The sequence below is a fragment of the Clostridia bacterium genome, from assembly GCA_017405765.1.
In the GTDB taxonomy this organism is placed as follows: Bacteria; Bacillota; Clostridia; order Oscillospirales; family RGIG577; genus RGIG577.
The window spans coordinates 1-50553 of record JAFQZS010000040.1; the positions used below are offsets into that span (position 1 = coordinate 1).

The 50553-nt window shown below is 49.2% G+C and carries 43 protein-coding genes and 2 tRNA genes; 13 read left to right on the forward strand and 32 right to left on the reverse strand.

Going from position 1 to position 50553, the window contains the following annotated elements; translation table 11 throughout:
* Positions 1–175: 175 nt before the first annotated feature.
* The 4 genes from IJG50_06945 to IJG50_06960 form a co-directional block, all read right to left on the reverse strand.
* The gene (locus tag IJG50_06945; protein ID MBQ3379582.1) at positions 176–1327 is read right to left on the reverse strand and encodes an S-layer homology domain-containing protein; all 1152 of its coding nucleotides are present in this window, start codon (positions 1325–1327) and stop codon (positions 176–178) included.
* 29 nt (positions 1328–1356) lie between these two features.
* Positions 1357–2448: an alpha/beta fold hydrolase gene (locus IJG50_06950; protein MBQ3379583.1), complete on the reverse strand. Its 1092-nt coding sequence runs from the start codon at positions 2446–2448 to the stop codon at positions 1357–1359.
* 22 nt (positions 2449–2470) lie between these two features.
* Positions 2471–3358, reverse strand: a complete 888-nt coding sequence (locus tag IJG50_06955) for an aldo/keto reductase (GenBank protein MBQ3379584.1) — start codon at positions 3356–3358, stop codon at positions 2471–2473.
* 112 nt (positions 3359–3470) lie between these two features.
* Positions 3471–4358, reverse strand: coding sequence for a LysR family transcriptional regulator (locus tag IJG50_06960; GenBank protein MBQ3379585.1), 888 nt, complete (start codon positions 4356–4358; stop codon positions 3471–3473).
* A 389-nt stretch (positions 4359–4747) separates the two neighbouring features.
* Here IJG50_06960 and IJG50_06965 point away from each other — a divergent pair, with 389 nt between their 5' ends.
* The 4 genes from IJG50_06965 (at position 4748) to IJG50_06980 (ending at position 9180) form a co-directional block, all read left to right on the forward strand.
* Positions 4748–5575, forward strand: a complete 828-nt coding sequence (locus IJG50_06965) for a DNA-3-methyladenine glycosylase 2 family protein (protein ID MBQ3379586.1) — start codon at positions 4748–4750, stop codon at positions 5573–5575.
* A gap of 214 nt (positions 5576–5789) precedes the next feature.
* Positions 5790–7055: an ArsB/NhaD family transporter gene (locus tag IJG50_06970; protein MBQ3379587.1), complete on the forward strand. Its 1266-nt coding sequence runs from the start codon at positions 5790–5792 to the stop codon at positions 7053–7055.
* Between the two features lie 27 nt (positions 7056–7082).
* The gene (locus IJG50_06975; GenBank protein MBQ3379588.1) at positions 7083–7574 is read left to right on the forward strand and encodes a hypothetical protein; all 492 of its coding nucleotides are present in this window, start codon (positions 7083–7085) and stop codon (positions 7572–7574) included.
* A 538-nt stretch (positions 7575–8112) separates the two neighbouring features.
* Positions 8113–9180, forward strand: a complete 1068-nt coding sequence (locus IJG50_06980; GenBank protein ID MBQ3379589.1) for a leucine-rich repeat domain-containing protein — start codon at positions 8113–8115, stop codon at positions 9178–9180.
* 72 nt (positions 9181–9252) lie between these two features.
* Here the strand turns inward: IJG50_06980 and IJG50_06985 are convergent, their stop codons facing one another.
* On the reverse strand, positions 9253–9393 hold the full coding sequence (locus IJG50_06985; GenBank protein ID MBQ3379590.1) for a hypothetical protein: 141 nt from the start codon (positions 9391–9393) through the stop codon (positions 9253–9255).
* A gap of 192 nt (positions 9394–9585) precedes the next feature.
* Between IJG50_06985 and IJG50_06990 the strand changes: the two genes are divergently transcribed.
* Positions 9586–9828: a type II toxin-antitoxin system Phd/YefM family antitoxin gene (locus IJG50_06990; protein ID MBQ3379591.1), complete on the forward strand. Its 243-nt coding sequence runs from the start codon at positions 9586–9588 to the stop codon at positions 9826–9828.
* Entirely contained in the window at positions 9825–10202 is a 378-nt protein-coding gene (locus tag IJG50_06995) for a type II toxin-antitoxin system death-on-curing family toxin (protein ID MBQ3379592.1), read from the forward strand. Before IJG50_06990 ends, IJG50_06995 begins: the two co-directional genes overlap by 4 nt.
* A 150-nt stretch (positions 10203–10352) precedes the next feature.
* On the opposite strand, the gene IJG50_07000 is transcribed toward IJG50_06995, so the two are convergent.
* The 27 genes from IJG50_07000 to IJG50_07130 form a co-directional block, all read right to left on the reverse strand.
* Positions 10353–10643: a hypothetical protein gene (locus tag IJG50_07000; protein ID MBQ3379593.1), complete on the reverse strand. Its 291-nt coding sequence runs from the start codon at positions 10641–10643 to the stop codon at positions 10353–10355.
* A 31-nt stretch (positions 10644–10674) separates the two neighbouring features.
* Positions 10675–12618 carry a threonine--tRNA ligase gene (gene thrS, locus IJG50_07005; GenBank protein MBQ3379594.1) on the reverse strand — a complete coding sequence of 648 codons (1944 nt, stop codon included), beginning with the start codon at positions 12616–12618 and terminating at the stop codon, positions 10675–10677.
* A gap of 18 nt (positions 12619–12636) precedes the next feature.
* A complete protein-coding gene (aspS, locus tag IJG50_07010) occupies positions 12637–14418 on the reverse strand; it encodes an aspartate--tRNA ligase (GenBank protein ID MBQ3379595.1) in 1782 nt (593 codons plus the stop codon).
* A gap of 31 nt (positions 14419–14449) precedes the next feature.
* On the reverse strand, positions 14450–15712 hold the full coding sequence (locus tag IJG50_07015; protein ID MBQ3379596.1) for a histidine--tRNA ligase: 1263 nt from the start codon (positions 15710–15712) through the stop codon (positions 14450–14452).
* Positions 15713–15776: 64 nt separating this feature from the next.
* A complete protein-coding gene (gene mgsA / locus IJG50_07020; protein MBQ3379597.1) occupies positions 15777–16190 on the reverse strand; it encodes a methylglyoxal synthase in 414 nt (137 codons plus the stop codon).
* Between the two features lie 28 nt (positions 16191–16218).
* Positions 16219–16980 (reverse strand): septum site-determining protein MinD, encoded by a 762-nt coding sequence (minD, locus tag IJG50_07025; protein MBQ3379598.1) that lies wholly within the window; start codon positions 16978–16980, stop codon positions 16219–16221.
* Between the two features lie 198 nt (positions 16981–17178).
* Positions 17179–18567 carry an MATE family efflux transporter gene (locus IJG50_07030; GenBank protein ID MBQ3379599.1) on the reverse strand — a complete coding sequence of 463 codons (1389 nt, stop codon included), beginning with the start codon at positions 18565–18567 and terminating at the stop codon, positions 17179–17181.
* Positions 18568–18699: 132 nt separating this feature from the next.
* A complete protein-coding gene (locus tag IJG50_07035; protein ID MBQ3379600.1) occupies positions 18700–19407 on the reverse strand; it encodes an HAD-IA family hydrolase in 708 nt (235 codons plus the stop codon).
* A 111-nt stretch (positions 19408–19518) separates the two neighbouring features.
* Positions 19519–19842 (reverse strand): TfoX/Sxy family protein, encoded by a 324-nt coding sequence (locus IJG50_07040; GenBank protein MBQ3379601.1) that lies wholly within the window; start codon positions 19840–19842, stop codon positions 19519–19521.
* A gap of 12 nt (positions 19843–19854) precedes the next feature.
* Positions 19855–20763 (reverse strand): class I SAM-dependent methyltransferase, encoded by a 909-nt coding sequence (locus tag IJG50_07045; protein ID MBQ3379602.1) that lies wholly within the window; start codon positions 20761–20763, stop codon positions 19855–19857.
* Between the two features lie 107 nt (positions 20764–20870).
* Entirely contained in the window at positions 20871–21647 is a 777-nt protein-coding gene (locus IJG50_07050; protein ID MBQ3379603.1) for an SDR family NAD(P)-dependent oxidoreductase, read from the reverse strand.
* A gap of 7 nt (positions 21648–21654) precedes the next feature.
* Complete coding sequence (locus IJG50_07055) at positions 21655–23037, reverse strand: MATE family efflux transporter (GenBank protein ID MBQ3379604.1); 1383 nt, start codon at positions 23035–23037, stop codon at positions 21655–21657.
* 62 nt (positions 23038–23099) lie between these two features.
* Positions 23100–23945: a PHP domain-containing protein gene (locus IJG50_07060; protein MBQ3379605.1), complete on the reverse strand. Its 846-nt coding sequence runs from the start codon at positions 23943–23945 to the stop codon at positions 23100–23102.
* A 2-nt stretch (positions 23946–23947) separates the two neighbouring features.
* Complete coding sequence (locus IJG50_07065) at positions 23948–24385, reverse strand: hypothetical protein (GenBank protein MBQ3379606.1); 438 nt, start codon at positions 24383–24385, stop codon at positions 23948–23950.
* 188 nt (positions 24386–24573) lie between these two features.
* Positions 24574–26247, reverse strand: coding sequence for a PP2C family protein-serine/threonine phosphatase (locus IJG50_07070; GenBank protein ID MBQ3379607.1), 1674 nt, complete (start codon positions 26245–26247; stop codon positions 24574–24576).
* 258 nt (positions 26248–26505) lie between these two features.
* Complete coding sequence (locus tag IJG50_07075) at positions 26506–26922, reverse strand: YjdF family protein (GenBank protein MBQ3379608.1); 417 nt, start codon at positions 26920–26922, stop codon at positions 26506–26508.
* Between the two features lie 171 nt (positions 26923–27093).
* Positions 27094–27696 (reverse strand): alpha/beta hydrolase, encoded by a 603-nt coding sequence (locus IJG50_07080; GenBank protein ID MBQ3379609.1) that lies wholly within the window; start codon positions 27694–27696, stop codon positions 27094–27096.
* Positions 27697–27727: 31 nt separating this feature from the next.
* Complete coding sequence (locus IJG50_07085) at positions 27728–28603, reverse strand: hypothetical protein (protein MBQ3379610.1); 876 nt, start codon at positions 28601–28603, stop codon at positions 27728–27730.
* A gap of 88 nt (positions 28604–28691) precedes the next feature.
* Positions 28692–31013 (reverse strand): glycosyltransferase, encoded by a 2322-nt coding sequence (locus IJG50_07090; protein ID MBQ3379611.1) that lies wholly within the window; start codon positions 31011–31013, stop codon positions 28692–28694.
* Between the two features lie 197 nt (positions 31014–31210).
* Positions 31211–33067 (reverse strand): SpoIIE family protein phosphatase, encoded by a 1857-nt coding sequence (locus IJG50_07095; protein ID MBQ3379612.1) that lies wholly within the window; start codon positions 33065–33067, stop codon positions 31211–31213.
* A 251-nt stretch (positions 33068–33318) separates the two neighbouring features.
* Complete coding sequence (gene rlmD / locus IJG50_07100; GenBank protein ID MBQ3379613.1) at positions 33319–34710, reverse strand: 23S rRNA (uracil(1939)-C(5))-methyltransferase RlmD; 1392 nt, start codon at positions 34708–34710, stop codon at positions 33319–33321.
* Between the two features lie 43 nt (positions 34711–34753).
* Entirely contained in the window at positions 34754–35350 is a 597-nt protein-coding gene (locus IJG50_07105) for a hypothetical protein (protein MBQ3379614.1), read from the reverse strand.
* 32 nt (positions 35351–35382) lie between these two features.
* Positions 35383–37785 (reverse strand): homocysteine S-methyltransferase family protein, encoded by a 2403-nt coding sequence (locus IJG50_07110; protein ID MBQ3379615.1) that lies wholly within the window; start codon positions 37783–37785, stop codon positions 35383–35385.
* A 23-nt stretch (positions 37786–37808) separates the two neighbouring features.
* Positions 37809–38450 carry a Vitamin B12 dependent methionine synthase activation subunit gene (locus tag IJG50_07115; GenBank protein ID MBQ3379616.1) on the reverse strand — a complete coding sequence of 214 codons (642 nt, stop codon included), beginning with the start codon at positions 38448–38450 and terminating at the stop codon, positions 37809–37811.
* Positions 38451–38468: 18 nt separating this feature from the next.
* Positions 38469–39335, reverse strand: coding sequence for a methylenetetrahydrofolate reductase [NAD(P)H] (gene metF, locus IJG50_07120; protein MBQ3379617.1), 867 nt, complete (start codon positions 39333–39335; stop codon positions 38469–38471).
* Positions 39336–39488: 153 nt separating this feature from the next.
* The gene (locus IJG50_07125; GenBank protein MBQ3379618.1) at positions 39489–40535 is read right to left on the reverse strand and encodes a TdeIII family type II restriction endonuclease; all 1047 of its coding nucleotides are present in this window, start codon (positions 40533–40535) and stop codon (positions 39489–39491) included.
* Positions 40535–42109 (reverse strand): site-specific DNA-methyltransferase, encoded by a 1575-nt coding sequence (locus IJG50_07130; protein ID MBQ3379619.1) that lies wholly within the window; start codon positions 42107–42109, stop codon positions 40535–40537. The genes IJG50_07125 and IJG50_07130 overlap by 1 nt, the downstream gene beginning before the upstream one ends.
* Before the next feature lie 204 nt (positions 42110–42313).
* Between IJG50_07130 and IJG50_07135 the strand changes: the two genes are divergently transcribed.
* From IJG50_07135 to IJG50_07165, 7 genes are all read left to right on the forward strand, one after another.
* A tRNA-Thr gene (locus IJG50_07135) sits at positions 42314–42389 on the forward strand.
* A gap of 5 nt (positions 42390–42394) precedes the next feature.
* Positions 42395–42479: transfer RNA gene (locus tag IJG50_07140), tRNA-Tyr, on the forward strand.
* Between the two features lie 61 nt (positions 42480–42540).
* Positions 42541–43311: an acyl carrier protein gene (locus IJG50_07145; GenBank protein MBQ3379620.1), complete on the forward strand. Its 771-nt coding sequence runs from the start codon at positions 42541–42543 to the stop codon at positions 43309–43311.
* Between the two features lie 86 nt (positions 43312–43397).
* Positions 43398–44918, forward strand: coding sequence for an LCP family protein (locus tag IJG50_07150; protein ID MBQ3379621.1), 1521 nt, complete (start codon positions 43398–43400; stop codon positions 44916–44918).
* A gap of 347 nt (positions 44919–45265) precedes the next feature.
* On the forward strand, positions 45266–46906 hold the full coding sequence (locus IJG50_07155) for a CTP synthase (protein MBQ3379622.1): 1641 nt from the start codon (positions 45266–45268) through the stop codon (positions 46904–46906).
* Positions 46907–46931: 25 nt separating this feature from the next.
* Positions 46932–48203: an adenylosuccinate synthase gene (locus tag IJG50_07160; GenBank protein MBQ3379623.1), complete on the forward strand. Its 1272-nt coding sequence runs from the start codon at positions 46932–46934 to the stop codon at positions 48201–48203.
* A 924-nt stretch (positions 48204–49127) separates the two neighbouring features.
* On the forward strand, positions 49128–50396 hold the full coding sequence (locus IJG50_07165; protein MBQ3379624.1) for a hypothetical protein: 1269 nt from the start codon (positions 49128–49130) through the stop codon (positions 50394–50396).
* The last annotated feature ends 157 nt before the right edge of the window (positions 50397–50553 follow it).

Consider the following 50553-nt stretch of genomic DNA (forward strand, 5'->3'; position numbering starts at 1 on the left):
CCGCCGCCCTTGACATGCATTCCGTTCCCGCTTATACTGCAAGAAAGGGAGGCCGGAATAATCCGCCCTCCCGCAATATATTATTTTTGCTCTGTTTTACACCATGCTTCGGACTTTACACAAATTTTGGGACAGACCCCGCCCGTGCGTTATTTTGCCGTTATAGTGCAAATCATTACGAATGAACAGCCTCTATCCAATCGGTTACGGTTTTTTCTGCGCTGTCCGTTCCCGCGTTGTCGCCTCTTACGGCAAGCCCTTCAAGCACAGCGGCATTGGGCTCGCGCTGTTTTATCATGTCGTAGGTGCCGCCGTCGCGGCTTCCCTCATGCGTGTTAAACGGGATTATCGTAACACCCGAAAGGTCGTACGTATCAAAAAACGTCTCCATCACCTTTGGCATGGTATACCACCATATGGGATATCCTATATACACGGTCTTATACGATGCAGGATCTGTCTGTAACGGCTCGATCGCCGGTCTTGCATCATTGTCCGCTTCACTCTTTGCATGATCGGCAAGGTCATTATATGAAAGCGGATAATCCTCTGACGGAACTATCTTTACGATATCGCCTCCCGTGGCATCCGCGATGGTGTTCGCCATCCATTCTGTTGCCCCCTGCCCGTCAACGAGAGGCGTGGCCGCACTTACAGCGTCAGGATCTTTCGTATTTGCAGCGCTGAAATATATAATAAGCACGTCGTTTTTGTCGCCGTTCGTATCCTCAAGCGCCATATATCTTTGGCATATAACGGCCACCTGTGCGCGAACTGCCGTGCTTTTAGGCGAAAAACCAAGCTCCGCGCCGTCAGCCAATCCGTTCGTACGCACCCATTTTACTGCGTCTGCAGCCCACGACGAGGCATCGTCCGCCGTACCGGATGATGTGGGCTTGCCCTTCATACGCCAAAGCATCGCCACAAGCTGCTCCTGCGTTACGGGGTCGTTCGTGCCGAAGACTCCGCCTCCGTAACCGTTTACAACATTGTTTTGCGACGCCCAAAGCACCGCGTCGGAATACCATTCACCGCTTTTCGTATCCGTAAAGGCGTCCTCACCCGTGACTTGAGGCTCGCCCTCCATGCGGTAGAGCACCGTTGCAAGCTGTGCTCGCGTAAACATATCGCCGGGCGAAAACAGTCCCTCGCCCGTGCCGTTCATTATCCCGTTTTCACCAAGGGTTTTTACGGCTTCGGCATACCATGCGTCCGCCGCTACGTCTGAATAAATTCCCGCATCCGCTTCGCCCTCTCCGAGGGCTGTGCAGGCACAGGTCATTGCCATTACGGCGATCACCAAAATAATGCTTATGTATTTTTTCAATTTTCACGCCTCCAAACTCTATATGAACGTCAGTTCAGCCCGTGTTTGCCCAGCCAATTCTCTATATGCTGCGCCGTTTCTTCGTTGTTTAGCTCCTGGAAGAGAAAATGGCTGTTGCCGTATATTCCCTCGTCAGGCAGGTTTATTACAGCAGCGTCGCCGCCCGCAGTATTGTACGCCTCGGCAAAATCAATGCAGGACTGACGCGACCACTGCCAAAATTGGGTCGAGGCTATGTCTTCGGGGCCGTTATCTATATAGTCGCCGTAATAGAAGATTATCGGTATCTTGTCTTGCATATCCATAAACTTATTATAGCTTTCGGGCGTCATGGCTTCGCTCGGCGCAAATCCCGGCTCTATCGCTATTATCGCCGATACGTAATCGAGATCCACATCCCATCCTATAAGTCCGCCCTGAGAATGCGTCATCAGAATAACTTTATTGCCCGTCTTCTCATACGCTTTTTTTAAAACCTCGTTCATAGCCGCCGTTATAACTTCCTGATCGTATTCGCCCGTATTCGGCGTCATCTGGCGGAAAAACTGATCTTGAGCTTCCTCGCCCTCGGGAAACTGCGACCCCTCGTATCTGTCGGGAGCAATGCGTCCTATCCGAAAATGCGTGTACCACGCCTGATCTCCCGCAAGAGTATCCACCGGGCCTTCAGAAACGCTGCCCGCCTCGCCGCGTCTCGGCTGATCGACCAAAAAAGCGCTGTGTCCGTTCTTTAAGAAAATGTCTGACCAACCCTCGCGCCCGTCGGGCGTAGTCATCCAGCCCATGCGCGACTGACCGGCGCCGTGAAGATATACGATAGGATTACCGTTATCGTTAGCCGCTATCTGATAAAATACGTTGGCATGGTCAACGTGCATGGTATTACCCGCGCGCGAGGGATCCTGCCAGTTAACGGTTTCGTCGTAATCGCCGGCAACAGGCTCGGTCACCGTTCCGCCTGCCGAAAAATATCCTTGCTCGGCTATCATGAGCGCATCGGACGCAGCGGCGCCGGTATTTGCTTCGTTTTCGTTATTCTCATTTTCCGATACGCTGCTGCATCCCACCAATGCCGCCGCCAAAACTAGCGCGGCAATTATTATTGATACATACCTTTTCATTGTACCTCCCCCTTAAAATTATTTACCAATTCTTCTTTTCGTTTTGACTTAATTTGTTCTTCTTTCTCTCCTCGACCATTTTTACGAACCACTCGACCATATTGGGGTCGTAATGCGAAAAGAAAGACGACTGCTTCTTATCGAGCGCTGCTATCTTCGCCATATCCTCGCCCGTAAGTGAAAAATCGAACACATTAAGATTTTGCACCATGCGGTCATAATGCGTTGTCTTGGGGATAACTATTATGCCGCGCTGAATGTGCCATCGAAGAATCACCTGCGCCGTGGTCTTATTATATTTCGCCCCTATTTCCGAAAGGACCGGATCGTCAAAAAGCCCGTTTCTTCCCTCGCCGAAGGGCGCCCAAGCCTCGTGGCGAATATCATATTTATCCATCCAAATGTTCGCTTCCGTCTGCTGGTTGTGCGGATGCGTTTCAACCTGATTTACCATGGGACTTATGCGTGAAAAAGACGCTATATCAACAAGTCTGTCGGGATAAAAATTTGAGACTCCTATAGCGCGCAGAACGCCTTCTTCATACAGATCCTCAAGCGCCCTCCATGCGCCGTAATAATCGGAGAACGGCTGATGAAGCAGCATCAGATCTATATAATCCGTCTTTAGTTTTTTAAGCGACTCCGAAACGGATCTTTTGCAGGCGTCATACCCGTAATGCTCCAGCCATACCTTCGTAGTCAAAAAAATATCCTCTCTCTTTACGCCCGATTTTTCAATGGCAGAGCCGACTTCTTCTTCGTTGAAGTAGCTTTGCGCCGTATCAATGCTGCGATAACCGGCCCTTAATGCATCGAGAACACACCTCTCACATTCGTCTTTCGTCACTTGGTACACACCGTAACCCAAAATCGGCATTTTTATTCCGTTTGAAAGCGTTACATACTCCATTGTAAAAAGCCTCCTTGAAAATTATTTATTCTTTTGTCAATTTTGATTATAATAAAAAAAGACTCCTAAAGGAGTCTTTTTTCGGAACACAGCTTATACCTAAAGGTATAAACTACGTTATCTCTTTTATTGCGTTAAGGAACTGTGTTACCTTTCTGTCGGGCGATCTTGAATACAAAAGACCGTAAGACATATCATATTTCCACCCCATGCGTACCGTTTTTAACAGCGGATGCACCGTTTTCCATCGCTCTACGGTTATAAGCAGCCTGCCTTTGTTTTCGCATTCGTTGAAAACTCCTGTGTTATACAGCGGAAAGTCGATGATCTTTATCTGTGGATGCCTGCTTTTCAGGTATTCTCTCAGCTCATCCATGCATCCCATGCTTCCCGGGGCAAGCATCATGAGCTCTTCGCCGTACAGATCCTTTAAAGACAGACGTTTCTTTGCGGCAAGCGGATGATTTACGGAGAAAGCAACGCAAAGCTTTTCCCTTGAAAGCTCTATGCCGCTGCATTCTCTGTAGTCGAGCAGACGCTCGTCAAAAATGCCCGATACCACGTCGATATTCTCTCCTAAGTTTTTCAAAATCATCCTTGCATTCTGCGGCGTATTGTCAAACGGCACAAGCTGAAATTTCAGCTTAGGCAAAAGAACGGAAAGCTTGGGCCAAAGCTCAATAAGCACCCAGGCAGGCGTCATAGGCGACGTTCCTATTCGTATTATATCGGTTTCATGCTCCATGGCCAAAACTGCGTTGTGCGCAGCCTCCATGCTTTTCTTTATGATCTCTGGCGCGTCCGCCTTTAAGGATTCTCCCGCTTTTGTAAGCTTAAGCCCCCTGTGCGTCCGTTCAAACAGACGAACGCCGAGGTCGCTTTCAAGAAGGTTTATCTGCTTTATCACGGCGGACGGCGTAATAAAACCAGCGGCCGCCGCTTTTGAAAAACTGCCAAGCTCTGCCACGCGAAGAAATACGTCCAAATGCGGGTCGTACAGCATTTATCTTGCCCCCGTTTTGTTGTTAATGTAATTTATACTAAATTAAGTATATCAAAAAATGCGTCATTTTTCAAATACACGCCCCTGTTTCCGAAAGCTTATATTCTCCACGAAAACATAAAGCGGCATGGACCGTATGCTCATGCCGCTTACAAAACCGCGCGTCTTCAGTCGCAGTCGTTAAAAAAATAAGAGATTATCACGATTATTATAAATATCCACAGCACGTTGTTCTGGTCAAGCCAGTTGTTTTTGCAACTCATAAGTGTATATCCCTCCGGCAAATATAATTCTTTCGTCCGGATCTTCCGGCCTTCGCTATATAATACGGCGCAGCTCTTTATTTTGTGACCGATCCGGAGTATAATCGTATCGGGTGATGAATTATGAACGATGCAACGCTTATAAAAAACGCGCAAAATTTTGATATAAAGCAGATATTTGAATGCGGACAGGCGTTCCGCTTCGATCCGTCGCCAAACGGCGGATATGAGGGCGTGGCTTTCGGGCAATATCTTCATGTGACGCAGTCGGACGAAGGCGTTTTGATACATGCGCCGAAAAGCGAGTACGACGCGATATGGCGCGCATATTTCGATGTTGACCGAGATTATCAAAAGATCATAGACGCGCTGTCGCGCGACGACGACATAATGCGCGCCGCCTCGGCCTTCGGCAGCGGCATCCGCGTTTTAAATCAGGATACGTTCGAGTGCCTTATCTCGTTCATCATTTCGCAAAGCAATAATATCCCCCGCATAAAGGGCATAATCGAGCGGCTGTGCGAAAACTTCGGAGAGAAGATATTCGCCCCCGACGGGCGTGCGTTCTATACATTCCCCACTCTCGAACGCTTAAGCGAAGCGTCTACAGACGACTTAGGCGTCATACGTGCCGGCTTTCGGGCTAAATATATAAAGGACGCACTTGATAAAATAAACGCGGGCGACGTAGACCTTTCATCGCTTAAGACGAAGGACGCGCTCGAAGGACGCGAGGAGCTTAAAAAGATAAACGGCGTAGGCGACAAGGTGGCGAACTGCGTGCTTTTATTCGGCGCAGGCAAGGTAGACGCCTTCCCTGTCGATACGTGGATAAAAAAGGCCATATTGAAATTCTACGGCGGCCGCAATTTCGACCCCGCTATGTTCGCGCCTTACTGCGGCCTTGCCCAACAGTATCTTTTCTACTATGCGAGAGAGAACAAAATATAAGAAAAATTCTTTGGTTTTTCCTGATAAATTATTTAGAAAAAACATGAGCTTTTCGGGTGGTTTTCGATTAAAATCACGAAAAGCTCGTTTTTTCACTTTTATGGCCAAAAAAGTGTTGATTATCTTCTTTCATAACGATATATTATTTTTAATAAGTAAAAATCCATTTTATTTTTGCAAAATAAAAAAATATATATTTTTAAGGGGGATAAAAATGACAACACCACAAATCATTGCTCTCGTCGTGTTTATTCTCGTTATGGCCGCCATAGTATCGGAAAAGATACATCGTGCCGCAGCGGCTATCGCCGGCGCGATAATCCTTATCTTCTTCGGTATTATCGACTTTAATGAAAGTCTCGGCTTTATCGACTTTAACACGCTGGGCGTACTCATCGGCATGATGACCTTCGTCGGAGTAGTCAAGGAATCGGGACTGTTTGAATTCCTTGCTATAAAATCGGCAAAGATTGCAAAGGGCAAGCCATGGCGCATCATGGTAATATTCATTATCATTACTGCGGTGCTCTCGGCGCTTCTCGATAACGTAACGACCGTACTGCTCATCGGTCCCATGACGCTCACTATATGCGCTATGCTTGAGATAAACCCCGTGCCGTTCTTAATGACGCAGATACTCGCGTCTAACGTCGGCGGTACGGCGACGCTCATCGGCGACCCGCCGAATATCATGATAGGCAGCGCGGCAAACCTCTCGTTCGGCGACTTTATCGTAAACCTTACGCCCGCAGTAGTAGTTATACTCGTCGTGTTCATTCTCATCTTCAAGTTTATGTACGGACGCAAGATGAAGGTGACCGAAGAAGCTATGTCAAGCGTTATGCAGCTTGACGAGAAAAAAGCGATTAAGGATCGTCCTCTCTTTATCAAGAGCGTTGTTATGATCGTCATCGTAGTTGCGGGCTTCGTGCTCCACGGCTCTATCGGCGTAAGCTCGTCGGTAGTCGCTCTTACCGCAGCGGCAGTAATGCTCATTATCGGCAAGCAGGAAGTAGAGCACATCCTCTGCTCCATCGAATGGCCGACCATACTTTTCTTCGTAGGCCTCTTCGTAGTAGTAGGCGGCATGGAGAAGGTCGGCATTATCACCGCACTTGCAAACTTCCTTATGGATGCAACGCACGGCGAAATGGTAGTAGCTATGATACTCATCGTTATCGTTTCCGCGGTAGTTTCCGCGATACTCGACAATATTCCCTTCGTTGCGACTATGATACCTGTTATCATAACGATGGAGGCAAGCGGCATGGACGTTATGCCTCTTTGGTGGGCGCTCTCCCTGGGCGCATGCCTCGGCGGCAACGGTACGCTCATCGGCGCGTCGGCAAACGTCGTGCTCTCCGGTATTTCGAAGCGCGAGGGTTACCCGATAACGTTCATAAGCTTCTTAAAGATCGGCTTCCCCATGATGCTCGTTTCCGTAGCGATAGCTGCCGTTTACCTAGTGATCCGCTTCTGATAATACTGTAAAAGGAGATGCTTTTAAATGCCCAATAACGTAAGACTCGACAACGCCGCATTCGACGGCATGGCTACAGAAATGGCGCTTCGTCAATTAGGCGGCGCAGACATAAAAAAAATGATAGGCCAGCAGTTTCAGATAGACTTTCCGCTTGAGGACGGCTACAAATTAAGATACGTATATACGATAAACACGAATAACGCGCTCTTTTTGCAGCGCCTTCTGCCCTATGCGATGCGTCCCGAAAAGTTTGCAACGCAGAAGGAGCTCATAAAGTATATAAAGGACGACGTAAATCAGTTCAAAAACGCGCAGAAGAGCAAGAACTTCGCCTCTTTCGTTACCGCTTTAAACAAGCTTCACGAGCTTGCATACAGCGCTGAGGACACGTTCTTAAACTTCAACGTGGACGCGGCAAAGGTACAGTACCTCACCTCCACGATTGAAACGCTGCTCTCCGACATGGAAGCAACGCAGAGTGCATCCGACAAAATCGTACTCGACGAAAAGGAATAAGATAATACGAAAGCCCCCGCGGAACGTCCGCGGGGGCTTATTTTGTTTGGGATAACTTTTGTTGGGGAAAAAAGTATACTTTTTTCCCCACCTTTTTATGGTAAAACAATAGGAAAACGAGGGAAAAACGGGCTTTTTCCTGTCGAAGAACAGTAAAGAGAATTAAAAAACGGGGGCCGAAAACACTGCTTTTTTGCGGATCTGCGTTATAACAGCCCTTTTGGAGACACGGTAAGGTAAAAGCTGTCGTCTTGCGTATAAGAGAAACGGCGCGGCAATTCGCACCCACTCTCCGGCCGCCCCAAGACGCGGCGATCCGTATTCCCCAGCGCCATCCCGTGCGCCTCCGTCCTTTGTCATCCTGGGCTTCTTTTCAGTGTCATCCTGAGCGAAGCGAAGGATCTTTCGGCATTAAGACTCTTCGGCGCTTTGCGCCTCGACAGTGACATAGGGAGCAGGCTGATCTAAAAAAACGGAAAACAACGGCGAAGTATTCGCGTTAATATAGATAAATAAAGCAAGAAAGGAATGAGCAATTTTGAAAAAGAAAGCATTGAGCCTTATCGTGGCGATAGTCATGGTCATAACCATGCTGCCCGTGATGGGCTTGGCGGCAGACACGCCGCCGGCAGTGAACATCACGTCTATAAGCTATGCAGACGGCGCGGTCAGCCTCGCTTGGCAGCCGCAGGACGGCGTGGACGGATACCGCGTATACCGTAAGACAGGCAGCAGCAAATGGACCGTTATACTTTCGGCGACAACCGCTACATCGTATACCGATACAACGGCAGAAGGCGGCACGACGTACAGCTACACGATTCGTTCCTATGTTGGCAGCACGTACAGCACCGGCTACAACGCTACGGCGAAGACGATAACTGTTCTGGAGCCTCCTCCGACAGAGGGACTGATATTTGATGCGTCCACCGGCACGGTAACGGGTGTAGAGGACAAAAGCATAACTACACTTGTTATTCCCAAAATGATAGACGGCGCAGCCGTGACGAGAATTGGCGACTATGCGTTCTCCGACTGCACCGGCCTTATGTCCGTGACGATACCGTCGACCGTTGCGAGCATCGGCGAGTTTGCGTTCGCGTGGTGCGAAAGTCTTACGTCTGTGACTATACCCGAAGGCGTGACGAGCATTGGCAATAATGCGTTCTCCGACTGCACCGCCCTTACGTCGGTGACTATACCGTCAAGCGTGACGAGTATTGGCAGCAGCGCGTTCTACGGCTGCAGCGGTCTTACGTCTATAAGTGTTGCATCGGGGAATACTGCGTATACTTCCGTAAACGGTGTCTTATTCACAAAAGATAAAAAAACGATTGTGACATATCCGGCAGGCAAAAGCGGAGCGTATACTATACCGTCCGGCGTGACGAGCATAGGCAACGGTGCATTTAACGGCTGCAACGATCTCGCTTCGGTGACGATACCGTCGAGCGTGACGAAAATAGGCGACTATGCGTTCTATACCTGCGACGGTCTTAAAGACGTATACTACACAGGCACTCAATCTGAGTGGCAGAGCATAAGCATAGATTCATATAACGACCCCCTCACCAAAGCCACCATCCACTACAACAGCGCAAACTAACCCCGCCCCAACGCAAAAAAGCCCCCGCGGAATACCCGCGGGGGCTTTAACTTTCACATGATCCAAACAGAGCTACGCATCGCGGGACACTTCCTTTAGCATCCCTTCTCTTTTCTCCATCTCCACTATATTTATGATCCAGCCGGCGTATTTAAGCGCATTTTCCTCGTCGTCGCTGCCGCGCGCATCCGAAAACTTGTTATAGATGCTCACGACCTCGTTTACCAAAAAATGATATTCATATACGAACTTGCGCGCCTGCTTTTTTATTATCCGTGTTCTCTTTTGCCGATCAGAGCAGCGAAAACGAATCCTTTACGGCTTGCTTACATCGAAGAATTTTTAGTTATATTATAGGTTGATTTTTGCCTAACTTGTGGTATGCTATATGTGGAGGCGATATTTATGACGATCGATACCGGTGCCATCGTGACGGCGACCGAGGCAAATCAGAACTTTTCCCGCGTTGCAAAACTGGCAGAGAAGAAAGGCCGCGTCGTGGTCTTTAAGAACAATCGGCCGAAGCTGCTCGTGATCGATCTTGACACGGAGCCGCAGATCGATATGACGGAAGACGAGAAGATCGATTTCGTTGCAGCGCGGATCCTGCGCGAACACAAAGCTGCGTTTGAGGAGTTGGCAAAATGATCAAATTCTCAAAAGAAAAGGTCCTGCTCCTTCATAAACTGCTGGCAGAAGCAACCGGCGGAAGCGTCGGTGTGCGTGATGAGGGTTTGCTGGATTCTGCGTTGGAAAGCGCATTCTCCGGCTTCGGAGGTCAAGAATTCTATCCCAGCAAAGAGGAAAAAGGGGCAAGGCTCGGCTATACACTGATCTCTAACCATGCTTTTGTGGACGGCAACAAACGGATCGGCATCTATGTGATGCTCTCTTTTCTTGAAATGAACGGCATCAGAATTCGCTGCACAGACGAGGAATTGATCCATGTCGGGCTTTCTGTTGCAGACGGAAGCATGGGATATGAGGATCTGCTCAAATGGGTCAAAAATCACGAGGAATGATCCGAAAAAACCTTGACTTTTCGCCGCAAACGAAAGTCCGGGGCGGCTGTTTCCATCCGCCCCGGCTTCTTGTTGCCACGGGGGCTGCCCGCACAGGGCAGCCCCCTTCTTTCTTATATTCACTTACATTTCTTATATTCACTTACAGCATCACGGACCGGTCTGTGCCTCTTTCGCGCCGTCCTTTGAACGGCTTGAGAGCATACCTTCCCTTTTTTCCATTTCGACGATGTTTACTATCCATCTTGCGTATTTGAGCGCGTTGTCCTCATCGTCGCTGCCGCGCGCATCCGAAAACTTGTTGTAGATGCTCACGACCTCGTTTACCAAAAAAAGATATTCATATACGAACTCGGGCGCGACCGACGCCGCCGCAAGATCTTTGAGCGCCGCGTCAACTCGCTTTTGAGCCGCAAGTATGCTGTTGTCTCGGTCTATCATGATGTGTCTTCCTTCTTAAAATATGCTCGTTTTATTCTTTGGGGCTTATCGCGCGCGTTTTGTCCTCGTCAAGCGCTCTGTCTAAAAATGCCGAAAGCTCCATGGATCCAAGGTCGCCTAAATTGCGCGAGCGAACGGCCACCTTGCCCTCGGCTCTCTCTTTCTCGCCCACAATGACCATATACGGTATCCTCTCCATCTGGGCCTCGCGTATCTTATAGCCTATCTTTTCGTTGCGCTCGTCGAGCGTTACTCTCAGTCCCGCCGCTTCTATGGCCTTTTTCACCTCTGCCGCATAATCCGCAAAATGCTGCGATATGGGCATTACCCTTATCTGCTCCGGCGAAAGCCACAGCGGAAGCGAGCCCATGTATTTTTCTAAAAGCAGCGCTATCGTGCGCTCGTAGCAGCCTATCGAGGTGCGGTGTATGATGTAGGGGCGCTTCTTTTGACCGTCGCGGTCAACGTAGAACATATCGAACTGCTCCGCAAGCATCGGGTCTATCTGAATGGTTACTAGCGTGTCCTCCTTGCCGAAAGCGTTCTTTATCTGAATGTCGAGCTTCGGTCCGTAGAACGCCGCTTCGCCTATGCCCTCTTTATACTCGATGCCGAGATGATCGAGTATCTGCGCCATGAGCGCTTCGGCGTTGTCCCATATCTCGTCGGTGCCGATGTATTTTTCCTTGTCGGCGGGGTCGCGGCGCGAAAATCTGAACGAAAGGTCCTCATAAAGTCCCAGCGTCGTCATCATGTATTTTACAAGGTCAAGGCATCCCTTAAACTCCTGTTCGAGCTGCTCGGGCATGAGGATAAGATGTCCCTCGGATATCGTGAACTGGCGCACACGGATAAGGCCGTGCATCTCGCCGGAGGCCTCGTTTCTGAACAGCGTGGACGTCTCGCCGTAGCGTATCGGCAGATCGCGGTACGAGTGCAGGTCATTCTTATATACCATATACTGGAACGGGCACGTCATCGGACGAAGCGCGAACACCTCGTCGTCACTCGCGGGATCGCCCAATACGAACATACCGTCAAGATAGTGGTCCCAGTGGCCGGACAGCTTGTAAAGGTCGCTCTTCGCCATATACGGCGTGCGCGTTCTCACGTAGCCGCGGCGCGTCTCCTCGTCCTCAACGAAACGCGAGAGTATCTGGAAAAGCATTGCGCCCTTCGGCATAAGAAGCGGCAGTCCCTGGCCGATATAGTCGTTTGTCGTGAAATATTTAAGCTCGCGTCCTATCTTGTTGTGGTCGCGAAGCTTCGCCTCCTCAAGCTTCTTCAAATGCTCCTCAAGCTCGCTCGCCTTTAAGAACGATACGCCGTAGATGCGCCTGAGCATCTTGTTTTTCTCACTGCCGCGCCAATAGGCACCGGTAACGGAGAGAAGCTTTATCGCCTTTATCTTCGACACGTCCATAACGTGAGGGCCCGCGCAGAGATCAAGAAACTCGCCCTGGCGGTAGAACGATATCGTTTCATCCTCGGGCAGATCGTTTATAAGCTCCACCTTGTACGGCTCGTCCGCCATGAGCTTTAACGCCTCGTCGCGCGGCGCCTCGAAGCGCTCGAAAACGGGCTTTTCTTTTATTATCTTTTTCATCTCGGCTTCTATCTTCGTAAGCGAATCGGCGTCGAGCGCAACTTCGGTATCAAAATCGTAGTAAAAGCCCGAAGCCGTAGCGGGGCCTATGGCAAGCTTTACGTCGGGATAGAGGCGCTTTACGGCCTGCGCCATTATGTGCGAGGTCGAATGCCATACGGCGCGCTTTCCTTCCTCGCTGTCAAAGGTGCATACCTCAAAATCGCAGTCGCCGTCTATTATATGTCTGAGATCGACTACTTCGCCGTTTACCTTCGCGCAGAAAGCCGCGCGCGCAAGTCCCTGCGATATCTTCTGCGCCGCTTCGAACGCGCTTACGGGAGCCTCAAGCTCCATCGTGCTTCCGTCTTTAAGTTTAATATTTATCATATCATTCACCTTCTATGATTATTGCTCCGAGGAAGCATCGCTTTTTATAACAGCGATGCCAAGCTCGTCTAATTGCTTTTTATCTACGGTGTCGGGGGCTCCGCTCATAAGCTCGGAAGCGTTCTGCACCTTCGGAAACGCTATAACGTCGCGTATCGACTGCGAGCCCGTCATGAGCATAACGAGCCTGTCGAGGCCGTAAGCCATGCCGCCGTGCGGGGGCGCGCCGTATTTGAAGGCTTCGAGTAAAAATCCGAACCGCTCCGCTGCAGTCTCCTTTGAAAGGCCTATTACGGAGAACATCTTCTCCTGCATATCCTCACGGAATATTCTTATCGAGCCGCCGCCCAGCTCAACGCCGTTAAGTACTATATCGTAAGCCTTCGCGCGCACGCGGCCGGGGTCACGGTCAAGATACTCCACGTCCTCGTCCATCGGCGCGGTGAAGGGGTGGTGCATGGCGACAAAGCGTCCCTCTTCCTCGTCGTATTCAAGAAGCGGAAACTCGGTGACCCACAAAAAATTGTACGTGTTTGCATCCAATATGTCAAGGCGGCGCGCAACTTCGCATCTAAGTGCGCCGAGCGCGTCAAATACCACCTTATCCTTATCCGCAACGAATAAAAGAAGATCGTTTTCACCTGCGTCCATCGCGGAAAGTATCGCAGCGCGCTCGTCGTCCGATAAGAACTTAGCGATAGGCGAGGAAACGCCGTCCTTTGTTACCTTCATCCACGCAAGTCCCTTCGCGCGGTACGTCTTTACGAACTCGCCCAGCGAATCTATCTCTTTGCGCGATATCTTATCGGCGTATCCCTTTACGTTTATCGCGCGCACACTTCCACCCGCCTCGACGGCGTTTTTGAATACGCCGAAGCCGCAGCCTTTTACGATGTCGCTTATATTTTTAAGCTCAAATCCGAATCTCGTGTCGGGCTTGTCGCTTCCGAATCGCTCCATCGCCTCTTTGTACGGCATGCGAAGGAAAGGAGTCTCAAGCTCAACGTCCAATACTTCTTTGAACACGCGCTTTATAAAGCCCTCGTTAGCCGTCATAACGTCGTTTGCGTCAACGAACGACATCTCAACGTCTATCTGCGTAAATTCGGGCTGGCGGTCTGCGCGCAGGTCCTCGTCTCTAAAGCAGCGCGCGATCTGGAAGTATCTGTCGAAGCCCGATATCATAAGTATCTGCTTATAAAGCTGGGGCGACTGCGGCAGCGCGTAGAACGAGCCGTTCTTCACGCGGCTGGGCACGAGGTAGTCGCGCGCGCCCTCCGGCGTCGATTTCTGAAGCATCGGCGTCTCTATCTCAAGAAAACCGTTCTCGTCGTAATAGTCGCGGGCTATCTTCGATATGCGGTGGCGGAGCATGATCTTTCGCTGCATATCGGGGCGTCTTAAATCGAGATAACGGTATTGCAAACGCAAATTGTCATTAACGTCCGAATTTTCCACTATCTCAAACGGCGGCGTCTGCGCCTTCGATAAAAGCGTCACGCTCGAAGCCAAAAGCTCCACGTCGCCCGTAGGTATGTTGGGATTTTTATTTGAACGCTCGCGTATAGTTCCCGTCACGCATACGACATATTCCGAACGGAGCGTGAACGCAAGGTCGAAATATTCTTTTGCGGCAGTCTCCTCCTCAAAGACCACCTGGCATATGCCCGTGCGGTCGCGAAGGTCGATAAATATAAGACTGCCAATGTCGCGCTGCTTCTGTACCCATCCGTACAGCACGGCCTGTGTTCCCACGTCAGCCATACGAAAGCCGCCGCAGTAATGTGTTCGCTTTTGCATATTTGCACCTCTGTATTATATATGTTTTATGTTATAAGCTCTTTATAAGTCCGGCCGCCGCCGAAACGTCTGAAAGATCTATATCCGTCTTCTCTCCCGTAGCCATGTTCTTAAGCTGAGCCTTTCTCGTTTCCATCTCGCTTTCGCCTATGACGATGCAAAAGCGCGCGCCCAGGCGGTCGGAGTATTTCATCTGCGCTTTTAAGCTCTTTTTCATAAGATCCGTCTCAACCGAAACGCCCTTAGCTCGCATGGCCGCCGCAAGGCCCGAAGCGAACACGTTCGCCTCGTCTCCCATCGACGCTATATATAAGTCGCACGGCTTGTTCTCTCCCATGAAAAGCCCCTGCGCCTCCATGACTAAAAGAAGCCTCTCTATGCCCATCGCAAATCCGAGTCCCGCGCAGTCTATATCGCCAAGCTCCCGCGCAAGGTAGTCGTATCTGCCGCCGCCGCACACGGTGGACTGCGCGCCTATATCGCCCGAAACAAATTCAAATACCGTCTTTGAATAGTAATCAAGGCCGCGCACTATCGTGGGATCTACCGTATATTTTATGCCCGCCGCCGTAAGGTGGCGCTTCGTCTCTTCAAAATGCTTGGAGCAATCATCGCAGATATAATCGAGTATCGAGGGCGCGCCCTTTGCTATCTCCTTGCAGGAATCGTTCTTGCAGTCAATTATACGCATGGGGTTCTTTTGTAGCCTTTCGCGGCAGGTGTCGCATAAGCCGTCTACATGCGCCGTAAAATATTCTTTCAGAGCCTTTGAATGCTCCTTTCTGCAGGTGCGGCATCCGAGCGAATTTATGATAAGGCTGAGATCTTTCACGCCGAGCCGCTCGAATATGGCGTTCGCAAGGCTTATGACCTCCGCGTCCGCCGCGGGCGAGGGACTTCCCAAAAGCTCAACGCCGAACTGGTGAAACTCTCTTAGTCTTCCGGCCTGAGGCTTTTCATAACGGAAGCACGAAATGAGATAATAAAGCTTTAAGGGCAGCGCGCCGCCGTAAAGGCCGTGCTCCACGAACGAACGCATAACTCCTGCCGTACCTTCGGGACGAAGCGTAAGGCTTCTTTGATCCTTATCCGAGAAGGTATACATCTCTTTCTGCACTACGTCCGTCGTGTCGCCCACGCCGCGTTTAAAAAGCTCGGTGTGCTCGAAGGTGGGAAAACGTATCTCCTTAAAATTGAAGTCGCGGCATACGCCTTTTATCTTATCCTCAACGTATTGCCATTTAAAGCTCTCGTCGGGAAGTATATCCTTTGTGCCTCTCGGCATTTTTATCATAGTTTACCCTCCTGTAAAAGAAATAATGGATAAAACCGCGCATACTTACGCGGTTTTTTTGCGCTTACCTTATTGTTTTTTTGGGATTTACAATGTCGCGCCAGTCAAGGTCGCCGCGTCCGAGTCCCTGGACGAGCACCTCCGCCGTCGCTACGTTCGTAGCTATGGGTATGTTATGCACATCGCAGAGCCTGAGTATTGACGTCGCGTCGGGCTCATGAGGTCTGGGCGTAAGCGGGTCGCAGAAAAACAGAACAAGGTCGATCTCATTATATGCTATACGCGAGCTTATCTGCTGCGCGCCGCCCTGCGCGCCGCTTAAAAACTTCACTATTTCCAGCCCCGTAGCTTCGTGCACGAGCTTGCCCGTAGTGCCCGTTGCACAAAGCGAATGCTTTGCGAGTATCGGCTTATATGCGATACAGAAACGCACCATAAGCTCTTTTTTCTTATCATGTGACAACAGCGCAATATTCATGAGATCACCCTTTCTTTTTTTGTCGTGCTTATCTTAAACGTCTGTTTTTTATTTTCATTATCGGCACGCGCTCACCCATTATACGACGCGCTATATTGTAAAACGCCGTCGTTGATGAAAGGCGCTCATCATCCATAATATCCATGCGCCTGTTCTGGTATGCCGATATATTCTCATCATAGGGCACCACGCCCAAAAGCGGCAGTGCGACCATATCTATTATGTCGTCTATGTTTTTGCTGTATCCACGGCTTATATGGCGGGTACGCACCATATTAACGATAAGACGTGCGTTTTCTATCCCACGCCCTGTAACTACGTCGGCTATCTTTTGGGTATCTCTCAGCGCATACGACTGCGGTATTGTAACAAGAATGGCCTCGTTTGCCGCCGAAAGCGCGCATTCAAAGGCGTGTCCCAAGCTGGCCGGACAGTCGAGCAGTATAAAATCGTACTCCGGCTCAAGCTCGCGTACTAATGTTGCAAAGGCGGCCGGTGTAAAATCGGCCTTCTTCTCGTCCTGAGGCGCGCATATAAGGTGAAGCGACGGATATTTGTTATGTATTATAACGGCGTCGTTCGGCGTACATACGCCGTTTATCGCGTCTGCCGCATCGAACACTGCCGTTTCGCCAAGTCCCAGCGCCAGATCGAGATTTCTAAGCCCGAAATCGCAGTCTACCGAAAGCACACGCTTACCCGCGCGCGCAAGCGCAACACTGAGGCAGGCGCACGTTGTGGTCTTTCCCGTGCCCCCTTTTCCGGAAGCAATGGCTATAACGGCGCTCATATTTCCTCCTTAGCGTTGAAAAAAGCGTTACAAACTGACTTTTTATTTTAATATGATATCATATATTAAATAGTTATTCAATCCTTACGCTTAATTTTTACAAAGTATAAGTCTCAATAAACGGATTTATATCGACAAGGTCTTGATCTTAGCTCTTTTAAAAAGCGTCAGGCGCCTAAAGGCGGCGCCTGACACATTTTACACGCCCTCCTCCATCGGCGCTATCTTCTTTTTGTCTATGCGCCGCATAAGACAATACGTCACGGCGGCGGCAGCAGCCTCGGCTATCGGGAAGGCAAGCCATACGAGCCATGTAAGCGATGCGTTCGTCATTGCAATATGCGAAAACAGAAGCTCGAGCGGTATTATAAATATGATCTGCCTAAGCGTCGCGCTCGCGAGCGCAGAAACGCCGCTTCCCAAAGACTGGAACACACCTTGATAAGTTATGCTTATCCCCGCAAAGATAAAGCTTACGGAGACGATGCGCATCGCGTCGATACAGAGAGCCTCCGTCGCTGCAGTAAGAGCGAAGACTCCGGCAAACGGGCGCGCGAACGCCTCTATAGCCAAAAGAGCCGCCGCCATAAGCACGAGCGTATATATCATGCCGTATTTTATGCCGTCTTTTATTCGCGGCTTGCTTCTCATGCCGTAATTGAACGAGATAATAGGCGTTACGGCGTCGCGAAGGCCGAAGCAGATAAATAGCACGAACTGCTGTACCTTAAAGTAAAGGCCGAAGGCGGTAACTACCGCTTCGTCTATGCGAACGAAGATGAGGTTCAGCATATAGGTCATTACAGACAAAAGCGCCTGCGCTATTATGGCCGGAAGACCTATCGCATATATCTCTTTTATTATATCCGCCCTCGGTCTTAAATAGCGCGCTTTGTTTTCTATCTCTGCGTTTTTCAGAATATGAAATATTATTGCTGCGGCAGCCGAAGCGAACTGGCCTATGACGGTAGCCCATGCCGCGCCCGAAACTCCCATTTCGGGACATCCTAAAAGCCCGTATATAAGTATCGGGTCCAATACGATATTCGTTACTGCGCCTATCACCTGTGCCGCCGTCGAAAAAAGCGATCGTCCCGTTGCCTGAAGCGTTTTTTCAAATGTGCCGAAAAATACTATGCCCGCCGAGAAAACGCAGCATACGGAAAGGTATTTCGTGCCCATTTCGGTTATTAGCGCGGACGACGTCTGCGAGGCGATATATCCCCTTACGCCGAAAACGCCGAACAGCATAAATATACACGTCATAATAACGCTCAAAACGACGGCGTTTCCCACCGCCCCGTTGGCTTTTTCAAAATTTTTCTGCCCCAGACTCTTTGAAAGCAGTACGTTTACGCCTATCCCGGTGCCTATGGCGACCGAAGCCATAAGTATTTGAACGGGAAAGGCTAGCGTGAGCGCGTTTATCGCCTCCTCGCCGTATTCTCTCATGTTTGAAACGAACGCGCTGTCCACGATATTGTAAAAGCCCTGCAATACCATGGAAAGTATCATCGGCACTCCCGTTACGACAATCAGGCGGCTGACTTTTTCTGTCGCCATTATGCTCTCTTTTTGCTCCTTCATAAGCTTTCGCCGTCCTTTTTAACAAAATAAAAAAGCGCACGTCCGACATAGGCCGGTCTTACGCTTTTGGCTGCTCACCTTGCTTAAAGAATAGCACGATAAATTTTCATTGTCAAGTTTTCCCGCCGCACTTTATAATATGGCGCGCACCTGCCGAAGATCATATATAACATGGTCCGGCGAAACGGCGTCGGTCACGGGCTTTCGCCCCGGATCGAAATAGCACGTTTTTAACCCGCATGATATGCCGCCGGCAATGTCGCTTGAAAGAGAGTCTCCTATTATCATTATCTCCTCCGGCCGCACGGACGGCGCTCCGGCTTCGCACACGCTTTCGTTTATACTTGCTATCGCCGTCTCGAAAAACACCTTTGACGGCTTTGAATGTCCCATGCCTCCCGAAATAAAGAAGAATTTAAAATATTTATCCATTCCCGCAAGCTTGAGCCTGTTCATCTGCTGAGCTTTCGGGCCGTTGCTTGCGGCGCAGAGTATGTACTTGGGCGCAAGATACGAAAGCATCTCAAGCGCGCCGCTTACGGGGACCGCGCTGTAAAAAAGGCGCTCGCGGAAGAAATCCTCGAAAACCGCCCCGTCAAAATCTATTCCAAGCGCCGAAAAAATAATGTTCCACCTGTTGCGCCTAAGCCCCTCCAGATCGAGCTCGCCGCGCTCTATCTTTTGCCAAAGGCCCTCGTTTATCTTTCGAAACACCGCGCCCATTTTATCCTCATACGGCGGAAGGCCGAATTTTTCAAAGCCCTCTTTCATGCTGTCCGTCACGTATGCGTTAAAATCGAGAAGCGTATTGTCTATATCAATAAAAACTGCTCTTATCATTTAAATACCCCGTTTTTTTCGATATCAGATAAATATGCGGCAATATCCGCGAATATCACATCATATTATCAAAAACTCCCGCAGGGCCGCGCCCTGCGGGGTCTTGTATCCTCACTGTGCCTTCTTTCGCTTTTTCGGTGCGGGAAGCTCGCGCCGTACGCTCTCAATAAGCTCCTTTAAAAATTCTCGGTCGTCCGTATTTTCGCACATGAGCATAGGACGCGCGCCCTCGTAAGGCAGCTCCTCGGGCGCGTCGGGCATAAGCGCGCGCGCCGACGGCGTGGGCTTTATTAAGAATCTGTCGTCATATATACCGCCTATCACCTTGCCTCCGGCGTATATTATATATTCGCCCATCATGGCGCGGTACGTTATATCCTCGCACGCACTGAGGCAGTCAAGTATATATTCAAGATAACTCTCGCTCGACGCCATATCGCTCACCCCTTATTTTCTGTATATCCATTCCATGTAATATCCCACGCCCTCAAGGCACATATCGTATCCGAGGTAACCCAGTATGATATTGTCGAAAAGCCGCTTCGGCATGAGCGGCGCGGCAAACTTTACGCGAAACGAATTCTCCAAAACCTGCGCCGCCCTGCCCGCAAGGCGCCTAAGGTCGGGCAGAGTATTTTTCGTAAGGTCGGTTATTGACTCCGCCTTAAAGCCTGCCGCCGCAAAACGCCCCTCCCAACAGGTCTCCGATTCTATAAGTACGGCCGCGCCGCCCTTTGATATGAGCTCGACGGCCTTCTTTTCCGTTTCGTCATATTCCTCAAATTCCCTTGGCAGCGAATAGTCGTAAACAATAAACACGCCGTCCGGCTTAAGTATCCTGTACACTTCCGAAAACACGCTCTCCTTGTCGGGACAGTGCACTATCGTTTCAACGGCGTAGACAGCGTCGACGGATGCGTCGTCTATCATCGACATATCGCTGTAATCGTGCTCTATTAGGCGTATATTGGACGGCGGTTCCTCTATGGGCTCGGGACAAAGATCGACGCCCGTAAACGTTACGTCGGGATGCTTTTTCGCAAGATAGAGAAGATTTGCGCCCATGCCGCTTCCGAGCTCCACCACGTTGTCGCCGCTTTTTATGCGCTTCGATACGGTCTCGGGCTGATAATATATATCGTTCGGCCCAAGCTTTCCGCCCTGCGATATCCTAAAATGCATGAACCCCTCCTCGGAGTGAAACTTTTTATAGGCGAAGCGGCTGTTTACATAGTAATGGCGCACGTCCTCGTCCGACACCGTGCCGCTCGATATTATGCGGTCAAGATTGCGGTTTACATTAGGGATGCTCTCAAGATATTTTATTTTTTCACGAAGTCTGCTCTCTTGGGCCATATGTTTCTTATATCCTTTCTCTCGTGGCTTTTTTATATTATATCGTGCGCGGGCGCGCATTGTAAAGCGTCAAAAAAACGCGCGCGGTTGTTCCCTCGTTTCTTACGCTAAGCTCTCCTCAAAAGCTCCCATATGCCCATCATAAGCTCCGACGGCACGAATTTTGCGACGATGCGGTGAACGAAGCATACCACGCCGGGCGCAGATACGGGAAGGCCGATGCGCGAATCGTTATACGACACGGCGGCGACGGAGCGAACGTGCGAGGCGAGCGGAAAATGCCTTACGGCGTGGCCTCCGCCGAAGGTATCCTTGGCCGTAGGTATGAATTCCGTGTCCTTTATCCAGTACGGGCATACGGCCGTCACCTTTATGCGGCGCGAAAACAGCTCTACCCTGAGCGCGCGCGTAAAGCGGTAGAGGAACGCCTTCGAGGCGGCGTAAACGCTGAGGTACTGAAACGGCTGAAAGCCCGCCGTCGAGCATATCTCCATTATGCGCGCGCCCGCCTTCATATACGGCAGACAGACGTACGTCATATCTACGGCGGCGCGGCAGTTTAATTCTATCATGCGGTCGCTCTCGCCCAGATCCATAGACGAAAAATCGCCTATCTTTCCGAAACCCGCCGCGTTTATTAAAATCGCCGCGTCGGGCCTTTCGCGTTCAAGCGCCGCCTTGAACTCTTCTATGCTCTCCTTTTTCGTAAGATCGAGCGGGAAGGCGCGCACAGGTATGCGGGAGCTTTCGCCGAGCGAAACAAGGCGCTCCCTCCTTCGTGCAACGGCCCATATTTCGTCGATATCCGTCTCAAGGCGGTTTATTTCTTTTATATATTCGCGTCCCAGGCCGCTCGACGCGCCCGTAACTACGGCTATCCTCACGGCGCATTCACTCCTTTTCGTTTTTCGGGATAAGGCTTTCGATTTTTTTATACACCGTCATTCTCATCGTGATATAGCAGGCAAGTCCGCCAGCTACGTTAGATATCGGCTCCGCCAAAAATACGCCCGTAACACCGAAACCTATCATCGGCAAAACAACAGTGAGCGGCACTACGATAACGGCTTTTCTCAGAAGCGAAAAGAATATCGCGTGGCGCGCGTCGCCCAGCGACTGAAACGCCGACTGCCCCGCGAACTGAAGCGCCATGAAAACAAAGCCGAAAAAGTATATACGAAGCATACCGACGCCCGCGTCCAATAGCGCGGCGTCGTCGGAGAAGACGCCGAACCATACGCGCGGCAGCGTCACTACCAAGAGCCAGGCCGCCATCGTATATACGGCGCCGACTATCGTATTGAAGCGTATGCCGTCCCTTACGCGCGCGTAATTTTTCGCGCCGTAGTTAAAGCCTATCACCGGCATCGCGCCGCCGACTATGCCGCTTATTGGCAGCATGAAAACGTCGCGTATCGAATTAGTCACCGTCATTATGCCGACGTAGATATCGCCGCCGTAACCCTGAAGCGTCGAGTTGCAGACTACCTGAACGAGAAAATTCGTGCCCTGCATTATGAAGTTCGCCGCGCCCAGCTTAGATATCGCGGCCACAGTCGCGCCGTCGATGCGTATACTTTTGGGCGAAAGAGGTATCTCGGCGCGCTTTCCCGTAAGAAATCTTAATACCCACGCCGCAGATACGGCCTGGCTTATCACGGAGGCGATCGCCGCGCCCGAAACGCCCATACGTAGCGCGAATATGAAAAGCGGGTCGAGCGCGATATTGACGCCCGCGCCTATTATTATCGAAAGCATGCCCGTGCGCGGGAAGCCCTGCGCGTTTATGTATCCGTTCATGCCCGTTGCGAGCATTGAAAAAAGCGTGCCCGCAAGATATATCCTCAAATATTCGTCGGCATATACGAACGAATCGCCGCTTGCGCCGAACGCGAAAAGCACGGGGCGGCGGAATATATACAAAAGCACCGTAAGCGCGGCTGCGGCGATCACTATAAGCGCGAAGGAATTGCCCATGATGCGCGCGGCCTTTTCTTTGTTTTCGGCGCCCCGCTCAATGGAAAAAAGCGGCACGCCGCCCATGCCGAACAGCGCCGCGAACGCCAAAATAACGGTGACTACGGGAAAAGTGAGCCCTACTCCCGTGAGCGCGAGCGTGCCCACGCCCTCCATGTGTCCTATGTACACCCTGTCCATCACGTTGTAAAGAAGATGCACGAACTGCGCTATCGTCAGCGGCAGCGCCTGACGTATTATGTTTTTCCATACGGGACCTTTTGAAAAGTCGTTCTGCCCTGTCGCGGTACGTGTCATTTTTATGCCTCCGGCGCGCGAAGGCGCGCGTAAGAATTATCAGTCTGCACGGCGCAAAAGCTCTACGGCTTAAGCGCCTCGTAAAACTCGAACGGTACGCATAAGTTCCCCCTGCCCGTGCCGAGCATTACGTCGGGCTTTGCCGCGCCGTGAAAATCGGAGCCGCCGCTTTCCTTTAAGCCGAAGCGGCGCGCAAGCTTTGACGCCTCCCTGCTCGTCTCTTCGTCAAAGCTTGAGTACCGCGTTTCCATCGCGTCAAGTCCCGCCGCCTTCGCCTGCGGCAGAAACTTTAAAAGGCGCTCACCGCTTAAATTAAGGAACGGATGCGCAAGCACCGCCACGGCGCGGCGCGAGCTTATAAATCTTATCGTTTCAAATACGTCAAGTCTTTTCGGCGGCACGTAATAGCCCTGTCCCTCGCCCAAAAGCGTATCGAACGCCTCTTTCGTTGAGTTTACGTAACCCTTGTTAAGAAGCAGCCGGGCGACGTGCGCGCGGTTGAACTCGTCCGCATCGGTGAGCGCGGCGGCCTCCTCGTAAGTCACGTCGTATCCGCTTCGGCGAAGCGCCTCTATAAGCAAGACGTTGCTGTTTTTCTTTGCGATAAGCAGGCGCTTTGTATATCGCTCAGCTTCGTCCCACGCGTCGGGCGGCAAAAACAGAGCCGCGATATGCACCTCCGTACCCTCGTATTCGGTTGAAAATTCGCAGCCCGCGACGGTCGTAACCCCGTTTTCTTCGCCCGCCTCCGTAAAGCGTAAAAGTCCCTTCGCCGTGTTGTGGTCGGTGAGCGCAACTGCCGAAAGGCCGCGCTCTTTTGAAAGTACTACGAGCTCTTCGGGAGTGAGCGAGCCGTCGGAAAATACCGAGTGCGTGTGAAGATCGCATGTTTTTATTTTTTCTGCCACAGTCATTTTTCTCCTTCGTCGGGCGTTTGCGCAGGGCTCCAATTCTTTTGAACCTCTTCTATGATAAGCCTTCCGGGCGTCTTTACGGCCACCTGATACTTGTCCTCGTATACTATTTCGCCCGGCGTATTCGTGTATACGAGATAGTACGGATGGTTGTATTTCTCCAAAAGCCAAAGCGCAGGCCGTATCATTTTCATCATTTCATCGGAGTTTTCGGTTTTGAAAAAGCACACGACTCTTTCCTGATTTCTGCATTGAGGCGGCCAGGGAAGGCACTGTGCAAACCAGTCGTCTATCTCGCGGTAGAGATCCGCGTCCTCCTCATCCATTTTGTCGTTCTGGATAAGCTGCCAGCACCTACTGAAAACGCCCTTCGCGTACATTGTGTTTCGGGCAAGCTCCTGCCCCTGTATTCTAAGGTATTTAAAATGCATCATCGTTTTTTCCTCCTAATGCCCGGCTTGCGCGCGTCCGCCGCTTTACGGCGTATCCGATGACTTCCTTTGCCGCATATCGGCCTCGTAATTTTATCGTGCTTTTATATCTTTAAAGCCTTTGGGCCAAGCAAAGCGTTTTTTCTTTTGCCGCGTTATAGGAATTTCATCCGTTCTTACGCCTTGCTTAATCAAGAGCGGTTTTCGGCGTTCTCCCCCGAACGCGTTTCGCCGCGTTCTTTTATCTCAAGACAAAGCATGGTAAGGTCGTCAAACTGAGGCGCGCCGCCCACGAACGCGTTCACGCTCTCGTGGATAGACGTAAGTATCTCTTCCGGTCGCTTGTCCTTGTTTTCGTTCAGCGCGGCGAGCATTCTGCCTATCGAATACATGGCGTAGTTTTCATCGGTCGCCTCGGGAACGCCGTCCGTATAGAGAAACAGCCTGTCGCCGGCTTCAAGAGTCAGCTCGAAATCGCGGTACTTTATATCGGGCATTGCTCCGACAACTAAAGAATGCTTCGTTTTGAAAAGCTCAAAGCTTCCGTCCTTGCGGCAGACGGCGGCGTCGTCGTGTCCCGCGTTAGCAAAGGTAAGTCTGCCCGTTGACAGCTCAAGTATCCCGAGCCACAATGTTACGAACATATCGGCTTTATTATGCTCGCATATATTGTTGTTTACGAATGAAAGTATCTCCGCCGGCGTACCGCCCATATACGTTCTGTCTGCGATGAGGATATTCGTGACCATCATAAACAGCGCTGCGGGCACGCCTTTGCCGGAAACGTCTCCGATGACAACGGCCAGATGATCGGCGTCCGTAAGGAAAAAATTATAAAGGTCTCCGCCCGTCTCCTTTGCGGGCGTCATTGAAGCGCAGATATCGAAATCGCTTCTGTCGGGGAATGCCGGAAAGTCGTTCGGCACGGAATTGCGCTGTATGGCCCCGGCAAGCGACAGCTCCGCTCCTATCCTCTCTTTCTCCGCAGTGACTGACGTGAGATTATCTATATATCTTACCATGTCCGATTCCATGGTATCTATGGAGTCGGCAAGGTCGTGTATGACTCTGTACTTGCTTATGTTGCTCAAAGGCTCTCCCTTCGTATTTTCCTTTGCAAAACGGGACGCCTCTTTCGCCACCTTTTTTACGGGGTCTACGAATTGATTTCTTATGTAAAACGCGGCGAATACCGAGGCGAACAGCGCCAAAAGAAGCGTTGAGACGGCAACGGTCACAAGATAGGGACGTCTTGCCAAAACGAGCTGGCGCATCGGGCGCTGCATACAGAGAATGGCCGCCACCTCACCCGAAGAGTTCTTTACTGGCACCATGGTCGTGATATGCGGGTGCTGACCGTCCGTCGGGCTTGTGCGATAGACCGTTTCAAACACAGCCTCGCCGTCGTATATCTCCTTATATTTTCGTCTGTATTCGTCGTTTGTAGTGTCGCGCCTGTGCCCCAGCTCCCACGGCGTATATTCCGAATCGTCAACGGTATTGTCAACGCTGTTAAAAACGGATACGAACCGTCCGTAATCGGAGGTATCGACCAAAATCACGTAGATGAGCGAGACGCCCATTTTTTTGCAGTATGCGTCAAGGCGTTCCCTTGTAAGAAGATATTCGTCCGTCTTTTCATCGGCAAGATAATCCTCAAGCGAGTCGCCGTTTACGAGCAGGGCGGCGGTATCGGCCATATGGTAGGTGGACTCGGCGTATTCTTTTTTAAAAGCGTCGGTAAAGCTTACGTAGCCCACCGTGCTGACTACGATCCCGAACACGAAGAGCACGGCGACGATCGCTCCTATGATGTTTACCGACATTGAAGAGCGCATTTTATTCGTTTTTTTCATATTATCCATATCGTGCTCCTTTTTAAGACGGCGACGCGGCAGGCTTTTTTTGTATATTATAATATTTTATCATTATTTTATCGTTCCCGCAATCCCCGCCGCGCGCCTTGATGCGGGAGCGTTTGCGATGTCAATGATTTGAATACTTCGTTTCTTTCGTTTTTTTGAAAAAATACCCCGTACCGTCTTTCGGTACGAGGTATCTTTCCCGTCATTTCGGCTCAAGCGACGCCGTAAGCTTGAAATTCTTCGGCCCCGCAAGCAGGACTAGCGGCCGCGGTGCTTCTCTTTTTTCTTCTGCTGCTTTTTAAAAAAACGGCGCTCCTTTTCGGCTTCCCGTTCGGCACGGCTTTTTTCCTTGCGTTCGGCCTTCATTTCCTCGTATTGCGCCTTCAGCGCCTGCTGGGATTTCGTGCCTACGCCGCGCGTCTTTATCTGTTTTTCTGCCTCGCGCCGTCTGCGCTTCGGATTGTCCGCGCCCTTATGCACGTCGGTTTTTACAGCGGCGCCAAACTTTAGCTTAAAGTAATGGTGCAGCACAAAGTCCCAGACCTCGCAGTCCTTCGGCTCCGCGCCGAACGTGACTCTGCACACGGACAGACGCCCGTTTGATACGAGCTCGAACACACCCACCCAGAACGGGTCCTCGAAATACACCGTAAGCTTACCGCTCGTTTTGTCCATAACGATCCCTCCGTAATTTTTTTGAACGAAGAACGGACGACCCCGGAGGGGGAGGGTTACTTACCCCGCTTTCGCGGGACGGCCGGGCTACCTACCGGCTCTGGCGCGTCATTTCGGCGCGCGTTGCGTTTTTATCTTCGTTTTTTATTATGATAAAGCCAAAAGGCCCGATCATTCGATTTTTTCTTTCATCCAATCACGTAAAAAGCGCATCTGCTGCTTGGTATGGAACCAGTGCTCGCCGTTCTCCATTACGGTTAGGCTCGCGTTATGCGCTTTCGCAAAGGCCTCCGTCGTATCGACACAAACGAGCGCATCGCGTCCGCCGCATAGGATATCCGTCGGGACGCTCCATTTAATGGGGTTATCACGCACATAGCAAAGATAATCCCACGACAGGTCTTCATCGAAGGACGTTTTTATAACGTCCTTTTCGCGAAGCTCGGCCTCCGTGACGCCGGCATAACGCATCATATCCGTGATAAGCTTCTCCATGTTTATAACGGGCGAAATGAAATATGCATGGGCAATATCCTTTTCGACGCCGGCATTCATGACGAAATACGCGCCTATGCTGTTCGCGATAAGAAATACTTTGGTATATTTCGCTTTTAAGGCTTTTACCGCTTCGATCATTTCCTCTTTTGTATCCCACGGCGTACTGCCTTTATAGTCGAGGCCTACGACTTCGCATGCGGGAAAAAGCGGCGCATACCATGCGGCCTCGTCCGCGCTGCCGCCTCTGCCGTGGATATATAATACCGCGTTCAATATTTACCGCCGTCCTTTCAAACCCGACGTTTATTCACGCCGCTTGCCGATCCGTCTCTGGCAAAAGCTCATTCGTAAAGCCGAATATATATTCGGCCATGTCATCCGGCAGGATGTGTCCCTCTGAGCGGCCGCCGCCACAGATGTGTGCCAATACAGGCCCTTTATCGGTAACTTCTACAGTTCCCCACAGACCGAACAGCCCATCAGACGTTTCTCCCGTTATGTAAAAGGTTTGCTTCACATCGTCCGTTCTGTATTCCACTACACTGGACATACCAAAATCATAAAGCGCGTTTAAGCGCTCAAGCATGCTTCTGTCGAAATCGACTTTGTATTCGCGGTATTCGTCATACTCGTCGTAAAACGATATGGTAACATAAAGAGGCGCTTCGCGCGTATAATAATCGCGTATTTCGTCTGCCTGCTCCTTCGGCACGAAAACTTTGCTGTAAAGACGAACCATATCGTAATTTTTTTCGTTTTCGACGGTATAGATATAATCGGCGTCGCCGTCGGGATATATAAGTGCCGCCTTCTTTTCGCCGCCGTCTTTCCCCGTAAGATAATCAGCAGGCACGTAATCGACGCCGCCCATCGTTATGCCGGCGTCTCTGTCCCAGTCGTATTCCACGTTTATTTTTTCATCCGCCTCTGCGATCTTGGCGGCACGCGATGCGTCTTCATAAATGTTATATCCCGCAAAAAGCAAAACCGGCACGCCTAACTGCACGGCTCCCCAAACGGTAAATACCACGGCCAGAGTTTTATGCGATTTCTTTACGGGCCGCCCTCTGCGTTTTTTCACCTTCCATACTATGATAAGTATGATCCCCGCGATCAAAATTAAAAGCCCTATTAAAGTCACGGCTAAAACCGCTCCCGCGATCATGAGAGACATAAAAGCCAAATAAATACGCCTCCTTCAAATCTCAGATACATGGGGACATATAGCTTTCATTGACCCCCGTGATGTAAACGTATCCGCTTAAGCTGCGTTACTTCAATAAATTCTGTGCCATGCGAAACCAAATCGCCTCGACAGGCGTAAGATAATGCTCGGTAAATTCCGTCTGTTCGCTTTCGCTGAGAGCTTTATACCTCCTATTCATAGTATCGGCGACCCACTTGAGTACGCGGAAAAACAGTTTTTCCTGTTCTCGGCTCAAAAATGTCCTCCGCATTTCCGACATCATTTCCGCCGCTATGATACAGTAGCTTCTTATATGAGGATAATGTTCTTTACCCGTTATTTCTTCCGTTATTATTGACCCTTCACGGTATCTGCGCTTATAGTACGGATGACTGAGCCTTGCACACGACTCCGATTTTAAAAGGCTTACGAACGTGAACAGAACGTCTTCATATATGATACCGGGATACAGCCTTATGTTGCGTCTGTCAAGATGCTCGCGCTTCAAAAGCTGCAGGCACATATTGGCTCTGTAAGATTCGTTTTTAAGTATATCCGCAAGCATCTGCTTCCCCGTTCTCGGAAGGCTCAGATCAACTGTTGAAGTATATGCTTTTGGTGCAGAGGTGTACCGCTTTTCCAGTTCTTCGTTTTCATAAAACGGTATGGCGTCGAAAAAGAGCATATCGAGATCGTACTTTTTTGCATACTCATACGTTTTTTCAAGATGATCGGGCATGATAAGATCGTCGCTGTCAACACAGCAGATATATTCGCCTCTCGCATGGTCGAACGCGACGTTTCTGGTAATGGAAAGACCGTGATTTTTCGGCGCGTCGAAAACGACGATTCGGCTGTCTCTTTTTTGGTATTCTTTCATTATGGAAAGACTTCGGTCCGTCGAGCCGTCGTTTAAGCATATTACCTCAAATTCTTGCATAGTTGACGCCAGTATGCTGTCTAAACATTCGGCAAGGTATTTTTCCGTGTTATAAACGGGCACTACTACCGTGACTTTCGGAAGGGTTTTATTCTCGCGCATAAATGCAGGCGGAAGTATAAGGCGGTGCGAGATAAGTCTATCTAAGCCGAAAGTCTCTATGTATCCGTATTCGGAATATTTAAGTATGGCCTCCGCTTTACCATAATACTTGCGGCTTCCTTCGGGATAATAGTCCGCAGGCTTCAAAAGCAGACCCAATTCTTTTATGCCGAACTGCTTTAAAGCTTTGTATATCGTTTTAAATGCGTCAAAATCGCGCGCCGACTCCAATTCTCGAATAACATATGACAGCGCAAAGCTCAAAAAAGAAGCTTCGATCTCCTCGTAAACACCTTTATCCGTAAGAGTCTTTTTTAATTCAAACGGCAAAGAGAGGAAGGAAAGCGGATACAATGACCTATCGTTGCTCGTTTCATCTTCGCCGCCGCCCCGGCGTGTAAGCAGGACCTTATAAACAGGCGCTATCTTTTTGGCAAGCGCGAGCGCAGTATACGTAAAAACTTCATCTGCCATGCTTATATGGGGATCAAACAGCAAATCATGCGACGATAAAAATTCGCGTCTGAAAAGCTTGTTAAAAAGCACGGGTCCGGTGAAAGCAAATATATCTGTCAAGCCGCTTTTCCCAAAAAAGGCGCGTGTATCCGAAGGCGTTTTTGCAGGATCCAAAGCCTCGAAGACAGGCGCAGTTTCTTTGGAAGCGTCAAAGCGTTCGGTCGAAAAAACTACTATATCGGCGCAGGTCTCCTCGGCACAGGCAACCGTATCGCACAAAAGACACGGAGAAAACGTATCGCCCGCTTCAAGAAAGATAATGTAATCTCCCGAAGCTTTTTCCATGCCGGCATCCCAGGCATTGGAAGGAAACTTGCCTCTTTCTCTTAAAAGCATTGCGCGAGGTTCGCTTTTCATAAAATCCCGCAAAAGTTCAAGCGAACGATCCTTGGAGCCCATATCCACGAAAATAAACTCCGCGTTAAGATACTTCTGCTCGGAAACAGAACGAAATGTTTCCTCAAGATATTCTTCCGCATTGTGAACCGAAATGACGACTGAAACCTTCGGCCCTGTAGGAAGAGGATAATAAAACGACTCCGACTGAACGGAATGCATTATTGTCAGGTCTTTATCTCCCACAAAAACCCTTACGGCAATAAAAGCGGGGAGGTCGCTTTCCGAAAGAAGCGCTGACAAATCAAATTCACGTCTTTTATTCGGAGAATACCATTCCTTGTAAAATGCAGTTAGGTTTCCACCTTTTTGATACAAAAGATAACATGCGTACTTTTGGTCCTCTTTTGGCGATTCAATCGTACAGATAAGTTTGTCTCCCTCAAGCTCCGTTGTAAACGAAAAAGGAAGCTGTTCATTTTTAAACTCTGTTCGGATTTTTAAACCGCTCATGATATACACCTTCTTTGATATGACAGCACAAAGAATCTATTTTATAAAGCCGTATACTCTGCGTCTTTCAAAGTTTTCTATTTTACGAGAATGTGACCAGTGTTGAACATTGATACCGCGAACCGGCGAACGCGCGCCATATGACAGCCGCGCTCACCGAACGCCATATCGAAAATATGTTATCCGACGCCGTAGGATTATGTTTGTATACTGTCCCCCGCATAGTAAATACAAAGCTGCGTAATATCGTCAAACTGCGGTACATCCTTCGCAAATTCGTCTATCCTGCCTAGCACTGTATCGCAGACTTTTCTGCACGCCGCCTCGCCGGAACCGAAATCGTCCGACAGGATATTTAAAAGCCTGTCGTTTCCGAATATTTTGTCGTCCGGATCGGGGGCTTCGGTCACGCCGTCCGTATAAAGATACAAAATGTCGCCGGGCTGTAGCTTGACCGTCTGCTTTCGATACTTCGTGGCGTCCATTGCAGCCAGCACCAGATTTGCTTTCTGCATAACAAAGGTCGCCTTTTTTTCGCGGATCAGCACCGGCGGATTATGGCCCGCATTTACGAAATGCAAGACCCCTGTATCTGTCTCAAGAAAGCCCATCCATGCCGTTAAAAACATTTCCGCATCGTTTCCGTCGCAAAGCTTTGTATTGGCGTTGGTAAACACATCATGCGGCTCGTCGCCGCGCTCCGCATAATCCCTGAGCACCGTTTTGGCGGTCATCATGAACATGGCGGCCGGGATCCCCTTGCCTGAAACGTCCGCGATAAGAAAAGCGAGCTTGTTATCATCGAGCAGGTAAAAATCGTAAAAGTCTCCGCCGACCTCTTTCGCCGTCCTCATTTTTGCATAAAGCGAAAACTCTGTTCTGTCCGGGTAAGGCGGAAATACAGACGGCAGCGCAGATTCCTGTATGTTTTTCGCAAACGCCAGCTCCTCGTCTATCCTGGCCGCTGCGGCCGCGATATATTGTTTCAGAGTTGTAACCGTTAAGTTTATGTCGTCCGAAAGATCGGAGAATTCTGCGTTTGAACGCACGTCTACCTCTTCGTTTAAGTCCCCTTTCGTGATCTTCGACAGTGAGCTGTTGACCTTTCCCAGATTGTCAAGAACAAGATATTTTACCAGAAGGAAAATGACCGTGAACAAAACAAGGAAAAGTATGATCTCCATTATGGCCATAACGCTCATGGAGGAGTTTCTCTCAAGGATGATCTCGTTTTCGGGAAGGACGGCCACTATATAATACCCTTCCGAAAAAATATACACGACGGAGCAGTCTTCGCCGTATACCTGCGAATGGAAAACTTCGTCCTCAGGCATCGTATCGCGGTCGATCCATATACCGGTCTCGCTTAAGTTGCTGCCCGCAAGCCCATATCGGTCGCTTACTATATTCCACTCCTCATTTGCTATGATGATGCTTCCGGTCTGCCCTACGTGCCGGTTCTTGGCCGCGCTTATAACATTCTGATCTATGTCCTTCTGAAAACGCTCTCCGTCGTAGCCCACCTGTACGAAGCCGCCGGATCTGAGCGTTACCGCGGCATACTTGCGATAAAGGGAAGGATCGAACGAGGTGGGCTGATAATTCTGTACATGCTCATTTTCGGATCCATCAAGCAGCGTAAGAAATTCAGCTGACTGCGCGCCGGAGTGCATATCGTAATCCCGGAATTTTCCCATAGTTGTTGCCGTGATGATACCGTTTTCATTTATTATGTTTATTTCCGCCACATCATACTCGCGCATCAATCTAATAAGCTCTTCGGAATTCGGCGAGACGCCGCCGTCGAGCTGTGCGGCGATGCTGCGAGTAAGCTTCAGAAGGTTCTCGTTCGAAGCGTCGATAACGTCCTGGCGGACGTCCCAAACGTTTATACGCAAAAGCTCCGCCGCGCTGTCGTTGGACATTTTCGTTTGGTGTATCCATGTGAACGCCATAGAGGCCAAAAAACCCACGACGACGATCAAAAGCAGCCATCTTAAAAAAGAATAGGAAATCGTTATCCGCCGTTTTTTCTGCTTTTTCACATTATCCATTGCTGTATTCGACCTCCATAAAATACGAACGGCTAATTTATGCGGATACGCCCTTCCATCCGTATAGTTTATTGTAACATATAACGGATTCCCACGCACTATCCTTTTATCTTGCGCATTAAGAAATCAATAAAGCACAGCGTCTTTGCCTCATCGCCTATGTTCCCTTGGCGTTTATTCACTGATCCTAAAACCCTAAAACTCCCCACAGGCTTTCCTAAGCGGCTCTCGCCATGAATGTATTTATGTTATTAACGGCAATGGTCCTGCCGTTTTGACTCATCTCGCATCAACAAGACCGCGGTCTCTATGTTTCCTGTTTTTGGGAACATGTCGACGGCTACGGCGTTCTTTAAGACATAGCCGTTATCCGAAAGCCGCTTTATATCGCGCCCCAGCGTTGCAGGATCGCACGAAACGTACGCTATGCGCTCGGGCGAAAGCCCGGCTATCGCTTTTAGGGCTCCCTCGTCAAGCCCCTTTCTCGGCGGGTCTACGCAGAGCGCGTCGATCTTAAGCCCCTCTCTTATAAGGCGCGCCGCCGTTTCGCCCGCATCGCCGCAGTAAAATTCACAGTTTTCAAGACCGTTTGAGCGTGCGTTTTTCTTTGCTACCTTTACGGCGTCCTCTACGACCTCTACGCCGATAACGCGCCCGGCGCGCCGAGCGATATACGCCGATATCGTGCCCGCGCCGCAGTACAGGTCAAGCACGGTTTCGTTTTTCAACGGAGCAAGCATGTTTACCGCCGTCTCATAAAGTACGCGCGTCTGTGAGGGGTTCACCTGATAAAACGAGCGGTGCGGTATAATGAATTCGATTTCTCCTATAGTATCGCGTATCTCGTCGCGCCCCCACAAAAGGCGCGAGCGTTCGCCCATTATCACGTTTGTTTTTTCTTTATTTATATTTATGACAACGCCCGAAAGCCCGGTGATGCGTTCTTTTAATATTTGAACGAGCCTTCCTTCATCATGAAGCTTGTCCGCATTTATCACAACTACGATCTCCACATCGCCCGAGGCGCGTCCTTCGCGCGCAAATACATGGCGTATCGAACCCTTGTGCGCCGCCTCGTCATAGACGCTCTCTCCCGTTTCTTCGATATAACGGCGAACGGCTCCCGCCGCCGCAAAGACGTGCGGCGACTGGATAAGACAGTCCGAAAGATCGACTACGTCATGTGAGCGTCTGCGGTAAAATCCTATGATGAGCCGCCCGTCGCGGGCGCGTTTTATCGGAAACTGCGCCTTATTGCGATATCTTTGTGCGTTTTCTGAGCCGATTATTTCAAGCGACGGAAAATCAACGCCGCCCAGCTTCTTAATATTGTTATACACGGCGTCTCGCTTTATTTTAAGCTCCGCTTCATACGAAAGGTGCCAAAAAGCGCACCCGCCGCAAAGTCCGAAATAGGGGCACTCGGGCTTTACGCGTGCGGGTGAGGGTTTTATTATTCGTGTTATCTTTGCATACGCAAAGCTCTTCTGTACTTTCATAATAAGCACCTCGGCGCGCTCATCGGGCGCTCCGCCCCAAACGAATATCACAAAGCCAGACTCAAGACGCGCGATCCCCATGCCTTCAAGCGTCACGGACGATATATATACTTCCATTATCTCGTTCTTTTTTGGTTTATCCATGATCTTCTCCCAAATAAACGTCGTGCTTTTTAAGTCGTTTATTCTAAGGTATTATTTTCGTGGGAACAAGGGCGCTTATTCGCTCCCTGTCAGTCTTTACGTCAGCCTCATTTACAAGGCGCGAAATCTCGTCTTCCAAGCTTTTGCCGCGGTCTTTATAATATTCGTTTAAAGCGGCGCGCTTCACGGCGTTTTTGGTGATAAAACGCCATGCCTCATCAGTAAGCCCCGACGCCGAAAGAAACCTTTTGTAGCTTCTGCCGCCCACCGACACAGCGTCATATCTTTCCTCGAATTTTGCCTGCTTTTCGTCGTCCCACGAAAGCGGGCTTTCATCGAAGAGGCGGCCTATTATATATTCCTCGGTCGTTTTTTCGGACGCCATGGAAAGCGCCGTTTCAAACGGCGTTTCGCCGTCCAAAAGCTCCGCCGTCCAAAACGCTTCGGTAGAGCTCTCTGCGCCGTACATTGCCATAACGCGGTACATGGAGCTTTTAAGATAATAAATATATACCGCGTCATCCGCCTCCTCATCGTCTATCTTAAGATATGAGCCGCTTTCTTTCCCGCATCCGAAAAACAGCGCGGCCGCGGCTGCGGCAAGAAGTAAAAAAGCCGCATATCTTAAAGGCTTTTTCAAGATATGTCACACCTTCCCGGCAGTTTTATGATTTAAGCTTTGAAAACTTCTTTTGCAAAGCGCACCGACTCCATAGCGTCGCGCGCGTAAAAATCCGCCCCCGCCTTTTTTGCGTATTCTTCCGTAAGCACGGCGCCTCCTACCATTACGCGGCAGAAGTGCGCGCCTGCCTCTTTAAGGCGGGATATAGTCTCCTCCATGCTGACGACCGTAGTAGTCATAAGAGCGCTCAAGCCCAAAAGACGTATGTTTTCGCGCTTTACTGTCTCAACTATAATTTCGGGATCGACGTCACGGCCGAGATCGATGACCTCGTAGCCGTAATTTTCCAAAACGACTTTTACGATATTCTTGCCTATGTCGTGAATATCGCCCTTTACGGTAGCAAGCACGATGCGTCCGCGCGGCTCGCCCGTCTCGCCCGACGAGCTCATATGCTCCTTTATCACGCCGAACGCGCCCTTTACCGTTTCCGCGCTCATTATAAGCTGGGGAAGAAATATCGTGCCCTCTTCAAAGCCGCGTCCCACCGTGTCGAGCGCAGGTATAAGTATACCCTCGATTATCTCCATCGGCGTTTTTTCTTCAAGCTCTTTTCTTGCCGCGTCGGGAGCGGCAGACTTTAACCCCTTTATCACTATCTCAAAAAGCGACCCCGCTTGTGCGTCTGCTCCTACGGCGCCCGCGCGCGTTTGTGCAGGCTTTGTATCGGCAACCGTACCTGCGTATATGCTTACGTATTCTGCGCAGTTCTCATCCTTCCCCGAAAGCACGCAATAAGCGCGGTAAGCGCGCATCATATCCTCCGAGCAGGGGTTTATTATGCAGGCGTCAAGCCCGCGCGAAAGCGCGAGCGTAAAAAACGCCGAATTTATTATCTCGCGTCGCGGAAGACCGAACGAAACGTTTGATACCCCAAGGACCGTATTAACGCCCAGCTTCTCTTTCACTTCATAAAGCGCGTCGAGCGTGCGCAAAGCCTCGCTCTGCTCGGCCGAGACCGTGAGCGTCAGCGTATCTATAACTATATCCTTCTTTTTTATGCCGTATTTTGCGGCCTCCTCTATGATTCGGCGCGCCACGTCAGCGCGCCCCTCTGCGGTATCGGGTATGCCGTCCTCGTCAAGGCATAATCCGACGACGACGCCGCCGTATTTTTTTACCAGCGGGAATATTTTATCCATTACTTCCCGCTTGCCGTTTACCGAATTTATCATAGCCTTGCCGTTATATACGCGAAGCGCCGCTTCAAGCGCGTCCGCGTCGGTGGAATCTAGCTGGAGCGGGAGATTCGTCACGCTCTGAAGCTCCTCTGTCACGGCTTTAAGCATTTTTACCTCGTCTATTTCGGGAAGTCCCACGTTTACGTCAAGTATATGCGCACCGCAGTCGTCCTGCGTTACGGCTTCCCTTAATATGTATCCTATATCGTTATTTCTCAATGCCTCTTTAAATTTTTTCTTGCCTGTCGGATTTATCCTCTCGCCGATTATCACGGGTTTGCCGCCGATACGCACGCATTTTGAATACGACGACACTAGCGTAATATCCTTATCATAAGCGGGTACGGGCGATACGCCTTCGCACGCCTCCTTTAATCGGCGTATATGCTCCGGCGTCGTGCCGCAGCAGCCGCCGAGCACACGCGCGCCCTTTCGCGCATATCCTGCCATAAGTCGGGCAAACTCCTCGGCAGTCACGTCAAATGACGTCTCGCCGTTTCTGAAGACAGGCATTCCCGCATTCGGCTGAAGCATGAGCGGCGTGGATGAAATACGCAAAAGCTCCTCAAATACTTCGCCCGCCTGCGCAGGCCCAAGCCCGCAGTTTATACCTATAACGTCGGCCCCAAGCCCTTCCAAAAGCGCTGTCATGGCGGCGCTGCTTCCTCCCGTGAGCGTCTTTTTGTTCTCGTCGAACGTCATAGTGCAAAAAACGGGCAGATCGCAGTTTTCCTTTGCCGCAAGCACTGCCGCCTTCGTTTCGTAAAGGTCGGCCATCGTCTCTATCAGTATAAGGTCGCACTTGCCCGTGGCCGCGCCTGCGCGCACGATCTCTGAAAACATCTCATACGCCTCTTCGAAAGACGTTTGTCCGAGAGGCTTTAAAAGCTTGCCCGTGGGCCCTATGTCAAGCGCTACCCACTTTTGCCCTTCGGATTCGTCTGCGGCGCGCCGCGCCAAAGAGACGCCGGCTGCTATTACTTCTTCAAGCCGCCCCGAAAGCTTTGGACGGTTCGCGCCGAAGGTGTTCGCGGTCACTACGTCGCAGCCCGCCTTAAGATAGCTTCTGTGTACGTTAAGTATTATATCGGGGGCGTCTATGTTCAAAAGCTCTGGAAGCTCGCCAAGCCCAAGTCCCGCTTTTTGAAGTTCGGTGCCCATAGCCCCGTCAAAAAAGATAAGCCTTTCTTTTAAGGCGTCTGTTATTTTCATTATATATCCCCCTTTGGGTAAGCTTATCGGCGTCTGTATCGGCACATATCCCGCGCCGCGCAGCGCTCGCACGACGAGGACACGCCGCAGTTTTGAAAAGCCTTTGTAATGCCCGCTATCGCCGTTACCGATTTTTGCGGCGTAAGCATATATGTGTCGCTGCACGTAAGCCCTATGCGCTTTTGTGCGTCCATCATGGAGAGTATGACGCTTTGGTATGAAAGCGGCATATCTCCGTATCCGGGGCTGAATCGGGAAGTAATATTAAAGCCCTCGTCTCTCACTCTTTTAAGTATCTGTGCGCATGCGCCGTCGCAGACCTGTTCTATATATGCGTTCTGCGCCGCATCCATAACGACGGCGCGGCTCATGTCGAAGCGTTCGAGCTTGAGGCGCGCCATATCGGCGTCGCTGCCAAGCGTCGCGCACAGCACGGCTGCGCGTTCACACCCCGAAAGATGCCGAGAAAGATCGCGGCTTTTAAATTCCACGCCGCCGAGTCTTATACCGTCCTTAAAGAGTACAAGATCGTCGAATATCCTGTATATATATCTTACCGTGGCAAGAGATGAAAGCTCCCTTTCGCACTCATCTATTATAAGGCTTACGCTGTCCGAAGCGGGGCTTTTGCCGTAACCCAGATAGCGCAGCACTTCCTCTCTCAAAAGATGCATCGCCGTTACCTAATAAAGAAACTGGATGTTGTTCTTTATCTGCACCGCAATGTCCGGTTTGTTCATCGTGTAAAGGTGTATGCCCTTTACGTCATACGACAAAAGGTCTGTTATCTGCTCTGTCGCATAAGCTATGCCCGCCTGCCTCATGGCGTGCGGGTCGTTTTGGTATTTTCGGAGCATACGCTCAAATTTCGGCGTAAGGGCCGCGCCGCTCAATTTGCACATGCGCTTTATCTGCCCCGCGTTCAAAACTGGCATTATTCCCGGGATTATCGGAATGCTTACGCCCGCTGCCGCCGCCTTGTCGAGAAAGGCGTAAAACTTTTCATTGTCGAAAAAAAGCTGGGATATGAGAAAATCGCAGCCCGCATCCTGCTTTCGCTTTAAGTTGTCAATATCGTCCTTTGCGCTTTTTGCCTCGGGATGCGTTTCGGGATAACATGCTCCTCCTATAGAGAATCCGCCGGTCTCGGCTATCTCCTTTATAAGGTCGGTAGCATAGCGGTAATGCTTCGGGTCGGGAAAACCCGTTTTATCCGTCGGTATGTCGCCGCGCAGCGCAAGTATGTTTTCTATGCCCGCCGCTTTAAGCTCGAAAAGATGATGCGCTATCTCCGATTTTGTTGACGACACGCACGTAAGATGCGCAAGCGCGGGAGTATGACACTTATCCTGAAGGAATGTCGCGATCTTGGCCGTGTTTTTCGAGGTTCCTCCGCCTGCGCCGTATGTTACGCTCATAAAGTCGGGAAAATAGCGTGAAAGCGCGTTCGCGCAGGTGAGGACGCTCATAAGGTCGGCGTCCGCCTTCGGGGGAAATATCTCAAACGAGAATACGCCCCTGTCTTTTTTTAAAATATCTGAGATCTTCATCGAAAACTCTCCCGTCAAAAAGTTTTGTTATATTATATTTAAAAACCTATCATTTGTCTATGCTTTTGTGCCGTATTTTTTGATTCGCCTTTTTTAATGGCCCACAGCGGCGCGGGCATTGGCGCTGATTTTTCGTTTGATTATTTGTTTTTATTAATCGCAATCATTGTTCTGAATATAATCCAATAATACTTTTGCCCGACGTAAATTGTATTTACCGTTAATATCAAACGGACAGTTATTAACATTCTTTATTATTTCTCTTCTGTTTGAAGCAATCAAATTGCCAATGTTATTTGCAATACATACCTCATCTACTAAAAACCACTGTTTTGCAATTTCACGATATAATTTTGTATTGTTTATAATATTTTCATGGTTGTTAATAATATTGAGCTTTTCCATAAAGTCTATTGTTGCTATGTCTCTTATAATACATAACAACTCCTGCATTGTGTTTTCTTCTCCGGATAAATATGACCACAATTCATCTGCAAGCAATATTTCTCGTCCATCGCAAAACTTTGAAAACTCAATCATACTGTTCATAAAGGATTCTTTACAAAAACCCGTATCTGAATCGGATGTGGGATCAAAAGGAAACCCGAAATAATATTTTATTGTTTTATTCGGTTTCATAATTCTAAGCGCCGCTTTTGCTTTTAAAATTTTCTGCTTTTCTCCACGCGTTTCACCCGAGTTGGGACGAACTGACTTTAACTCAATAGCAACAAAGCTGCTCTCATCTTCAAAACAACAATCGGCAGTAAAATTTGGTCCATTAACCAAATGGCCTCTTGCATTTTCCGAAATAATCAAATCCTCATCAATCATAGACGGCACCTTATCACCGTTCTTTAAATCTGTCATAATTTCGCTTATAATACGTTCTTGTTCAGAGTATATCTTATACTCGCTTCCAAGAAAAGAACGTTTAGCTCCGTCACAAAGAATTTGTGCTGTTTCTTCAAAGAAAATCTGTCCCAACGTTGTATTCAATCCATGCATCCACGAGCTCATACTTAAAATAGAGTCAACATTTGTCCCAGCAGCATCAAATTTTTGAGAAAAGGCTTCTAAAAATGCTTTATGAAACGGGGCATTTCTCGTAATGGCCTCATTTTCCGGAAAAGAATCAAATCTGGATTTTAATATTCTTATTACGATCTTGGCTATCTCTTGTTTTTTATATATGTTCATCAAACCCCTTCTTTCATCCTAAAAATACTTTCAGAATAGGCATTTTTGTCCTTTTCCGTTCTGTTCAAAACAGGTCGTTTAAATGTATCTACTATTTTCATACCTGCATTTTTAGCTATTGTTTCATATAATCCAAACTTATCGTTTGCAACAATAAAAACTTCGTAATCATCACTTAGATATTGTTTACAATTAATAAGGACTTGCGAAATATCCTCTACATATTTTTTTTGTGCTGCACGATTTCTTCCCTTTTGCATAGAACCTATTTCAAGATTATCATTCCTAGTAAAACCAAATAATTCGTAGGCGTATGCATGCTGTTCATGATAATCTATTATTCCAACATATGGTGGACTGCAAAAAATTCCTTTTATTTTTTCTTTTTTATAGGTCTCGTATATACTACCTCCCATGCTTTCAATACACTTAGAAATATTCGCTGTTGATGAATCTTCCGCGAAACATTTTTGCATTGTATCTGTTCTTAATTTGTCAAATTCAGATATCCTTTCAAGGGTGTTTATTGAATATGTTTTCCACCATTTTAATATGCTAAAGAGTGGTTTACATATTTTTTTATGTTTAACACAGTAATATGTAGTATATACAGGCATAATCAAAGTTGCTAAATCTGAATGCGTCGTTGCCCTGCAAGAGCGCATCGTTCTTGATAATATAATTTGAAGCAATTGCTTAATAGCTTCATCTTCTATGCCTTCTATTATCTCATTAACAAAGTATATTTCTTTTCGTGTTGTTTCAAAAAACCACTTATCTAAAAACGATGTTTGTGACACTTCAAGAGATACCCCGTGCTTTTTAGCTAGAATCTCAAAATATGGCAAAAACATCTCTGCTTTTTCTTCACCATATTCCTTCTCATTTATCTCTTTCTTATATACTCTTTTTTTGAATTCCGGCGAAGGAAAATAAATTGAATTAAAGCTGTATAGCTTCTCAAGCAATTCTTCGTCGAATTCAGCAATTCCAAGTGTCTTTTCATAAGACTCCAGTTTGCTTGTAATAAAATCAACAGCTTTTTTTAGTTTTATATAATCATACTTTTTTACCTTACAATTTGATATTTGAGAATTGAAAGATGATATGTCTATCCCTACTGCATGCATGCCCAATTCATTCGCTTGAACAAGCGTTGTTCCGCTGCCGCAAAATGGATCAAGGATAATGTCTCCTTTATGAAAGTAAACTTCAGACTTAAAAGAATCAACATGGTCATCTAAAAAATATTCTACTAATTGAGGAATGTACTTTCCTTTATATGGATGTAGCCTGTGGACATGCTTTGTCGTTTCCTTTTCCTTATACCCATCAAAAGAAAGCTCCCAATTAACATCATCTCCGAGAATATTTTTCCATTCGATTTCTTTTCTGCCTTTAAATGATTTATAATAGCTCTCTAATTGATTTTTATCTACGCAAATAACGCCGTTTTTTTCAATTTTATCTATTCTTCCATACTGAATTAAATATGAGATATTTGATTCGGTAACTTTTTTACTCGTAAACTCAGTAGCAAAAGCGCTTGCTTCATGTATTGTTAAAAAGCTCATATTAAAACTCCATATTCATATTTTATTATAATCAAATTATATATCTATTTCACACTTTACTCAATACTTTTAATTATTACAGCATTATTCAAGCGCATTTATACATTTTTAAAATTTCAAACTTTTAAAAAAAACATATTGACAAGACGGCGGCAATTTGATATATTTATTAAGCGCATTGAACGAAATAAATGAGCTTGATACGCTGGTGTAGCTCAACAGGCAGAGCAACTGACTTGTAATCAGTAGGTTGATGGTTCAATTCCGTTCACCAGCTCCATATCCGGGGGGGTTCCCGAGTGGCCAAAGGGGGCAGACTGTAAATCTGTTGTCACTGACTTCGGTGGTTCGAATCCACCTCCCCCCACCATAAAAAAGACATCCGGCCGGCTGTCTTTTTTGTTTTCTAAATCTTTCTGGAGGTATTGAAAATGCATAATAAGGCTTCCTACCGTAAAGACGAGGTGTTCTGCGAGCCGATACACGTGCCGTATCATGAATGCGACGGCTTCCGCAATTTCCGCCTTTCGGCGCTTTTGGCGCACATGTCCACGATAGCCGGCGAGGATTATGATGATCGCGGCTTTCCGCACGACTGGCTGTGGGACAACGGCATGGTCTTTCTCGTTTCCCGCCTGGCTTTAAGAGTCATACGAAACATAAAAAAGGACGAGGAGATCACTCTCGCAACATACGAGCGCGGTCTCAAAGGCGCAACCTTCAACAGAAATTACGAATTCATAGACGCAGACGGCAATACCGCCGTCGAGTGCAAGTCCGTATGGATACTTTGCAACCCCGAAACGCGCATGGTTTTAAAGCCCAAGGCTTTTCCTCGCACGCCGCTGCAAAATTGGGACAAGCTTCCCGACTGTCCCGAGGCCGAAAGGCTCAAAATGCCCAACGACGCCGAATTTTTGGGCGACCGCAGGATAGTTCTCTCCGATATCGACTGGAACGGTCACCTTTTTAATGCATATTACTGCGATATATCGCTTGATTTTCTGCCATTGGGGCTCGTAGAGCGCGGCGTTCGCGATCTCGTAATAAACTTCCAGCACGAGGCCGTTTTGGGCGATTCGCTAAAAATATACGGGAAAATCGAAGGCGACTGCGCCACGGTCTATGGCATAAAGGAGGGCGAAAACACGCCCTGCTATATCTGCCGCTTCACGTTCGGACTTCCTGATGAGAATATTTAATAAATCATGCGTTTTTGTTCATTATTTGATAATAATATTATAGATAATATTATTAAACGCATCGCCCTCAAAAAAGGAGAAAAAGAATGAACAATGCAGGTCCTTCCGATATAAGGCGAAAGAAATCACGGCGAAAAAGGCGCAGATTCCCCGCCGTTTTAGCGATAATATTTGTGGCCGCCGCCGCATTTTTAGGCGTGGCGACCGCCTTTCATACGTTCGCGGACGGCCTGAGAGACGGCTCAAGCCTCCTTCCTCCCGATGCTTTTGACAGCGCATCCGGCGTCGAGGCGGCCGACAGGCTAAACTTCCTTTTGATCGGCACCGACGGCAGCAATTCCCGTACCGATACGATAATGCTCGCGTCGCTTGATTTTGTTGACAGAAAAATAAACCTGATCTCCATCCCGCGCGATACGCGGGTGCTTGTAAACGGCAGGTATCACAAAATAAACGCCTGCGCTGTTATCGGCGGCGACGAGCTCTTGATAAATACCGTAAGAGACATCACGGGCGCGCCCATACATTATTATGTTAAGGTAAGCTTTGCGGGCTTTAGAAATATCATCGATATTCTTGGCGGCGTTGATTATTACGTTCCCATGGATATGCACTACTCCGACCCGTATCAGAATCTTTATATCGACTTAAAGGAGGGGCAGCAGCACCTTGACGGCGACAAGGCGGAACAGCTTGTGCGTTTCAGGCGGTATCCCGAGGCCGACATACAGCGCACCCGCGTTCAGAAGGATTTCTTCAAGGAACTCTTAAAGCAGAAGCTCACCGCCGAATACTTTTTTAGGGCGCCGACTCTTTATTCCGATATATCGAAGCATCTGACGACGAACTTTACGGCAGGCGACCTTATGGGTCACTTGGATATCATAAAGCTGTTCCAAAACGCTTCAGACGATACGATAACAGCTTATGAGATGCCCGGCAGCGCGCGCATGATAAGCGGCGCTTCATACTGGATACACGACGTTGACAAGACGCTGGAGCTCTTCAAGGAGCATTTCGGCGGAAGCGGCACTTCTTCGGTGAAATCAACATACTCCGCCGCAGAGCAGAGCGCTATTTCCTCCTCGCCTAAGCCGACTCAAGAGAGCGCTATGGACGTACTCTCCGAGTCGGATTCGACCGACGAGGGACTCCCCGCAGACGACCTAGAAATGTTCATGGACGGCGAAGACGGCGACATCCCCAGCGATACGCAGTCGGACGATGCGTCCGGCGAGGACGGTGAGACCGGCGACACGCACTCCGGCGATATGCACTCCGGCGACGCTCAGTCCGGTGATACTCACTCCGGCGATACACAGTCCGGCGATACACAGTCCGGCGACACGCACTCCGGCGACACGCACTCCGGCGACACACAGTCTGGTGATACTCACTCCGGCGACACGCACTCCGGCGACACACAGTCCGGTGATACTCACTCCGGCGACACGCAGTCCGGTGATACTCACTCCGGCGACACGCAGTCGGGTGACACGCAGTCCGGTGATACTCACTCCGGCGACACACACTCCGGCGACGCGCCCCCCGCGCCCCCCGAAGAAGATAAACCCGACATAAGCACCCCTCCCGAGTGGCTGAGATAAAATATCAGGCTGCGGCGATAATTTGCCGCAGCCTTTTTTGATTGTTTTAAGTAAACTTTGCCCTTATACCTCCGCGAAAAGTTGCCGAAACAACGCGAAGGTATAAGGGGGCGCTCCCTGCTCCCTTGCGCTACCCCGTCCCCCGAAACACAAATTTATAAAATATCTTCCTTCTTTATATTGAAATCACGACTTTGCTGTGATAGAATAACAAAGTAAGCTTGGCGTTTTTGACAAGCGTTATATGCGGGTGGACCGTTGCAGTGATGTAAAGAATCAGCGAAGCTTCTTTATAAAAGCTTCGCTCTCTTATTTTTTAAACTCAAAGCGACATGGGGAGGATACATATGTCAGACAATACGACCGGAGGCAATCTTCAGAAAAAATATATCTTCGTTATAGGCGGCGTCGTTTCGGGCCTCGGAAAGGGCATTACGGCGTCTTCGCTCGGCAGGCTCTTAAAGGCGCGCGGATTTAGTGTTACGATGCAGAAGTTTGACCCCTATATAAACATAGACCCCGGCACTATGAGTCCTTATCAGCACGGCGAGGTTTACGTTACGGAGGACGGCGCTGAGACCGACCTGGATCTCGGCCACTACGAGCGTTTTATCGACGAAAATCTGACGGCGACCTCCAATATCACGACGGGCAAGGTCTACTGGTCCGTTATATCGAAGGAGCGGCGCGGCGAATACGCAGGCAAGACCGTTCAGGTCATCCCGCACATAACGAACGAGATAAAAAGCAAGGTCTACTCAATGGCGCAGGAGACGGATTCGCAGATAGTCATAACGGAGATAGGCGGCACCGTGGGCGACATAGAGAGCCTTCCCTTCCTCGAAGCGATACGCCAGGTCGCATCGGACGTGGGCCGCGAGAACTGTATGTACATCTACGTCACGCTCGTTCCGAAGCTGCCCTCCGGCGAACAGAAAACGAAGCCCACGCAGCACAGCGTAAAGGAGCTTTTGAACGTCGGCATCTGGCCCGACATACTCGTATGCCGCTCTGAAGACCCCATATCGAAGGAATCGCTTGAAAAGCTCAGTATGTTCTGCAACGTCCCCAAAGAGAACGTGATCTCCAATCTCGACGCGGAAACGCTCTACGAGATACCGCTCATGCTCGAGGAGCAAAACTTTGCCGACGTCGTGCTTTCACGGCTGAACCTCAAGGCTCCCCACGCGCCCGACCTTACGGAATGGACGGCCATGGTCGAGACGATACGAGGCCTCAAAAGCAAAGGCACCGTGACAGTGGCGCTCGTGGGCAAATACGTCGGCCTGCACGACGCGTACTTAAGCGTAGTAGAGGCCTTAAAGCACGGCGGCATCGCGAACAGCGTGAACGTCGATATAAAATGGATAGACAGCGAGGACATAACGCCCGACAACACGCAGAGCATCTTTTCCGATATTGACGCGATGCTCATACCCGGCGGCTTCGGCGACAGGGGCACCGAGGGCAAGATATGCGCCGCAAAATACGCCCGCGTGAACAATATACCGTTTTTCGGCATCTGCCTCGGTATGCAGATAGGCGTTATCGAAATAGCGCGCAGCGTGCTCGGTCTTACCGACGCAACGAGTACTGAATTTAACCCCGACTCCAAAAATCAGGTAATACATATAATGCCCGACCAGCTCGGCGTGACTGATCTCGGCGGCACTCTTAGACTCGGCGCGCAGACGTGCAATCTTAAAGAGGGCACGCTCATACGCGAAATTTACGGTGAGGAGACGATACGCGAGCGTCACCGCCACCGCTACGAGGTGAACAACGACTACCGCGAAGCTCTTGAGAGCGCAGGCGTCGTTATAAGCGGTCTTTCCCCCGACGGGCGGCTCGTCGATACGATAGAGTTAAAGGGCCATCCGTGGTATATAGGCGTTCAGTTCCATCCGGAGTTCAAGTCGCGCCCCAACAGGCCGCACAAGCTGTTCGCTTCGTTCATTAAGGCAGGCAAGGAGTATAAGAATAAATAATTTTACAGATAAAGAAGGTTTTATAATGTCAAGCAGAATAATAGTCGGCGCTCAATGGGGCGACGAGGGAAAAGGAAAAGTGATAGATATACTTGCTTCGCAGTCCGATATGGTCGTGCGCTCCCAGGGCGGCAACAATGCCGGACATACGGTAGTTGCCGATCACGAGGAATACAAGCTTCATATGGTACCCTCCGGCATTCTCTATAAGAACTGCGACTGCGTAATAGGCAGCGGCGTCGTCATCGACCCGAAGGAGCTCATCGCCGAGATGAACGCCATTAAAGAGCGCGGCGTATCGCTTGACCTTTTGAAAATTGACGCGCGCACGCACGTTATAATGCCGTATCACATCGTGCTCGACGCGCTCTCCGAGGGCGTTCGCGGCGATATGAAGATAGGCACTACGAAAAAGGGCATAGGCCCCTGCTATATGGACAAGGTCGAAAGAAGCGGCATAAGAATGTGCGACTTTACCGACGATGAGGAGTTCAAAAAGAAATTAAAAGAAAACCTTGACACGAAAAACAAGATCATCGTAAACGTATACGGCGGCGAGCCGCTCGACTTCGATAAGGTCTACGCGGAATATTCCGAATACGCGCGCCTGCTTTCGCCTTATGTGTGCGACACGTCCGTGCTCATTTACGACGCGATCAAAGCCGGCAAAAACGTGACCTTCGAGGGCGCGCAGGGTACGCTTCTCGATATAGACTTCGGCACATATCCCTTCGTTACGTCCTCTCACCCCGTGTCCGGCGGCGTATGCATCGGCGCGGGCGTAGGCCCCACGCTTATAGACGGCGTTTTGGGCATCATGAAGGCTTACACCACCCGCGTGGGCCTCGGCCCCTTCCCGACGGAGCTTTTCGACGAGACGGGCGAGTTTATCCGCAACCGCGGCGCGGAATTCGGCGCGACTACGGGACGCGCGCGCCGCACGGGCTGGCTCGATACCGTTATAGTAAGCTTCTCCGTCCGCGTGAACGGACTTACGGAGCTTGCCGTAAACAAGCTCGATACTTTAAGCGGCATAAAGACGCTGAAGGTCTGCACCGCATATGAGATAGACGGCGAGGTGACGAAGCACTTCCCCGCCGACCTTAAGACGTTCTCGCGCGCAAAGCCCGTATATACGGAGCTCCCCGGCTGGGACGAGGATATTACCGGCATAACGAAATACGAGGACCTCCCCGCGAACGTGAAGAATTACATTGAATTTATCGAGAAAGAATGCGGCTGCCGCGTATCCATGGTAGGCGTAGGCCCCGACAGAACGCAGAATTTATATAAGTAAACACTTCCCAAAAGAGATGTGCGCCCCGCCTTAACGCCAAGGCGGGGCGTTTTTTTCTTGCTTTGAAAGCAAAAAGAAACCTTAAAACTTCGTTTTAAGAATTCGATCCCCTGCCGGGGGCGTACTCTTCACAAAAGCGCTGCTTTTGAAACATTTCCCTTGCTTTGAAAGCAAAAAGAAACCTTAAAACTTCGTTTTAAGAATTCGATCCCCTGCCGGCGGGGCGTACTTTTGACGGCAAAAGTACCAAAATTTCCGAGAGACTGCCGCCTCTCGGACTCTTCGCTCCCTCGCTCCAACACCGCCTCTCGGCGGCGCCAGCCGCTCGGCGTTACTCAAATATGACTTATCTCTCGCCATCTACTGGCGATAGGCGCAATTTGCTTTATATCTTGGAGCCTTTTCGCCATGAGGGCGCATTCTATTAGCTTCCTTCCCCACTGGTGTTCCGCGGCCGAGCCGCTCCAAGTCTTTGGCGCCCGTTGGTTATGGGCGGCATTAAACAAGTTGCTTTTTACGCTGTTTCCTTTCGTCATGGCGGTATTTCATCTTTTCTCTTGTATTTTTTCCAAATATACGGTATCATAAATGTGCTACACAAAATCCAATAGTATTACTATGCCCTTTTTTACTACACAAGTGTCTGTATATTTGCTTCGGCAAAAACGCAGGCTCTGCTTTGGCAGGCACTTTTTGTGTAGTAGTCAAGGATTTTGTGTAGCGACAAATGGAGTTATGCGTTTTTCGGTGTGTAGCTCCGTTTGGAGCTGCACACTTTTTTATTTTGGGAAAAATATATCTTGTAAAGCGAGGTGAAAAAAACGGCACTTGTTCCCTTGGTAAAAGAGAGAAACTCCTGTTAAAAAATGCAAATTTAAAATGTCAAAACAATTTGTATTTATATCAAAGAAAGGAGAACTGACAATGAAAAAGAGATTCATCGCCATAGGGTTGGCTACTTTGCTGATACTCTTTTTAACAGCCTGCGGTAATTCATCAAAAAGTGACACAACAGATAATCAAACGCAGGAAGTAGCTGAGACCTCAACCGTATCCGAGTCTGATAGTGATTCGTTCTCTTTGACTCCATCCCCGGACAAGTATACACAGTATGTCGATAAATATGTGGGAATGAATGCGGCGTCTGTAGGTTATACCTCTTGGGGAGGCGACAGGCTGATAAGAATCGGCGAAGGATTGTTAACGGTTACCTTTGTTACTGCAGACGGAACGTATGTCGGACCTGATGACAAAGATGATCTTAAAAACTATGTTGTGGTATCACAGTCAATTGAGCCAAATACAGAGGTAAAACTTGAATTTGAAAAAGACAGCTCAGGAGAGGAATATGATACATTGGTTGCGTATCAGTCTTATGAAAAGATAGATCTTCTGGTAAAGAAAATCGGAGATGCTGATCCAAATATAAAACTTGCAAAAATCGATCCCTCTCCGGACAAGTATACTCACCACATACAGAACTACATTGGAAAAAATGTAAACTCTATTGGATATACATCATTGGGCGGAGATTACCTTGATGCCTACGGTGACGGCTATTTAAAACTGAATCTCGCTGCTGAAGATGGAAGTTATATTGATATTTCCGATAAAAGCATATTAAAACAGTATGTTGTCACGAATCAGAGCATAGCTGCCAATTCGGAAATGAAGTATACCTATTCCGTAGACAGTAAAGGAAATGAATACTCCAATCTTGTAAACTCACAAACATATAACTCCATTACTCTCAACGTTAAATCAGTCAGCGGAGAACCAGTAATTTCCACAAAAGAAAGTGCGTCGGAAAACAAAGATACAGAGCCACAAGTAAGCGTTGATAACGATGAAGATTCGAGCCCTGTTTTTGAGCCTCAGGACGTGTCTGATGCAGCTATTGAATCAATTAAGACGTATGGAGATTACCTCGTCATGTATCGTGCAATAATCGATGATTATCTGGCAAAATACGAAAAAGTTGTTAAAGGAACCATACTTGACGATGAAAACGACTTCAAAGAGTTTAAAGATGATTTGGATGAAGCATACGAAGACGCTGAAAAAGAATATGGCTCAATGAAAAACAAAAAAATCGTTGGCAAGGAAGTGCTCGTTGAATACCTTAAAAATGTTCGTGATAGTTTGCAGATAATAATAGATAGTTATGAAGAGGTTCTGGACGCTTTTCAGTAGAAGTATAATACAATCTCGGGTCTGTCCCAAAATTTGTGTAAAGTCCGAAGCATGGTGTAAAACAGAGCAAAAATAATATATTGCGGGAGGGCGGATTATTCCGGCCTCCCTTTCTTGCAGTATAAGCGGGAACGGAATGCATGTCAAGGGCGGCGGC

Excerpts from the sequence above, each read along its gene's own strand:
- IJG50_07035 (MBQ3379600.1), bottom strand. The coding sequence starts at position 19,407 with ATGATAAGAGCAGTTTTTATTGATATAGACAATACGCTTCTCGATTTT.
- thrS (MBQ3379594.1), bottom strand. The coding sequence starts at position 12,618 with ATGATAAATATTAAACTTAAAGACGGAAGCACGATGGAGCTTGAGGCT.
- IJG50_07075 (MBQ3379608.1), bottom strand. The coding sequence starts at position 26,922 with ATGGACAAAACGAGCGGTAAGCTTACGGTGTATTTCGAGGACCCGTTC.
- IJG50_07155 (MBQ3379622.1), top strand. The coding sequence starts at position 45,266 with ATGTCAGACAATACGACCGGAGGCAATCTTCAGAAAAAATATATCTTC.
- metF (MBQ3379617.1), bottom strand. The coding sequence starts at position 39,335 with ATGAAGATCTCAGATATTTTAAAAAAAGACAGGGGCGTATTCTCGTTT.
- IJG50_07070 (MBQ3379607.1), bottom strand. The coding sequence starts at position 26,247 with ATGGATAATATGAAAAAAACGAATAAAATGCGCTCTTCAATGTCGGTA.
- IJG50_06990 (MBQ3379591.1), top strand. The coding sequence starts at position 9,586 with ATGACGATCGATACCGGTGCCATCGTGACGGCGACCGAGGCAAATCAG.
- IJG50_06955 (MBQ3379584.1), bottom strand. The coding sequence starts at position 3,358 with ATGGAGTATGTAACGCTTTCAAACGGAATAAAAATGCCGATTTTGGGT.
- IJG50_07160 (MBQ3379623.1), top strand. The coding sequence starts at position 46,932 with ATGTCAAGCAGAATAATAGTCGGCGCTCAATGGGGCGACGAGGGAAAA.
- IJG50_06970 (MBQ3379587.1), top strand. The coding sequence starts at position 5,790 with ATGACAACACCACAAATCATTGCTCTCGTCGTGTTTATTCTCGTTATG.
- IJG50_07045 (MBQ3379602.1), bottom strand. The coding sequence starts at position 20,763 with ATGGCCCAAGAGAGCAGACTTCGTGAAAAAATAAAATATCTTGAGAGC.
- IJG50_07145 (MBQ3379620.1), top strand. The coding sequence starts at position 42,541 with ATGCATAATAAGGCTTCCTACCGTAAAGACGAGGTGTTCTGCGAGCCG.
- IJG50_07015 (MBQ3379596.1), bottom strand. The coding sequence starts at position 15,712 with ATGATAAAAATGCCGAGAGGCACAAAGGATATACTTCCCGACGAGAGC.
- IJG50_07030 (MBQ3379599.1), bottom strand. The coding sequence starts at position 18,567 with ATGAAGGAGCAAAAAGAGAGCATAATGGCGACAGAAAAAGTCAGCCGC.
- IJG50_07065 (MBQ3379606.1), bottom strand. The coding sequence starts at position 24,385 with ATGATGCATTTTAAATACCTTAGAATACAGGGGCAGGAGCTTGCCCGA.
- IJG50_06950 (MBQ3379583.1), bottom strand. The coding sequence starts at position 2,448 with ATGAAAAGGTATGTATCAATAATAATTGCCGCGCTAGTTTTGGCGGCG.
- IJG50_06995 (MBQ3379592.1), top strand. The coding sequence starts at position 9,825 with ATGATCAAATTCTCAAAAGAAAAGGTCCTGCTCCTTCATAAACTGCTG.
- IJG50_07090 (MBQ3379611.1), bottom strand. The coding sequence starts at position 31,013 with ATGAGCGGTTTAAAAATCCGAACAGAGTTTAAAAATGAACAGCTTCCT.
- IJG50_07125 (MBQ3379618.1), bottom strand. The coding sequence starts at position 40,535 with ATGAACATATATAAAAAACAAGAGATAGCCAAGATCGTAATAAGAATA.
- IJG50_07000 (MBQ3379593.1), bottom strand. The coding sequence starts at position 10,643 with ATGATAGACCGAGACAACAGCATACTTGCGGCTCAAAAGCGAGTTGAC.
- aspS (MBQ3379595.1), bottom strand. The coding sequence starts at position 14,418 with ATGCAAAAGCGAACACATTACTGCGGCGGCTTTCGTATGGCTGACGTG.
- IJG50_06965 (MBQ3379586.1), top strand. The coding sequence starts at position 4,748 with ATGAACGATGCAACGCTTATAAAAAACGCGCAAAATTTTGATATAAAG.
- IJG50_07110 (MBQ3379615.1), bottom strand. The coding sequence starts at position 37,785 with ATGAAAATAACAGACGCCTTAAAAGAAAGGCTTATCTTTTTTGACGGG.
- IJG50_06975 (MBQ3379588.1), top strand. The coding sequence starts at position 7,083 with ATGCCCAATAACGTAAGACTCGACAACGCCGCATTCGACGGCATGGCT.
- IJG50_07095 (MBQ3379612.1), bottom strand. The coding sequence starts at position 33,067 with ATGGATAATGTGAAAAAGCAGAAAAAACGGCGGATAACGATTTCCTAT.
- IJG50_07055 (MBQ3379604.1), bottom strand. The coding sequence starts at position 23,037 with ATGACACGTACCGCGACAGGGCAGAACGACTTTTCAAAAGGTCCCGTA.
- IJG50_07165 (MBQ3379624.1), top strand. The coding sequence starts at position 49,128 with ATGAAAAAGAGATTCATCGCCATAGGGTTGGCTACTTTGCTGATACTC.
- IJG50_07130 (MBQ3379619.1), bottom strand. The coding sequence starts at position 42,109 with ATGAGCTTTTTAACAATACATGAAGCAAGCGCTTTTGCTACTGAGTTT.
- minD (MBQ3379598.1), bottom strand. The coding sequence starts at position 16,980 with ATGAGCGCCGTTATAGCCATTGCTTCCGGAAAAGGGGGCACGGGAAAG.
- rlmD (MBQ3379613.1), bottom strand. The coding sequence starts at position 34,710 with ATGGATAAACCAAAAAAGAACGAGATAATGGAAGTATATATATCGTCC.
- IJG50_07040 (MBQ3379601.1), bottom strand. The coding sequence starts at position 19,842 with ATGGCGTCGAGCGAGAGTTATCTTGAATATATACTTGACTGCCTCAGT.
- mgsA (MBQ3379597.1), bottom strand. The coding sequence starts at position 16,190 with ATGAATATTGCGCTGTTGTCACATGATAAGAAAAAAGAGCTTATGGTG.
- IJG50_07150 (MBQ3379621.1), top strand. The coding sequence starts at position 43,398 with ATGAACAATGCAGGTCCTTCCGATATAAGGCGAAAGAAATCACGGCGA.